This is a genomic window from Prochlorococcus marinus CUG1416, assembly GCF_017695965.1.
GTDB lineage: Bacteria > Cyanobacteriota > Cyanobacteriia > PCC-6307 > Cyanobiaceae > Prochlorococcus_A.
Map to the genome: position 1 here is coordinate 1 of NZ_JAAORM010000001.1, position 57,671 is coordinate 57,671.

55 protein-coding genes (1 of these 55 running past the window's edge) are annotated in these 57,671 nt (G+C 31.3%); 31 read left to right on the forward strand and 24 right to left on the reverse strand.

Annotation, left to right across the window (positions count from 1 at the left end):
• Window positions 1–168: 168 nt before the first annotated feature.
• The 4 genes from dnaN to purF are packed head-to-tail and all read left to right on the forward strand — an operon-like array spanning window position 169 to window position 5,886.
• Window positions 169–1,326, forward strand: coding sequence for a DNA polymerase III subunit beta (dnaN, locus tag HA146_RS00005; RefSeq protein WP_209107779.1), 1,158 nt, complete (start codon window positions 169–171; stop codon window positions 1,324–1,326).
• A 1-nt stretch (window position 1,327) separates the two neighbouring features.
• Window positions 1,328–2,035 (forward strand): PRC-barrel domain-containing protein, encoded by a 708-nt coding sequence (locus HA146_RS00010; RefSeq protein WP_209107518.1) that lies wholly within the window; start codon window positions 1,328–1,330, stop codon window positions 2,033–2,035.
• Window positions 2,036–2,038: 3 nt separating this feature from the next.
• Window positions 2,039–4,378, forward strand: coding sequence for a phosphoribosylformylglycinamidine synthase subunit PurL (gene purL / locus HA146_RS00015; RefSeq protein WP_209107520.1), 2,340 nt, complete (start codon window positions 2,039–2,041; stop codon window positions 4,376–4,378).
• A 47-nt stretch (window positions 4,379–4,425) separates the two neighbouring features.
• On the forward strand, window positions 4,426–5,886 hold the full coding sequence (gene purF, locus HA146_RS00020) for an amidophosphoribosyltransferase (RefSeq protein ID WP_209107522.1): 1,461 nt from the start codon (window positions 4,426–4,428) through the stop codon (window positions 5,884–5,886).
• On the opposite strand, the gene HA146_RS00025 is transcribed toward purF, so the two are convergent.
• The 3 genes from HA146_RS00025 to queG form a co-directional block, all read right to left on the reverse strand.
• Complete coding sequence (locus tag HA146_RS00025) at window positions 5,883–8,324, reverse strand: DNA gyrase/topoisomerase IV subunit A (RefSeq protein ID WP_209107524.1); 2,442 nt, start codon at window positions 8,322–8,324, stop codon at window positions 5,883–5,885. The two genes, purF and HA146_RS00025, sit on opposite strands and share 4 nt — an antisense overlap.
• Before the next feature lie 77 nt (window positions 8,325–8,401).
• The gene (locus HA146_RS00030) at window positions 8,402–9,265 is read right to left on the reverse strand and encodes a tetratricopeptide repeat protein (RefSeq protein ID WP_209107526.1); all 864 of its coding nucleotides are present in this window, start codon (window positions 9,263–9,265) and stop codon (window positions 8,402–8,404) included.
• Between the two features lie 4 nt (window positions 9,266–9,269).
• Window positions 9,270–10,217, reverse strand: coding sequence for a tRNA epoxyqueuosine(34) reductase QueG (gene queG / locus HA146_RS00035; protein WP_209107528.1), 948 nt, complete (start codon window positions 10,215–10,217; stop codon window positions 9,270–9,272).
• Between the two features lie 147 nt (window positions 10,218–10,364).
• Between queG and HA146_RS00040 the strand changes: the two genes are divergently transcribed.
• The 6 genes from HA146_RS00040 (at window position 10,365) to HA146_RS00065 (ending at window position 16,625) form a co-directional block, all read left to right on the forward strand.
• A complete protein-coding gene (locus tag HA146_RS00040; RefSeq protein WP_209107530.1) occupies window positions 10,365–11,099 on the forward strand; it encodes a DUF502 domain-containing protein in 735 nt (244 codons plus the stop codon).
• Window positions 11,100–11,102: 3 nt separating this feature from the next.
• Window positions 11,103–11,732, forward strand: coding sequence for a transcription antitermination factor NusB (nusB, locus tag HA146_RS00045; protein WP_209107532.1), 630 nt, complete (start codon window positions 11,103–11,105; stop codon window positions 11,730–11,732).
• Window positions 11,733–11,791: 59 nt separating this feature from the next.
• Window positions 11,792–13,021 (forward strand): signal recognition particle-docking protein FtsY, encoded by a 1,230-nt coding sequence (gene ftsY / locus HA146_RS00050; RefSeq protein WP_209107534.1) that lies wholly within the window; start codon window positions 11,792–11,794, stop codon window positions 13,019–13,021.
• A gap of 67 nt (window positions 13,022–13,088) precedes the next feature.
• Complete coding sequence (locus HA146_RS00055; protein WP_209107536.1) at window positions 13,089–14,432, forward strand: PP2C family protein-serine/threonine phosphatase; 1,344 nt, start codon at window positions 13,089–13,091, stop codon at window positions 14,430–14,432.
• A 62-nt stretch (window positions 14,433–14,494) separates the two neighbouring features.
• On the forward strand, window positions 14,495–15,874 hold the full coding sequence (gene argH / locus HA146_RS00060) for an argininosuccinate lyase (protein ID WP_209107538.1): 1,380 nt from the start codon (window positions 14,495–14,497) through the stop codon (window positions 15,872–15,874).
• Window positions 15,875–15,998: 124 nt separating this feature from the next.
• On the forward strand, window positions 15,999–16,625 hold the full coding sequence (locus tag HA146_RS00065) for an RNA recognition motif domain-containing protein (protein WP_209107540.1): 627 nt from the start codon (window positions 15,999–16,001) through the stop codon (window positions 16,623–16,625).
• Here the strand turns inward: HA146_RS00065 and dusA are convergent.
• A complete protein-coding gene (dusA, locus tag HA146_RS00070; protein WP_209107542.1) occupies window positions 16,622–17,626 on the reverse strand; it encodes a tRNA dihydrouridine(20/20a) synthase DusA in 1,005 nt (334 codons plus the stop codon). The genes HA146_RS00065 and dusA overlap by 4 nt on opposite strands.
• A gap of 23 nt (window positions 17,627–17,649) precedes the next feature.
• On the opposite strand from dusA, the gene msrB reads away from it, so the two are divergent.
• The 5 genes from msrB (at window position 17,650) to rsgA (ending at window position 21,230) form a co-directional block, all read left to right on the forward strand.
• Window positions 17,650–18,144 (forward strand): peptide-methionine (R)-S-oxide reductase MsrB, encoded by a 495-nt coding sequence (gene msrB / locus HA146_RS00075; RefSeq protein ID WP_209107545.1) that lies wholly within the window; start codon window positions 17,650–17,652, stop codon window positions 18,142–18,144.
• Window positions 18,145–18,219: 75 nt separating this feature from the next.
• Entirely contained in the window at window positions 18,220–18,939 is a 720-nt protein-coding gene (gene grpE, locus HA146_RS00080; protein WP_209107547.1) for a nucleotide exchange factor GrpE, read from the forward strand.
• A gap of 29 nt (window positions 18,940–18,968) precedes the next feature.
• Entirely contained in the window at window positions 18,969–20,093 is a 1,125-nt protein-coding gene (gene dnaJ / locus HA146_RS00085) for a molecular chaperone DnaJ (protein ID WP_209107549.1), read from the forward strand.
• Window positions 20,093–20,323 (forward strand): sulfurtransferase TusA family protein, encoded by a 231-nt coding sequence (locus HA146_RS00090; RefSeq protein ID WP_209107552.1) that lies wholly within the window; start codon window positions 20,093–20,095, stop codon window positions 20,321–20,323. Before dnaJ ends, HA146_RS00090 begins: the two co-directional genes overlap by 1 nt.
• Entirely contained in the window at window positions 20,313–21,230 is a 918-nt protein-coding gene (gene rsgA, locus HA146_RS00095) for a ribosome small subunit-dependent GTPase A (protein WP_209107555.1), read from the forward strand. The genes HA146_RS00090 and rsgA overlap by 11 nt, the downstream gene beginning before the upstream one ends.
• Here rsgA and HA146_RS00100 read toward each other — a convergent pair.
• The 3 genes from HA146_RS00100 to murC are packed head-to-tail and all read right to left on the reverse strand — an operon-like array spanning window position 21,196 to window position 23,882.
• On the reverse strand, window positions 21,196–21,546 hold the full coding sequence (locus tag HA146_RS00100) for a YbaB/EbfC family nucleoid-associated protein (protein WP_209107557.1): 351 nt from the start codon (window positions 21,544–21,546) through the stop codon (window positions 21,196–21,198). The two genes, rsgA and HA146_RS00100, sit on opposite strands and share 35 nt — an antisense overlap.
• Before the next feature lie 17 nt (window positions 21,547–21,563).
• A complete protein-coding gene (gene murB / locus HA146_RS00105) occupies window positions 21,564–22,457 on the reverse strand; it encodes a UDP-N-acetylmuramate dehydrogenase (protein WP_209107560.1) in 894 nt (297 codons plus the stop codon).
• Window positions 22,458–22,472: 15 nt separating this feature from the next.
• Window positions 22,473–23,882 carry a UDP-N-acetylmuramate--L-alanine ligase gene (gene murC, locus HA146_RS00110; RefSeq protein WP_209107562.1) on the reverse strand — a complete coding sequence of 470 codons (1,410 nt, stop codon included), beginning with the start codon at window positions 23,880–23,882 and terminating at the stop codon, window positions 22,473–22,475.
• Window positions 23,883–24,074: 192 nt separating this feature from the next.
• Between murC and gap the strand changes: the two genes are divergently transcribed.
• The gene (gap, locus tag HA146_RS00115) at window positions 24,075–25,097 is read left to right on the forward strand and encodes a type I glyceraldehyde-3-phosphate dehydrogenase (protein ID WP_209107564.1); all 1,023 of its coding nucleotides are present in this window, start codon (window positions 24,075–24,077) and stop codon (window positions 25,095–25,097) included.
• Here gap and thiL read toward each other — a convergent pair whose 3' ends face one another.
• Entirely contained in the window at window positions 25,098–26,084 is a 987-nt protein-coding gene (gene thiL, locus HA146_RS00120; protein ID WP_209107566.1) for a thiamine-phosphate kinase, read from the reverse strand.
• Window positions 26,077–27,168, reverse strand: coding sequence for a peptidylprolyl isomerase (locus tag HA146_RS00125; protein ID WP_209107568.1), 1,092 nt, complete (start codon window positions 27,166–27,168; stop codon window positions 26,077–26,079). The genes thiL and HA146_RS00125 overlap by 8 nt, the downstream gene beginning before the upstream one ends.
• A 43-nt stretch (window positions 27,169–27,211) precedes the next feature.
• Here HA146_RS00125 and efp point away from each other — a divergent pair, with 43 nt between their 5' ends.
• Entirely contained in the window at window positions 27,212–27,772 is a 561-nt protein-coding gene (efp, locus tag HA146_RS00130) for an elongation factor P (RefSeq protein ID WP_209107571.1), read from the forward strand.
• Window positions 27,772–28,278, forward strand: a complete 507-nt coding sequence (gene accB, locus HA146_RS00135; protein ID WP_209107573.1) for an acetyl-CoA carboxylase biotin carboxyl carrier protein — start codon at window positions 27,772–27,774, stop codon at window positions 28,276–28,278. The genes efp and accB overlap by 1 nt, the downstream gene beginning before the upstream one ends.
• On the opposite strand, the gene pdxA is transcribed toward accB, so the two are convergent.
• Window positions 28,255–29,289, reverse strand: coding sequence for a 4-hydroxythreonine-4-phosphate dehydrogenase PdxA (pdxA, locus tag HA146_RS00140; RefSeq protein ID WP_209107575.1), 1,035 nt, complete (start codon window positions 29,287–29,289; stop codon window positions 28,255–28,257). The two genes, accB and pdxA, sit on opposite strands and share 24 nt — an antisense overlap.
• Window positions 29,290–29,310: 21 nt before the next feature.
• The gene (locus HA146_RS00145; protein ID WP_209107577.1) at window positions 29,311–30,189 is read right to left on the reverse strand and encodes an NAD-dependent epimerase/dehydratase family protein; all 879 of its coding nucleotides are present in this window, start codon (window positions 30,187–30,189) and stop codon (window positions 29,311–29,313) included.
• Window positions 30,190–30,221: 32 nt separating this feature from the next.
• On the opposite strand from HA146_RS00145, the gene HA146_RS00150 reads away from it, so the two are divergent.
• A complete protein-coding gene (locus HA146_RS00150; RefSeq protein ID WP_209107579.1) occupies window positions 30,222–30,452 on the forward strand; it encodes a transcription factor TFIID in 231 nt (76 codons plus the stop codon).
• Here HA146_RS00150 and HA146_RS00155 read toward each other — a convergent pair whose 3' ends face one another.
• The 3 genes from HA146_RS00155 to HA146_RS00165 form a co-directional block, all read right to left on the reverse strand.
• Window positions 30,453–30,854: an HNH endonuclease gene (locus HA146_RS00155; protein ID WP_209107581.1), complete on the reverse strand. Its 402-nt coding sequence runs from the start codon at window positions 30,852–30,854 to the stop codon at window positions 30,453–30,455.
• Between the two features lie 168 nt (window positions 30,855–31,022).
• Window positions 31,023–31,472, reverse strand: coding sequence for a DUF6554 family protein (locus tag HA146_RS00160; RefSeq protein WP_209107583.1), 450 nt, complete (start codon window positions 31,470–31,472; stop codon window positions 31,023–31,025).
• Between the two features lie 55 nt (window positions 31,473–31,527).
• Window positions 31,528–32,040, reverse strand: coding sequence for an AbrB family transcriptional regulator (locus tag HA146_RS00165; RefSeq protein WP_209107585.1), 513 nt, complete (start codon window positions 32,038–32,040; stop codon window positions 31,528–31,530).
• Window positions 32,041–32,172: 132 nt separating this feature from the next.
• On the opposite strand from HA146_RS00165, the gene HA146_RS00170 reads away from it, so the two are divergent.
• The gene (locus HA146_RS00170) at window positions 32,173–32,370 is read left to right on the forward strand and encodes a hypothetical protein (RefSeq protein ID WP_209107587.1); all 198 of its coding nucleotides are present in this window, start codon (window positions 32,173–32,175) and stop codon (window positions 32,368–32,370) included.
• Between the two features lies 1 nt (window position 32,371).
• On the opposite strand, the gene HA146_RS00175 is transcribed toward HA146_RS00170, so the two are convergent.
• Entirely contained in the window at window positions 32,372–33,508 is a 1,137-nt protein-coding gene (locus HA146_RS00175) for a pyridoxal-phosphate-dependent aminotransferase family protein (protein WP_209107780.1), read from the reverse strand.
• An 87-nt stretch (window positions 33,509–33,595) separates the two neighbouring features.
• Between HA146_RS00175 and cbiD the strand changes: the two genes are divergently transcribed.
• The 3 genes from cbiD (at window position 33,596) to HA146_RS00190 (ending at window position 37,393) form a co-directional block, all read left to right on the forward strand.
• Window positions 33,596–34,708 (forward strand): cobalt-precorrin-5B (C(1))-methyltransferase CbiD, encoded by a 1,113-nt coding sequence (cbiD, locus tag HA146_RS00180; protein ID WP_209107589.1) that lies wholly within the window; start codon window positions 33,596–33,598, stop codon window positions 34,706–34,708.
• 54 nt (window positions 34,709–34,762) lie between these two features.
• The gene (gene guaA / locus HA146_RS00185; RefSeq protein ID WP_209107591.1) at window positions 34,763–36,349 is read left to right on the forward strand and encodes a glutamine-hydrolyzing GMP synthase; all 1,587 of its coding nucleotides are present in this window, start codon (window positions 34,763–34,765) and stop codon (window positions 36,347–36,349) included.
• 108 nt (window positions 36,350–36,457) lie between these two features.
• Window positions 36,458–37,393 carry an MrcB family domain-containing protein gene (locus tag HA146_RS00190; RefSeq protein ID WP_209107593.1) on the forward strand — a complete coding sequence of 312 codons (936 nt, stop codon included), beginning with the start codon at window positions 36,458–36,460 and terminating at the stop codon, window positions 37,391–37,393.
• 169 nt (window positions 37,394–37,562) lie between these two features.
• Here the strand turns inward: HA146_RS00190 and HA146_RS00195 are convergent, their stop codons facing one another.
• The gene (locus HA146_RS00195) at window positions 37,563–37,763 is read right to left on the reverse strand and encodes a hypothetical protein (protein ID WP_209107595.1); all 201 of its coding nucleotides are present in this window, start codon (window positions 37,761–37,763) and stop codon (window positions 37,563–37,565) included.
• Window positions 37,764–38,002: 239 nt separating this feature from the next.
• Here HA146_RS00195 and HA146_RS00200 point away from each other — a divergent pair, with 239 nt between their 5' ends.
• From HA146_RS00200 to mrdA, 4 genes are all read left to right on the forward strand, one after another.
• Window positions 38,003–38,716, forward strand: a complete 714-nt coding sequence (locus HA146_RS00200; RefSeq protein WP_209107597.1) for a PD-(D/E)XK nuclease family protein — start codon at window positions 38,003–38,005, stop codon at window positions 38,714–38,716.
• 81 nt (window positions 38,717–38,797) lie between these two features.
• On the forward strand, window positions 38,798–39,406 hold the full coding sequence (locus HA146_RS00205) for a hypothetical protein (RefSeq protein WP_209107599.1): 609 nt from the start codon (window positions 38,798–38,800) through the stop codon (window positions 39,404–39,406).
• 85 nt (window positions 39,407–39,491) lie between these two features.
• Entirely contained in the window at window positions 39,492–39,659 is a 168-nt protein-coding gene (locus HA146_RS00210) for a hypothetical protein (RefSeq protein WP_209107792.1), read from the forward strand.
• Window positions 39,660–39,670: 11 nt separating this feature from the next.
• Window positions 39,671–41,461 (forward strand): penicillin-binding protein 2, encoded by a 1,791-nt coding sequence (gene mrdA / locus HA146_RS00215; protein WP_209107601.1) that lies wholly within the window; start codon window positions 39,671–39,673, stop codon window positions 41,459–41,461.
• A gap of 22 nt (window positions 41,462–41,483) precedes the next feature.
• Here the strand turns inward: mrdA and HA146_RS00220 are convergent, their stop codons facing one another.
• The 3 genes from HA146_RS00220 to HA146_RS00230 are packed head-to-tail and all read right to left on the reverse strand — an operon-like array spanning window position 41,484 to window position 45,620.
• The gene (locus HA146_RS00220; RefSeq protein WP_209107603.1) at window positions 41,484–42,008 is read right to left on the reverse strand and encodes an NAD(P)H-dependent oxidoreductase; all 525 of its coding nucleotides are present in this window, start codon (window positions 42,006–42,008) and stop codon (window positions 41,484–41,486) included.
• Window positions 42,009–42,025: 17 nt separating this feature from the next.
• On the reverse strand, window positions 42,026–43,828 hold the full coding sequence (locus HA146_RS00225) for a diflavin flavoprotein (RefSeq protein WP_209107605.1): 1,803 nt from the start codon (window positions 43,826–43,828) through the stop codon (window positions 42,026–42,028).
• Between the two features lie 16 nt (window positions 43,829–43,844).
• Window positions 43,845–45,620: a diflavin flavoprotein gene (locus tag HA146_RS00230; RefSeq protein WP_209107607.1), complete on the reverse strand. Its 1,776-nt coding sequence runs from the start codon at window positions 45,618–45,620 to the stop codon at window positions 43,845–43,847.
• A 119-nt stretch (window positions 45,621–45,739) separates the two neighbouring features.
• Here HA146_RS00230 and alaS point away from each other — a divergent pair, with 119 nt between their 5' ends.
• Entirely contained in the window at window positions 45,740–48,400 is a 2,661-nt protein-coding gene (gene alaS, locus HA146_RS00235; protein ID WP_209107609.1) for an alanine--tRNA ligase, read from the forward strand.
• Here alaS and speA read toward each other — a convergent pair.
• Window positions 48,385–50,331: a biosynthetic arginine decarboxylase gene (gene speA / locus HA146_RS00240; protein WP_209107610.1), complete on the reverse strand. Its 1,947-nt coding sequence runs from the start codon at window positions 50,329–50,331 to the stop codon at window positions 48,385–48,387. The genes alaS and speA overlap by 16 nt on opposite strands.
• A gap of 120 nt (window positions 50,332–50,451) precedes the next feature.
• On the opposite strand from speA, the gene ndk reads away from it, so the two are divergent.
• Entirely contained in the window at window positions 50,452–50,910 is a 459-nt protein-coding gene (ndk, locus tag HA146_RS00245) for a nucleoside-diphosphate kinase (protein ID WP_209107611.1), read from the forward strand.
• Window positions 50,911–50,913: 3 nt separating this feature from the next.
• On the opposite strand, the gene thiO is transcribed toward ndk, so the two are convergent.
• Window positions 50,914–52,023: a glycine oxidase ThiO gene (gene thiO, locus HA146_RS00250; RefSeq protein WP_209107612.1), complete on the reverse strand. Its 1,110-nt coding sequence runs from the start codon at window positions 52,021–52,023 to the stop codon at window positions 50,914–50,916.
• Window positions 52,024–52,102: 79 nt separating this feature from the next.
• On the opposite strand from thiO, the gene gatB reads away from it, so the two are divergent.
• The gene (gene gatB, locus HA146_RS00255) at window positions 52,103–53,575 is read left to right on the forward strand and encodes an Asp-tRNA(Asn)/Glu-tRNA(Gln) amidotransferase subunit GatB (RefSeq protein ID WP_209107613.1); all 1,473 of its coding nucleotides are present in this window, start codon (window positions 52,103–52,105) and stop codon (window positions 53,573–53,575) included.
• A gap of 4 nt (window positions 53,576–53,579) precedes the next feature.
• On the opposite strand, the gene coaE is transcribed toward gatB, so the two are convergent.
• Window positions 53,580–54,197: a dephospho-CoA kinase gene (coaE, locus tag HA146_RS00260; protein ID WP_209107614.1), complete on the reverse strand. Its 618-nt coding sequence runs from the start codon at window positions 54,195–54,197 to the stop codon at window positions 53,580–53,582.
• Between the two features lie 77 nt (window positions 54,198–54,274).
• On the opposite strand from coaE, the gene argJ reads away from it, so the two are divergent.
• Window positions 54,275–55,513 carry a bifunctional glutamate N-acetyltransferase/amino-acid acetyltransferase ArgJ gene (gene argJ / locus HA146_RS00265; RefSeq protein WP_209107615.1) on the forward strand — a complete coding sequence of 413 codons (1,239 nt, stop codon included), beginning with the start codon at window positions 54,275–54,277 and terminating at the stop codon, window positions 55,511–55,513.
• Between the two features lie 113 nt (window positions 55,514–55,626).
• Here the strand turns inward: argJ and HA146_RS00270 are convergent, their stop codons facing one another.
• Together HA146_RS00270 and HA146_RS00275 are read right to left on the reverse strand one after the other, a co-directional pair.
• Window positions 55,627–56,604: a YadA C-terminal domain-containing protein gene (locus HA146_RS00270; RefSeq protein ID WP_209107616.1), complete on the reverse strand. Its 978-nt coding sequence runs from the start codon at window positions 56,602–56,604 to the stop codon at window positions 55,627–55,629.
• 415 nt (window positions 56,605–57,019) lie between these two features.
• Window positions 57,020–57,671 carry the 3' portion of a YadA C-terminal domain-containing protein gene (locus tag HA146_RS00275; RefSeq protein WP_209107617.1) on the reverse strand. 848 nt of this gene lie beyond the right edge of the window, so the window shows 652 of its 1,500 coding nt (coding positions 849–1,500); its start codon lies beyond the right edge, outside the window; it ends in the stop codon at window positions 57,020–57,022.

Sequence of the window (57,671 nt, forward strand, 5' to 3'; positions counted from 1 at the left end):
TAAGTCAGGTTTGTTTATTAAAATTTCCACAATTTCCACAGTAACTACTACTACTAAATTTTTTAATTTATTATTTATTTTTATATTAGAAAACAAGAAAAAAATTAATTTATTGAATTTAATTTACGAAAAAAGTATATTGTGAGTGTAAAAAAGTTCCAAATTCCTATGGAGATTATTTGTAATCAAAATGAGTTAAATAATGCTATACAACTTGTAAGCAAAGCAGTTGCTTCACGACCAACTCATCCAATTCTTGCAAATATTCTTCTAACAGCTGACCAGGGAACAAATAAAATTAGCTTGACAGGTTTTGACCTTAACTTAGGAATTCAAACTTCTTTTGATGGAACTGTTAAAAATAGTGGTGCTATTACTGTACCTTCAAAACTGTTATCTGAAATAGTCAATAAATTACCTAATGAAAGTCCTGTGTCTTTAGAAGTAGATGAAAATTCTGATAATATTTTAATAAAAAGTGATAGAGGTTCTTTTAATCTTAAAGGCATACCCTCTGATGATTATCCTAATTTGCCATTTGTTGAAAGTGGGACTTCTTTAAATATTGAACCTGTTTCTTTTTTAAAAGCTTTAAAATCTACCATTTTTGCTAGTAGTAATGATGACTCAAAGCAATTACTTACAGGTGTCAATTTTACTTTTAAACAAAACTATTTAGAGTCTGCTTCTACAGATGGTCACAGATTGGCTGTTGCTTTAATGGGTAACGAAGAACATAGCGAGAATAAAGATAACTTACCTTTAAATCAAGGTGATTTATCAGTAACTATTCCAAGTAGATCATTAAGAGAAATTGAAAAACTAGTATCTTTGAGAAGTTCAGAAAAGTCAATAAAGCTTTTCTATGACAAAGGTCAAGTAGTTTTTATTTCTTCTAATCAAATAATTACAACAAGAACCCTTGAAGGTACCTATCCTAATTATTCACAACTAATCCCGGATACTTTTTCAAAGATTTTTAATTTTAATACTAAAAAATTAATTGATGCATTAGAAAGAATTGCTGTTTTGGCTGATCAGCAGAGTAGTGTTGTTAAGATCAAACTGGATAATAAAGATTTGGCTTCTATAAGCGCAGATGCACAAGATATTGGAAACGCAAATGAATCCATCCCTGTTTCTTACTCTGGAGAAGATTTTGATATTGCATTTAACGTTAGATATCTTTTGGAAGGTTTAAAAGTTATTGCTTCTGAAAATGTACTTTTAAAGTGTAATCTTTCAACTACTCCAGCTGTTTTTGTACCAGAAGATAATCTTAATTCTTTTACTTATTTAGTTATGCCAGTTCAGGTTCGTTCTTAACTTGAAATTACCTAAAGAAATATTATTAAGTGAATTACTAAATTACACTGTTAAGGGAAATATGGCCCTTAATTATGGAAATGGTGAAAATGTTTGGATGCATCCTCCAGTTCATAGAATTTTAGGATGGTACTCTCGTCCTTCTAATTTTGATTTAAAACGAAATGTCTGGCGATTAAATCAAATTAGTCAAATAATAGATAATGATATTTATGTAAAAGGTGATCCAGCGATTTCTGATTTAGCAACTCTAAATAGGTTCCCAAATTTAATAGAAGCTAATCTGATCAATATCAATGGTTCAAAAATAGGAATTATTGCGGATTTTTTATTTGAAATTAAAACGGGTCAAATTAAATATTATTTAGTTTCTCGATCGAATCCTAAGATTCCAGGTTCTAGTAGATGGAAATTAAATATTGAAAATATTAATGATCAACAACCTGGTTTAGTTTTTTGTGAAAGCAATTCTTTAGATGACTTATCTTTAATAAAATCAAGTATTAAAAATGAATTTTTCCAAAAAGGAAAAAAAATTATTGATAGATTTGATGATATGAAAAATATAGCTTCTAATAGGTTAGAGGATTGGCTTGAAGAAGATGAAGATATAAACCAAAACTTAGATTTTAAACAACAAAGTTTTTATAATAATGATAGAAAATTTCGATCTTTTAGCGATAAAAAAGAAGATGACCCTTGGATCTAAAGAATGTTAAATCCAGAAAATAATGATCTATATGATCTTCATGAAGCACTTAAAGTTGAAAATTTAACAATTAATGATTACGAAGAAATTTGCAAAAGATTAAAGAGAAAACCAAATAGGACTGAACTAGGAATGTTTGGTGTTATGTGGTCTGAACATTGTTGTTATAGAAATTCAAAACCTTTACTATCTAAGTTTCCCACTAAAGGAGCTAATGTTTTGGTTGGTCCTGGAGAAAATGCTGGAGTTATAGATGTTGGAAATAACCAAAAACTTGTTTTTAAAATAGAAAGTCATAATCATCCTTCTGCTATTGAACCTTTTCAAGGAGCGGCAACAGGTGTAGGAGGAATATTAAGAGATATTTTTACAATGGGAGCAAGGCCAATCGCAGTATTGAATTCATTGAGATTCGGAAATCTTGATAAACTATCAAATGTCGATTTGCTTCGAGGAGTTGTATCCGGTATTGCACATTATGGAAATTGTGTAGGTGTCCCTACTGTTGGAGGTGAAATTGATTTCGATGATAGTTATTCTGGAAATCCTCTAGTCAATGTTATGGCTTTAGGACTTTTAGAGACTAATGAAATTGTTTGTTCTGGAGCTAAAAATGTAGGATCACCAGTACTATATGTAGGCAATACTACTGGCAGAGATGGTGTTGGTGGTGCAAGTTTCGCAAGTTCAGAATTAACTTCTACTTCGTTAGATAACAGACCGGCAGTGCAAGTAGGTGATCCATTTATTGAGAAAAGTCTTATAGAAGCTTGTTTAGATGCTTTTAAGACAGGAGATGTGATTTCAGCTCAAGATATGGGCGCGGCAGGTTTAACTTGTAGTAGTGCAGAAATGGCTGCTAATGGAAATTTAGGCATATCTATTGATTTAGATATGGTTCCTTCTAGAGAAGATAATATGTCTTCTTACCAATATTTACTATCTGAATCGCAAGAGAGAATGTTGTTTGTCGTTAAGGAAGAAAAAATTAATAACCTTATTGAAAAATTTAAAAAATGGGGATTATATGCCTGTGTAATTGGTGAAGTAATAGAGACTAATGAGGTAATTATTTCTCATAAAAGTAAAATTGTTGCTCAAATTCCTACTTCTGCTTTATCAGATGATACTCCTGTGAATATTCATAATGTGATTAATAAACCACCTGCTTATTTGTTAAGTAAATGGGAATGGAACGAAGATAATTTACCACAAATTAATGAGCAAACAATCTTTTCATTAAAGGAAAATAAGAGTTTTTCTTATTCACAAATCATCTTAAAACTTCTCTCTAATCCATCAATAGCTTCTAAACGATGGATTTATGAACAATATGACTCTCAAGTGCAGGCAAATACAGTTTTTAAACCTGGAGAATCAGATGCAGCTGTAATAAGATTAAGAGAACAAAATGAAAAAAATAAAAATAAAGTATTTTCTGGTGTTGCCGCTTCAGTTGACTGTAATAGCAGATGGGTTTCTCTTGATCCTTATAGAGGAGCTATTGCTGCAGTTGCAGAATCTGCAAGAAACGTAAGTTGTGTTGGGGCTGAGCCAGTAGCAATTACAAATAACTTGAATTTTTCTTCTCCTGATACTGAAATAGGATATTGGCAACTTTCATCTTCATGTGATGGGATTTCAGAAGCCTGTAAAGCTTTAGAAACTCCTGTTACGGGAGGAAATGTTTCCTTATATAATGAATCAAAAAATAAAGATAATAAAATTACTCCTATTAATCCTACTCCAGTCATTGGAATGGTTGGCAAGATAGATAATGTTGAAAAAGCTATAAGTAGTGAATGGAAAAATATTCAAGATCAAATTTGGTTAATTGGTTCTTATAAATCAGAAACAACAATTGCAGCTAGTGCTTATTTGGAATATTTTCATGGGGAAATTACAGGTCGGCCTCCAAAAATAGATTTGCTGGATGAAAAGTTTTGCCAAAGTTTTTTAAGAAATGGGATTTTAAAAAGTTTTGTAGTTTCTTCTCATGATATTAGCGATGGGGGTTTAGCTATAGCTTTAGCAGAATGTTGTATTTTGTCCTCAAAAGGTGCAACAATTGAATTAAAGAAAGATGTTAATAGAGACGATAATTTATTGTTTGCAGAAGGAGGTTCTAGAATTATTTTTTCAATAGACAAAATGAAAGAAAAAGAATGGCTTAATTATTTAAAAAAAATTCAAAAAAATTTTAAATCAAGTGTATACGTAAAAAAAATAGGATATGTTTCTAGTGAAACTCTTAAGATAAAACTTCAAGATAAAAATATGTGCAATATTAGGGTTGAGGAATTAACCGAAAAATTTAATAATAGTATTTCAGGTAATTTATAAATATGAAAAATATTTCTCAACTATTAAATTTTCTAAGAAATTAAGTTATGTGCGGAATAGTTGGAATCGTTTCTTCAGATGATGTAAATCAACAAATATACGATAGTCTTTTGCTTTTACAGCATAGAGGTCAAGACTCAACAGGTATAGCTACCATGGAAAATACTGTTTTCCATATACATAAGGCGAAAGGTCATGTTAATACTGCTTATAGAACTAGAGATATGAGAAATTTAATTGGCAAAATTGGATTAGGTCATGTTAGGTATGCAACAAAGGGATCAGCAGAAAGTGTAGAAGAAGCTCAGCCTTTTTACGTTAATGCTCCTTATGGAATTGTTTTGATACATAATGGCAATTTGACGAATACCAGAGATTTAGAAAAACAATTATTTAATATTGATAAGCGTCACACAAATTCTTCAAGTGATACTGAAATGCTATTAAATGTATTTGCGACAGAATTGCAAGAACAAATTCATAATCAAGAATTAGAACCTGATATTATTTTTGATGCTGTCAAATCTTTACATAAAAGAATTCAGGGTTCATATGCTTCAATTGCATTAATTTCAGGACATGGTCTATTAGCATTCAGAGATCCTTTTGGTATTAGACCTTTAGTCATAGGAAGAAGACTTTCAATAACTACAAAAAAAGAAGAGTGGATGGTTGCTAGTGAATCTCTAGTGCTTGAGAATAACGATTATCAGGTAGTTAGAGATGTAGATCCTGGAGAAGCTATTTTTATAAATCTTAATGGTGAGTTATTTTCTAAGCAATGTTCTGCAAATCCAATGTTATGTCCATGTGCTTTTGAATATGTTTATTTAGCTAGGCCAGATTCAATTATGAATGGAATTTCAGTATATAAAGCTCGTTTAAAAATGGGAGATTATTTATCTGAAACAATAAAAGAAACAATTAATTCTGGAGATATAGATGTTGTAATGCCTATTCCTGATTCTTCTCGACCTGCGGCCATGCAAGTTGCAAGACAATTGGGTATTGAATACAGAGAAGGTTTTTTTAAAAATAGATATGTTGGTAGAACATTCATAATGCCTGGTCAGCAAAAACGTAAGAAATCTGTTAGACAAAAATTAAATGCTATGAGTGCAGAGTTTAAAAATAAAAATGTATTAATTGTTGATGACTCGATAGTAAGAGGTACTACTTCAAAAGAAATTGTCCAGATGGCTAAAGATGCAGGAGCAAATAAAGTTTTTTTTACATCAGCAGCACCCCCTGTTCGTTTTCCTCATGTTTATGGAATTAATATGCCAAATAGAGATGAATTAATCGCTCATGATAGAACAATAAGTGAAATTGCTTATCAACTTGAAATTGATAGTCTCATTTATCAGAGTGTTGAAAATTTACGCAAATCTATAATAAGTGAATCTTCTATTGAAGATTTAGAGATGAGTTGTTTTACTGGCTCTTATGTAACAGGAACTGTAAATCAAGAGTACTTAAATTGGGTTGAAAATGAATATAAATCTTAGTCATGCAAGTTTTTAAGTCTAAAGCAATTTTCAAGATACTCGCTTTTTTCTAATTGCAAAAAGTCGCTTATAAAATTTGTTTTATTAGATTTGAAATTTAATTTATCAATTTTTAATCTAGCAGATTTATTTTTATTAGTTTCAATATCAAGGTAATAATTACTTGGCAGGATTTTGAGGAAGTAATCGTTTTTAAGTTGAGTTTTTTCATTTAAATACCCCAAACCGTATTCATTTGCGTAATAAATTTCATTAGTATTTATACAGAAGATTTTGCCTTGTTTAGAAACTAAATAAATATTTTCTCCATTTTGAGATGGACAACAAGAAACAATCTTTTCAGTTGGTAAAAGTTTTGCAAGCATTAATCCTTGAGATTGCTTAGTTGTCGGAGTTAAAAATTTATTTGATAGATTAAATTTAAAAATACGTCCTATTGAGGTTAGGATTAATAAGTTTTGATCTCCATCAGAAATAAATGAATCTATTGTTTTAATATTATTTTTTAATTTTGTTATTGCGAATGATCTATTACTTTTAATCATGTCCTCATCAAATAAAACTTTTTTAAATCTTCCATCCGAATTCAAGATACATAAATAATTTTTATTTCCTTTTTTAATTGAATGAAAATTAATTATTTCATTTGGATCAATATTTCCAAGAATTTTATTATCTAATTTGTAGTCAATATTAATATTTGACTCCCAATCAATGTGAAAAACTTTTCCGGTGTAAGTGGTCCCAATTATTTTTATTTTTTTTTCAATATTACATATAAATTTTTGAATATTTTTATTATCTATAATTTTATTTGAATCTTCAAAAGATTTCTTATAGTTATTGAAAATTATTTTTCTTAAATATAGTCTATTGTCTATGTATATTTTAGTTTTTTTGTTGATATAGTTTTCTAATATTTGATTGTTAATTGTTTCTAATTCTTCATTCTGATCTATATTTTTAAGTAGTTTTGTTTTTCTTTTAACATTATATTTTTTCTTTAATATTAATAATTCTTCTATAAGTAATTTAAGTAATAATTTTCTTTCATTTAATAATTTTTGAAAGTAATCCTTTTTTTCTTGTAATTTTTTTATATCATCATCTATTTGATTTTTTTCTAGATTTGTTAATTTTTTTAGAGGCATATCCAAAACTGAATTTGCCTGTTTTTCACTTAAATCAAAATTATAAATTAACTTAGATTTAGCTTCTGCAGAATTTTCCGAGCTTTCGATAGTTGCGATAATTTTTTTTATGTTTTTTGTAGCTTTAGATAAACCTTCTAAAATTTCTAATTTTTCAAGAGTGCTTTTTAGAAAATAATTTGTTCTTTTTCTAATTGTTTCTTCTCGAAATTCTAGAAAATAATTTAGATATTCCTTTAAGTTTAATTGAATAGGCTTGCCTTTAATTAAAGCTAAAAAAATAGCACCAAAGTTGGTTTGGAGAGTTGTTTTTTTGTATAAATTGGAAATTACAAGTTCTGAATTAGAATCTTTTTTTAACTCTATTACAATTCTCATTCCATCTCTATCGCTTTCATCCCTAATATCAGAGATACCATTGATTTTGTCTGAATTAACAAGTTCTGCCAGTTTTTCAATCCAACCTGCTTTACTGATTTGATAAGGAAGTTCTGTAATTATTAAGGCATTTTTTTTATGTTTACCTTTGCCTAAATTTAACTCTTCTGTATTTATGACTCCTCTTATTGTTATTGATCCTTTCCCAGTTTCGTACATTTCTTCTATTGCGCGATTATAGATTAATTCTCCCCCCGTAGGAAAATCAGGTCCTTTGATAATATTAGATAGTTTTTTATTACTTACATCTTTATTTTCTACTACTGCAATTAAACCATCTACTATTTCTCCAAGGTTGTGAGGTGGAATGTTTGTTGCCATTCCAACAGCAATACCTGATGATCCGTTTAGCAATAAAAATGGGAGTTGAGCTGGAAGAACATCAGGTTCTTTTTGTGAACCATCAAAGTTATTTGAGAAATTTACTGTGTTAGATCCAATTTCTTCAAGAAAAGCTTTATGTGCTATTGGTGCTAACCGTGTCTCTGTGTATCTCATTGCTGCTGGTGGATCATTATCTACAGATCCAAAATTCCCATGCCCATCCAGAGTTGGATATTTAGTCGAAAAATTTTGTACAAGCCTTACTAGAGCATCATATACTGCTTGATCACCATGAGGATGGTATTTACCTAGGACATCTCCAACAACTCTCGCACACTTTCTAAATGGTCTATCAGGCGTTAAACCTAATTCGTACATAGCAAAAAGTATTCTTCTCTGGACAGGCTTAAGGCCATCTCTTGCATCGGGAAGAGCACGTCCAACTATTACACTCATTGCATACTCAAGATAAGAACGTTTCATTTCTTCTTGGAGAGAGATAGAAGTGAGTTTTTTCTTATCCATCAATGTGCAAAATTAAATATTTATTGATTAACTTAATTAAGATTAATAGGTAAACAAAGATTTACCAGTATTGAAAATTAAGAAGATGCATTTATTTTTGTTTTTGCCAATATTACATCTGTTTGAAGTTGATTATTTTGTAAAAGTATTTCTGTAGAGACTTGCAATTTCTCCCCCCATAACTGTTCTTTTCTATAATCATAATTAACGTAGTTAGGATCTTTATTCAAAGCCTTTTTTGCGAATTTAAGAGCTAATTTCATATCTTTCATTCTTAAACACGAAGCAAGTCCGAGTAATGGTTCAGCATTTTCCTCTATTGAGATTGCTTTTTCAAAATGTTTAATAGATAGATTGATTTTGTTTTCCTCGAAATAAGCTAAACCTTTATTATTGATTGCTTGCCAGAAATTAGGTTTAATTTTTACAGTTCTTTCAAACAACTTGATAGCCTCTAAGTAATTTTTTTCCATTAAAAAAATATTCCCTAATTGAAAAATAGCTTTATGGTTATTTGGATCAATATTTAATCCTGTTTCTAAAGCAATCTTTGCATCTTTTTTTTGTTCGATCTTTAAGTAAATATTACTTTTCGCAAAGTATATTTCGCTAATATTTGAATTTAGCTTTTGTGCTTTATTTAAAGAATATAATGCATTTTTGTATAGTTTGTTAGCTATCTGTGCCTCAGACAAAATCAACCATAGTTTTTCATTTTTTGCATTTAACTTTACGGCTAATTTTGCTAAGTTAAGACTGTCTTTATATTGTCCAAAATAGAGAAGTTGATATGCACTTTTGCCAATAGATAAACTTTCCTTTTCTAAATTTTTTATTGTTGGAAAATAATAATATGGAACAATTGACTTAACACTTTCTATGTTAAGAAAGTAAAAACTGATCAAAGACACGCATATTATCTTTGCTAAAAAATTTTTCATGGTTTTATTTTTTATTCCTTAAATTTGCTTTTATGTTTCTTTTCCACATCCATGGTTTAATTCGTTTTAATGTAGTTCCTTTAAGATTTTCTTCCCAAGTTTTATCATCCCAATTTAACGACTCTATATTAAGATTTTTAATCCAATCTTTTGGAGTAGTCTCATAAGTATTGTTGTATGGTACGGACTGATTCCAAGGGCATACATCTTGACAAATATCACATCCTGCAACCCATCCATTTAAATTTTTTTCTATTTTATTTGGAATAGTTTTTTCTCTGCTTTCTATTGTGTGATATGCAATGCATAGGTCTGATTGTATTACAAAGGGTTCTACTATTGCCTTTGTGGGACATTGTTCAATACATTTATCACATTTTCCACATAGTGATTGATGAGGTATATCCGGTATTAAATCTTTTGTAAGGATCATAAAACCTAAAGTAAACCAAGAACCATTTTTTTTGCTTATTAAATTACTATTTTTACCTATCCAACCTAGACCCGATTCTTCAGCCCATGCTTTTTCAAGAAGAGGCGAGGTATCAACACATATTTTCCATTGGCAATCCGGAATTTCTAGATTGATCCATTTACCAATATTCTTTAATTTCTTGTAAATCACCTTATGATAATCATCTCCTTGACCAAATTTCCCAATTTTGAAGAGGTTGTTGTTGTTTTGGTCTGAACTAATGTAATTAAATCCAACGCTTAGAACACTTTTTGCATCTTCAAGAAGTAAGCCTATGTTTTTTCTTCTTTCTGCTTCCATCCATTTCATTTCAGCATGGTAGTTATTTGATAACCATCTTTCTAATGCCTTATTTCTTAATTTTATGCGAGAACTGCCTGGAATTGAAGCAATTCCGGCTATTGTAAAACCTTCAAAAATTGCTCTTTCTTTTAATTTTTTACTTATTTCTTTTTTGTTTTGAATGGTATCGATCATTTCTTTATTATGTATAGTATTTCTCTCAAAAGTTATTTTTTGGAGTAGAAACTAATAAATAATTTAAATTTTTAAAAAAAAAATATATCCTAACTCAGTAAAAACAGTTAAATTATTAGTAAAGTTAATGTAGGTAGAAACGTTATTTTGGTTGAATCTAATCCAAATCAAGATTCGAACCTAGGATCTAGGCTCCAACAGGATCTAAAAAATGATCTTATCGCAGGGTTGTTGGTTGTAATACCCTTAGCAACAACAATCTGGCTGTCATCATTAGTTAGTAAATTTGTTTTAACATTAGTTACTTCTGTTCCTAAACAATTAAATCCTTTTATTACTTTAAATCCTTTATTACAAGATTTAATTAATCTTACTTTGGGTTTAACTGTTCCTTTATTAGCTATTTTGCTTATTGGCTTGATGGCTAGAAATTTCGTAGGAAGATGGCTATTAGAATTTGGAGAGGGTACTTTATCAAAAATTCCTGTAGCTGGGGCGGTTTATAAAACTCTTAAGCAATTGCTAGAAACTTTCTTAAGTAATAAATCTAATCGATTTAGAAGAGTTGTTTTAGTTGAATATCCACGTGAGGGCCTATATAGCGTGGGCTTTGTAACTGGTAATGTTGGTCCCTCTCTTCAGCCAGATTTGGAAGAAAAGTTGCTAAGTGTTTTTATACCCACAGCACCAAACCCAACTACTGGGTGGTATACCTTGGTACCTGAGTCTTCTGTTAAGGATTTGGATATTTCTGTTGAAGATGCTTTTAGAACAATAATTTCGGCTGGGATTGTTAATCCAGATGAGAAAAATAACACTACAAATCCAACATTTTCCAAATTATTTTCTCAATTACGTGCTTCCACTAATACTTCTTCTTAATTGATGCATAATAATAGATCTCTTTCTAGAGAATTATCTTTAATTTCTCTAGGCCTGATAAAAGATAAAGGTGATTGTAAATTAAATAAATTTCAGATAGAAGAAATTTTTGAATCTGCTTTGGATTCTCTAGTAGATCATTGCAGAGATGAATTAGATAATTGCGAATCAGAGTTAGAAAATGCATCGCAAAAAATATTAGATAGCGAATTGCAAGAAGGGGTTGATTCCTCTTTTTCAAATGTTAGAGATGCTTTGAAAAAATCTCTAACAAAAATCGAAACTGTAATGAATACTCTTTCAGTAACTTTAGACTTTCCAAAATTAATAGTCTCTAGTTGTCAAATTGATATTAGAGAAGATGTCAATCAGAGGATTCATAATATTATTAATAATCTTAAAATTATTGATTCTGATATAGATCAAGCAATGGATGGCTGGAGACTAAAAAGGTTACCAAGAATTGATAGAGATATTTTGCGTTTGGCTTATGTGGATATTAATTTTTTGAATACACCTGTTGCTGTTGCTTGTGATGAGGCTGTTAATTTAGCTAATAAATATAGTGATGATCAAGGAAGAAAATTTATTAATGGAGTTTTAAGGAGATTACAAACAGTTAAATTGCAATAATTATTTGATATAAATAAATAGTATTTTAAAATTGTTTTACATAAGTATTATAAATATCAATGACTAATACTAATTCTGATAATTCTCGAGAGTGGGCTGCACAAGCGTATACACTTTTAAAAAAAAGACAAGAGGAGCAAAAACAAGAATTAAAGAAGCAGGAGGAGCAAAAACAAGAATTAAAGAAGCAGGAGGAGCAAAAACAAGAATTGATTGATATTGATAGTACAGAAAATCTTGCTATATCTCCTAAAACTATTGCTGAATCTGAATTAGGAGAATTTGATGATAATTTTACTTGGTCGGCAATGGTATTAGCTGCTCAAGGAAAAAAAATAAATCAAATTTCAATAGATGAAATTGATTGGTTAACTAAATTAAGAAGAGGATTAGAAGAGACACGAAAAGGATTTGTTACTGAATTTTTGGATCAATTGGGAGATGATCCTCTTACTCCTGAAGTCTTGGATGATTTAGAGACCTTATTAATAAGAGCTGATGTTGGCATTGTTTCAACTGATAAAGTGATAAGTTCTCTAAGAACAAAATTAAATGAAGAAGTCTTGGGTGGAGAAGCAGGAATAAAATTCTTAAAGAACGAATTAAAATTAATTATCGATAAACCAATCAAAGATTCGGGTAGTGATCTTTTGGTACCTCAAAAGGGTAAGTTAAATGTATGGTTATTAGTAGGTGTTAATGGTGTTGGTAAAACTACTACATTAGGAAAACTAGCATATTTATCATCACGGAGTAATTATAAAACCTTGATAGCTGCTGCTGATACTTTTAGAGCTGCCGCAGTAGAACAACTTAAAGTATGGGGTGAGAGAAGTAATGTTGATGTTATTTCTAATCAATCAAAAAATGCTGATCCAGCTGCAGTAGTTTTTGATGCAATTAATTCTGCAAAAAAAAGAAATGTTGACTTGTTACTAGTTGATACTGCAGGTAGATTGCAAACAAAAAATAATTTGATGGATGAATTAGCGAAAATAAAAAAAATTATTGACAAAAAAGTTCCAGATGCAATTGTTGAATCATTATTAGTTTTAGACGCAAGTCAGGGTCAAAATGGCTTAAAGCAAGCAAAAAGTTTTTCTAAATCAGCAAATTTAAGTGGAGCAATTATTACTAAATTAGATGGGACTTCTAGAGGAGGCGTCTCTTTAGCTGTCTCTGAAGAAGTTAATTTACCTATAAGATTTATTGGTGCAGGAGAAGGCATAAAAGATTTGAGACCTTTTAATAGTTATGAATTTGTTGAGGCTATGCTTGCAGATAAATAAATATTTAATTAAATTTTTTTAAAAATTTAAATTTAATGTTAAAACATATTTATCTATAAGATTTGTTGTGACAAATAATCAAAAAGAAAAGTTATTTTCAAACAAATTTATTCAGAATTTTTTAGAAAATGAATCTACAGTATCTTTAAATAATAAATACAAATTTGCTGAAATTGCATCTTCATTAGCATATTATTTAAAATCTTTTTCTAATATAAATAAATTCCTAGATTATGTTTGCTTAATTTTTAAACATGTTTTTCATGAAAAAATAATATTAGTTATTCCCTTAAATTATGAGGGAGAAATATGGAATGCAAACATAAAAATTTCTGCAAATAATGAATGTTTAAAAATTCAAGAAGAAATTAATAGTTTTCTTTCTCAATTTAATTTTTCAAAAAATTTTAAGATTAAAGAAATTTTAACTTTTGAAAATTCTTTAAAAAATAATTTTAAAGAATATAAAATCGAAACAGAAAAAATATTATCTAGAGGTAAATGTAGAGGATTTATTTATGTATTTAGTAAAGATAAATCTTGTCAATCGATTACTGATGATAATAATTTTAATTTTATTCAAAATTGTCTCGCTGTAGGATTAGAAAATTATTGCTTAATAAAAACAAAGAAAAAGCATGAGAAAGTAGATAGAGAGATTTCTACTGGAGCTGAAATACAATCTCAGTTACTCCCAGATTACTGTCCAATTATTTATGGTATAGACCTTGCAGCGCATTGTAGGCCTGCTCTCCAGTTAGGGGGAGATTATTATGATTTTATGTGTCTAAAGACTAATATCTCAGAAAAAAGAAAGGAAAAAGCTCGATGGGCATTCGTTATAGGAGATGTCATGGGTAAAGGTATTCCAGCGGGTCTTCTAATGACCATGCTAAGAGGAATGTTGCGTGCAGAGGTTTTGACGGGTTTACCTCCAGATAGAATTATGCATGATTTGAATCAGCTCGCAATAAATGATTTAGACCAATCACATAGATTCGTAACATTATTTTATTCAGATTATGACCCTAGAACTAGAAAATTGAGATTTGCTAATGCAGCGCATAATCCTCCTTTGCTTTGGAAAAGCTCAGATCAGAAAATCATTAAATTAGATGCGGAAGGATTTGTACTTGGATTACAAAAAGACGCCGAATATCATTGCGGTGAAATCAAGCTTAATGAAAATGATTTACTACTTTATTACACTGATGGAGTAATCGATACTTCCAATTCTCTAGGCGAAAGATTTGATGAAGAAAGGTTAATTAAAACTCTTACAAAATTATGCAAGCAATCCTACACATCACAAGAAATTTTAAATAAAATCTTTAAAAAATTAGATGACTTTACAGGACAAAATAGACATCTTGAAGATGATGCATCTATGGTTGTTTTTCAGTTGAAATAGATATTTTTTGTCACCTATATAAAAAAATGCTTTATTAGAGATATATACAGTTAATAATTGATATGGCAAAAGTTTGGAGTAAAAGATTTGATAATTCACTTAATCCTTTCATTGAAGAGTTTAATGCTTCAATTGGTTTTGATCGAAAACTTATTTTAGAAGATTTAGATTGCTCCATAGCTCATGCAAAAATGCTTGGCAAAACTAAAGTTTTAACATCTTCTGAAACTTTGCAGATTATTAATGGGCTAGAGAAAATAAAAGTTGATTTTTTGGAAGGTAAATTTTTTCCTGGTCCACCTTCTGAAGATATTCACTATTGTATTGAAGAAAAGCTAATTAGTTTAATTGGTGAAACTGGAAAAAAATTACATACGGGTAGAAGTAGAAATGATCAAGTGGGGACAGATATAAGATTGTGGCTAAGAAAAGAGATTGATAATCTGGATATTTTAATAACTGATTTGCAAAAGTCCTTCTTTAAGCTTGCAGAAACAAATATTTACACCTTAATTCCTGGATATACTCATATGCAAAGAGCACAGCCATTATCTTTAGCTCACCATTTATTGGCTTATTTAGAAATGTTTCAAAGAGACCGGGAAAGGTTTCAAGAAGTCAGATCAAGAGTCAATACCTCCCCATTAGGGGCTGCAGCCCTAGCCGGCACAAAAATAAAAATAGATAGAGACTTTACAGCTGCAGAATTGGGTTTTGAAAAGATTTATAAGAATAGTATTGATGCAGTTAGTGATCGAGATTTTTGTATAGAGTTTGTTTCTGCATCTGCTTTAGCAATGTCCCATTTGAGTAAAATTTCCGAAGAAATAATTTTATGGGTAACTGATGAATTTTCTTTTGCAAAATTAACAGACAATTGTTCAACGGGCAGCAGTTTAATGCCTCAGAAAAAAAATCCGGATGTTCCAGAATTGATAAGAGGTAAAACTGGAAGAGTATATGGACATCTTCAAGCATTATTAACAATGGTCAAAGGTGTACCTCTTGCATATAATAAAGATTTTCAAGAAGATAAAGAGCCAATATTTGATACTGCAGAAACTATATCTTCTTGCATTAAAGCTATGACTATTTTAATGAACGAGGGCATAGAATTTAATATACAAAATTTATCTGATACGGTGGAAAAGGACTTTTCTAATGCTACTGATTTAGCAGATTACTTAGTTGGTAAAAAGGTTCCATTTAGAGACGCTTATCAAGTTGTGGGTGAAATTGTTAAGTATTGCTCAGAGAGAGAAATGTTATTGAAAAATCTTAAAATTGATGAATTTAAAAAATTTCATCCTAAATTCGATGAGGATGTTTTTGTGGATCTTCAACCTCTTAATGTCGTTAAGTCAAGAACTAGCCAAGGTGGAACAGGTTTTACCCAAGTTGAAAAGGAGATAAATAATTGGAGGAAAAAGTTGTTATTCTGAATCTCAATCTTTTTCTACAACAAGGGTATGCTTTGAAGTAGAATAATGAGGCAATATTATTAATGTTATTAGGCTACTTATTGTAGTTTTTTAAATTAGGTAAATTTTCTTTGTTGAGTTTAAAGTGAGTATTTTTGTTGGCAATTTGCCTTTCCGCGCAGAGCGTGAAGATGTTTTACAGTTGTTCGCCCCTTTTGGTGAAGTTGTAAATTGTTCTCTTCCTCTTGAAAGAGATACTGGAAGAAAAAGAGGATTCGCATTTGTTGAGATGGCAGATGAAGCAATTGAGTTAACAGCTATTGATGGTTTGCAAGGCACTGAGCTTATGGGTAGGCCATTAAGAATTAATAAGGCAGAGCCAAGAAATTCTGGAGGATCTCGAAGAGGAGGAAGAGGAGGCTACGGTGGTGGTAATAATGGCGGTGGCTACGGCGGTGGTAATAATGGCCGTGGTAATAATGGCGGTGGCTATGGCGGTGGCTACGGTGGTGGTAATAATGGCGGTGGCTATGGCGGTGGCTACGGCGGTGGTAATAATGGCGGTGGCTATGGCGGTGGCTACGGTGGTGGTAATAATGGCGGTGGTAATTCTGAACCTAATAATTCTTACACCAATAAATCCTCAGGTGCTGAAGGTTGGGAAGACAGAAGTTTTGGAAACTCTTCTGAAGACTCTGAATATGAAAGTGGCAGAAGCAGAAGAAAAAGGGGAGTTTCTCATGAGGATAATGCCTCAAATGAGGATAATTAATAACCCATTTCTTCAAGCCACGAAGTTAATTTAAAGAGATATTCACTATCTAATTCCTTTTTTATAGATTTAATTGAAATTTGATTTCTCCAAATTTTTGCTTTTGGAATTCCTTCAACTAAATTTATAATATGTTTACAAATATCCCAAGATTTTCCTCCATTACTCATATGCTTTTCTATGTATGGAATTAAAGAGAAGATAATATCCGAAGCAAACTTAGGTTCTGTATTGATACCATAAACTTTTTGATCAATTTCTGACCATCTTAAGGGATGTTTATATACTGATCGTCCAATCATGACACCATCAAAATCACCTAGGGCTTTAATCGATTTATCGATACTATTGAAACCTCCATTGATTTCAATTAATAATTCTGGATTTAATTTTTTTAATTTTTTTACTACTTCATATTTCAGAGGAGGTATAGTTCTGTTTTGTTTTGGATTAAGACCTTTTAGTATGGCTTTCCTGGCATGAACTGTAAATCTGTCAGCACCAGCATTTGCAACATGTCTTACGAAATTATTCAAGTTTCTGAAACTATCATCTTCGTCTACACCGATTCTGTGTTTGATCGTAACCGGTAAGCTACAGCTATTTTTTAAGGATTCTATGCATTTTGCTACTTTTGCAGGATCTTTCATTAGTGAAGCGCCAAAGTTTCCTGAGCAGACTCTTGGACTTGGACAACCAACATTAAAGTTTATTTCGTCATAACCCCAATCCTGTGCCATTCGAGCAGCCTCTTTAAGAATTAAAGGGTCGTCTCCACCAAATTGAATCGATATTGGGTGTTCTTCGTTATTAAAATCTAGAAAATTTTCTTTTTTTTTCGTATAAACTAAACTTTGGGCCACAATCATTTCCGTATACAAGAGGGCTTTAGAACTTATTTTTCTCATTATCATCCTGAAATGTCTATCAGTACAATCCATCATTGGAGCAATACTTAATTTATGAATATTTTTCATAGAATTAGGTTGATTAAAACTCATTACTTTTTATGTGATTTAAATATATGAATCAATTTCTAACAAGAAGATCTTTTATTCTAATTCCTATTATGTCAATCTTAAAAATAATCTTTAAGCCCATGCAAGTATTAGCTTCTTCAATTGCTTCCAAAGAAGCGTGGAATTTATCAAAAGACGAATGGAAATCCAGGCTTAGTCCAGAATCTTATTATATTTTGCGGGAGGAAGGAACTGAAAGAGCTTTTAGTAGCGAATTAAATAATGAGAAAAGAAAAGGGGTTTTTCACTGCGCAGGATGTGATTTACCACTTTTTCTCTCAGATAAAAAGTTTGATAGTGGTACTGGATGGCCAAGTTTTTGGGATTCAATTCAAGGATCAGTTGCAACTAAAGTTGATTTTAAGTTGATTGTTCCAAGAACCGAATATCACTGCTCTAGATGCGGAGGTCACCAAGGACATGTTTTTAATGATGGGCCACTTCCTACAGGCAAAAGATACTGTAATAACGGATTAGCATTAAGATTTGTTTCTGAGTAAAAATTTGTGCGGCCTTCCGCAACTTGTTTTGTTCATCACTTTATTGGAAAATAGTTTTATTAAATTTTTAGAAAAATGATTGAAAATCAATCAGACAATATTGATATTAAAGAAAATGATGTTTCTAATCAGGATAATGCCCCTGAGGATAATTCATCTGCTGAAGATAAAATAATCGAAAATGATGAATCATCTTCAGAAAAAACAGAAGAAATAAATACCGAAGAATTAAAAAATACTATCTCCAATAATGATGCAAGGTTAGAACAGTTAGAAAAAGAGCACGAAACATTAAAAAATCAATATGTAAGAATTTCAGCAGATTTTGATAATTTTAGAAAAAGGCAGTCTAGAGATCAGGATGATTTAAAAGTCCAACTTGTTTCTAAAACTTTAACTGCAATACTCCCAATCGTTGATAATTTTGAAAGAGCAAGACAACAACTAAAACCAGAAAGTGAAGAAGCTCAAGCCCTTCATAGAAGTTATCAAGGATTGTATAAACAATTGGTAGAAGTTTTAAAACAACAAGGAGTTGCCCCTATGAGAGTTGTTGGCCAGCAATTTGATCCAAATTTGCATGAAGCTGTATTAAGAGAGCCGAGTGAAGAGTTTAAAGAAGATTTTATTGTAGAAGAATTACAGCGAGGCTATCATTTAGAGGGAAAGGTTTTGAGACATGCTTTGGTTAAAGTTTCCATGGGGCCAGGTAAACAAAATTCACAAGAGGAAGTAGAAAAGGATACAGTTGAAGAGAGTATTGATTCAGAGGAAAATACTTCTGAAGATGTATAAATTCCAAATTTTTACTTGAGCGTTGTTTAATGGCTGATTTTTATCAAATACTTGGAGTTTCACGAGATGCTGATGCTGATACCTTAAAAAGGGCTTATAGAAAATTAGCAAGACAATATCATCCTGACGTTAATAAAGAACCTGGTGCTGAAGATAAATTTAAAGAAATTGGCAAGGCTTATGAAGCATTAGCTGATCCTGAAACTAGAGCTAGATATGATCAGTTTGGAGAGGCTGGTCTTGGAGGTGCAGCTGGAATGCCTGATATGGGCGATATGGGTGGGTTTGCAGATTTATTTGAAACCTTTTTTAATGGCTTTGGAGGGCAAACTCCACAGGGAGGAAGAACTCAAAGACGAGGTCCTCAACAAGGAGATGATTTAAGATATGACCTTAATGTTGATTTTAAAGATGCAATATTTGGCCAACAAACAGAAATTACAATTCCTCATCTTGAGACATGTGAAGTCTGTAGGGGAACAGGTGCCAAACCAGGAACCGGACCGAAAACTTGCACAACTTGTGGAGGAAGTGGACAAGTTAGAAGAGCCACGAGAACACCTTTTGGGAATTTCACACAAGTAGCTGAATGTCCTTCATGTAATGCAACTGGTCAAATAATCTCAGATCCATGTACAAGTTGCGGTGGTAATGGAGTAAAGCAAGTCAGAAAAAAATTACGAATTAATATTCCTGCAGGAGTTGATACTGGTACTAAATTAAGAGTTTCCGGAGAGGGAAATGTTGGTTTGAAAGGAGGTCCACCTGGGGATCTTTATGTTTTTATCAAGGTGAAGAATGATTCGAAATTAAAAAGAGATGGTGTGACTATTTACTCAGAAATAGTTGTGAGTTATTTACAGGCAATTTTAGGAGATACTGTTGAAATTACTACAGTTGATGGCAAAGTTAATTTAAAAATTCCTAGTGGTACGCAACCAAATACAACTCTTTCACTTGAGAATAAAGGGGTACCTAGACTTGGTAATCCAGTTGCCAGAGGAAATCATGAAGTTCTAGTAAAGGTAAAATTGCCAACTCGTATAACTGAAGAAGAGCGAAATCTTTTAGAGGATTTAGCTTCTCAGTATTCAGATAAAAATATCAATTCCAGTAGTGGACTATTTAGTAAATTATTTGGTAAAGAATCTTAATGATTTCTTTAAAGTATTTGGATCTGAAATCTGTTCCATGTCCTTTAAATGTCGTCAAGATTAAATTGGCTTTAGAGAAGTTATCCAAAAATGAACAACTTATTGTTGAATTAGATAAAGGTGAACCAGAAGAAATGGTATTAAAAAATTTAGAAGAGATGGGATGTTTCTATGAACAAATCAATGAATATGAAAAAATTTTAAAAATAAAAATTCTGAATGAAAACTAATAGTAAACATTTAGGTTTAGTTACGAAAAAATTTAATGAATTTTTCTTTGTTGACCTAAAAAATAAAGAAAACTTTGGAAATAGCGAAAGATTTTTATGTAAGGTAAGAAAGTCTATACATTTCAAAGATCAATTTATTTATGTTGGAGATGAAGTAGAAATTGATAATATTGATTTAACAAGTAAGCGGGCAGTAATAGCAAGTCTAAAAAAAAGACAAAATTTATTAAATAGACCATCAGTTGCAAATATTTCTAACATTTATATTACTTTTTCAGTTGAAGAGCCAAAGTTAAATTTATCTCAAGTTAATAGGTTTTTGATATCAGCAGAATCTATGGGGGTAGAAGTGTCATTAGTTTTGACAAAGTGTGATTTAATATCAGACAAAAAACAGATTTTTTTACTTGATAAATTTAAGAAATGGGGTTATCAAGCAATTATTTTAAATTTACATAAATCTGATCACTTTGAAGATTTATTAGCTCAGTTAAAGAAAAAAAAGTGTTCGATTTTTATGGGCCCATCCGGTGTTGGTAAAACTACTTTGCTTAACAAGATAATTCCAGGTCTTCAAAATAGTACTGCTCCAGTTTCCAATAAAATTAAGAGAGGGAAAAACACTACTCGAAATGTTGAGTTATTTTCCATATCTAATCAAAGTTATATTGTTGATACACCAGGTTTTAATATGCAACCTCTTGAGGTTGATAGTAGGTTGATACCAAATCTTTATTCGGAAATATATAAACAAGTAATCGATGAAGGAATTAGGTGTAAATTTCGGGACTGCTTACATTTGAATGATGAGGGCTGTAATTTAAATAAATCTTTTGAAAGATATTCTTTTTATAAAGAAATGATCGAGTCTTCTAAGAGTCACTATTATCAAAACCCGGAAGATTAAGATTTAATCCACCAGTTAAATCATTCATTCTTTCTTTCATAGTGGTAGTAGATAATTCATGAGCTTTTTGAATGGCTTGTAAAATATTTTGCTCTATTTTTTCTATATCTGAATTTACAATATTTTCTTGCACTTCTACTTTTAAAGGAAGTTGGTTGCCACTTATCCAGACTTTTACCATTTCATCATCACTTTTTCCTTCAATCTCCATACTTTCAAGTTCATCTTGTAATTTTTGAGCATCTTGTTGAATTTGTTTAGCTTTTTTAAAAGCTTCTGTAAGTTGTCCAAAGTTAGGAAGTCCAAAACCCGCCATTGTATAAAAAAGTTTCTTTAATTAGGATAGTCAAAACCAATCATTCTTACTTCCGGTTGCAAAAAAATCCCCTTTTTTTGTAGTACTTTTTGTTGAATTACAGTTATTAATTCATGAATATCTTTTGAACTTGCTGAAGAATTGTTAATTATAAAATTTGAATGTATTGTAGAAATTTCTGCTCCGCCAATTTTAAATCCCTTTAAACCCATATCATCAATTAATTTTGCTGCAAAACTATTTTCAGGATTTTTAAAAACACTACCAAAACTTGGTTGATGATATGGCTGTGTTTCTGTTCTTAATTTAAGGTTATTTTTGGTTGTTTGAATTAATTTTTCGTGATTTCCATTAGGCTCAAAATGTAGTTTTGCACTAATAATTCCTAAATCATTATTTTGAAAAGAGCTAAATCTATACTCAAAAATTATATCTTTTGTGTCGATTTCAAGTGTTTCATTAGTGTTATTATTAATTACTTTCACAGAAATAAGATTTTTTGCTAGCGATAAATTACCTGTACCAGCATTCATATAAATTGCTCCTCCCAATGTTCCTGGAATTCCGACAGCCCATTCTCCTCCTTGTAATCCATTTTTAGCGAGAGAATTGGATAATGTTGGGAGCATTACACCTGCTTCCGCTTCAACAATTCCTGAATATGGCTCTATCTTTAATGACTTCATTTTTTTTGTACATATAACCAAACCTTTTATGAAAATATTATTTATTAAAAGATTTGAGCCTGCACCTATTATTTGGCATCTTTGATTGTTTAAATTAGCCCATTTTATTAGATATGAAAATTCGTCAATGCTCCTTGGTTCAGCAAAGTATTCAGCTACTCCTCCAACTTTTATAGTTGTATAACTACTTAAATTGCAGTTCTCAGAAAAAATCTTCTTATTCATAAATTAGTGAAGTATTTAATTGTTTTTCCCATTTAAAATTGACCAGAAATGATGACAATCACCAGCTCCCATATTCAGAATTAAATCCCCTTTTTTAGTTAATTCGTAAAAGTTCTTTGTAATTTCATGATAATTATTTATGAAAATAACATTTTTATTTTGTTTATAAATTAGATCAGTGATAATTTTTGAATTAATTTTATCTTTGTTTACTTCCCCGGCTCCATAAATACTAGTTACGTAAATAACATCTGCTTTTGATAACTCTTCAGCAAATTCTTTCGCAAATTGCTTGACTCTAGAGTATCTATGAGGTTGAAATACAGCTATTAATCTACTTTTAAGAGATTTATTATTACATTTGTTCTTGATAAATAACCTACCTAATTTAATGGTCTCTTTTATTTCGTTTGGGTGATGTGCATAATCATCATATAAAGTTCTTTTATCTATTTGGCCTCTGAATTCAAATCTTTTTTTTGGCAGTTTAAGGTATTTAATATTTTGCTTAATTTCTATAAAATCTACACCGATCATTCTTGAAGCTGCCAATGCAGCAGTGATATTCGATAAGTTATGTAATCCTGGAATTGGAATATTTAAACTACTAATAAAATTTCCATTTTCATAATATTCCCCAATCGTATGATCTTCATTAATTTCAGTCGGGATTAAAGCATATGCTACGTTGTTTGCTGTAGTGTTTGACCACTGATTATCAGAATAAAAATTATTTCTTGTGGTTTCACAATCAAAATTAAGTAATAATTTCTTAGAATTTGTAGCGAAATCTTTAAAAGAAGATATGACTTCACCTATATTAGAAAAATGATCGCAATGATCAAAATCAATGTTATTGATTATTCCAATATCAGATTTGTATTTATCTAGTGTCCCATCTGATTCATCGACTTCTGCCACTAAGAATTTTGTATTTTCTAAATGGCAATTAGAGTTGTAGATAGGGATTATTCCTCCTGTTATTGAAGAAGAGTTATGCGTACATAATTCCAGTAGTGTAGAAAGAAATGTACTGGTTGATGTTTTGCCATGGCTGCCAGCTACTGCTAATGCCGTATAAGATTGCATTAACATTGAAAGGATATCTGAACGATGTTTTATTGTAAAATTTTTTTTTCTACAGTACGATAATTCTTCATTTTCTGGTTTGATGGCAGAGCTTACAACAAAATTAATCAATTTGTTGTTAAATTTTGAAGTTATAAATTCAACATTTTGTTGACTTTGAGAATTAAAGATAACTGCTCCTAAATGTTCTAGTTTATTAGTCTCATTGTTTTTAACTAAATCCGATCCTGAAACTGAACAACCTTTCTTCCGTAAACCCATTGCTAATCCAGACATTCCAATGCCTCCTACTCCAATAAAATGAAAATGAAGTTTCTGAAGTAATTCGTTATTCAATGTTTATCTTTTACTTAAATCAAAATAACTTCTTACCAAAATTTTGGTATTTTTTCTTAAAAAAAAATGTTTTTTTTCTCGAATTAATACAAAACTAGACTTATTTGCTTAATAAATCAAAAAAACCTTACGTTATTGCACAAAATTCAGTATGATCAGCAACTTAGGTTAATCTTTTAGAAATTTTTAGTTATGACTTTGCGTGTTGCAATTAACGGCTTTGGCAGAATTGGTAGAAACTTTATGCGCTGTTGGCTTAGTAGAGGTGCTTACACCAATATTGAAGTAGTTGGTATTAATGTTACTTCAGATCCTAAGACAAACGCTCATCTTTTAAAATACGATTCAGTACTGGGTAAACTTGATGGCGTTGATATTCAATATACTGATGACACTTTTGTAATCAATAACAAAACAATTAAATGTTTTTCCGACAGAAATCCAATGAATCTCCCTTGGAAAGAATGGGGTGTAGATTTGGTTATTGAATCAACTGGAGTTTTCAATACTGATGTTGGGGCAAGTAAGCACTTGGAAGTAGGAGCAAAAAAAGTTATCTTAACTGCGCCTGGTAAAGGTCCTGGAGTTGGGACCTATGTAGTTGGAGTTAATGCTGATACATACAACCACAAAGATTATGATATTTTGAGTAATGCTAGTTGTACTACAAACTGTTTAGCTCCAGTAGTTAAAGTTTTAGATCAAACTTTTGGAATTAATAAAGGTTTGATGACTACGATACATAGTTACACAGGTGATCAAAGAATTCTTGATAATAGTCATAGAGATTTAAGAAGGGCTAGAGCCGCTGCTACCAATATTGTTCCCACTTCTACTGGTGCTGCTAAAGCAGTAGCACTGGTTTACCCAGAAATGAAAGGCAAATTGACAGGGATTGCAATGAGAGTTCCAACACCTAACGTCTCAGCGGTAGACTTCGTCTTCGAATCTTCTAAATCTGTCACAAGCGAGGAGGTCAATCATGCTCTTAAAGATGCTTCTTTAGGTTCAATGAAGGGAATTATTAAGTACGGTGATGAACCATTAGTGTCAAGCGATTATGCAGGCACTAATGAATCATCAATCGTAGATAGTGATCTTACTATGTGTATTGGTGATAACCTTGTTAAGGTCCTTGCATGGTATGACAATGAGTGGGGTTATAGTCAGAGGGTTGTAGATTTAGCTGAGATTGTTGCTAAAAAGTGGGAATAATTAAAAGTGTTTGAAAGGAGTATTGTTTAATAATTTAACTTTTTCATTATCTTTAAATTTTATTGATGGTTCACCATCGGTAAAGAAGCCAATTTCGTTAATATTTTTATCTAGTTTAGATAAATTCCTCGCCCATTTTTTGGGCAGAGAGAATACTAATTCGTAATCTTCACCTCCAAAAAAATAAAATTCATCCCATTTCACCCCTTTTGGCCAGTCCTTGTCTTTTGGTATTTTTTCGTAATTAATAATTGCTTGACAGTTGCTAGCGATTGCTAAATCTTGTACGGCTTGAAATAGACCATCACTACTATCAGTACATCCAATTTTATTTATTTTTTTATTGGAGCGAGTTTTAAGAAGATTTTTTAGAAAATTTGGGTTAACTTGAGGCCGACAAAAATGTTTAATTGATTTACTGATTAATCTTTCATTAAGAGACACATCATTATGAAAATTAATTTTACTTTGCATCATAAATCCTAGTTTGCTAAGACCATGAATTCCTGTAGTTAAGATAATTTCACCTGGTTTACATGCGTCTCTTCGCAATGCAAGTTCTCCTTGAATGCCTAGTGCTGTAATTGAGATAACTTTTTCATTCCCCATAGAGCAATCGCCTCCAAGAATTATCCCACCATATTCTTTTAAAGCTTTATTCATGCCTTTATATAACTCTTCTACCCAAACCCACTCAGTTTTAGAAGGTAGAATTAGACTTATTGTAATTCCTATCGTTTTCTTGCTACCACTGGATAATAAGTCAGAGATGTTACTGACAACTGCTTTCCATCCAAGGTCTTGAGCGCAAATAGTAATGTCATTGAAATGAACATTTTCTACTAATGAATCATTATTAACAAGTAATTTATTATTCTTAGTTTTGATTAAAGCGCAATCATCTGCAATTTGATCTTTAGGCATGAATTTTCCAAGCCTATTTATTAATTCTTTTTCTCCTATATCTTCTAGTAATTCTTTATGCATTTAATTTTAGGTTTTCAATCCCTTCTAAAACATCAATGGAGATAATTATGTCATCTTTAGTTAGCTCTTCTAATACATCAAAACCATCTATGACGTAGCCAAAGGCAGCATTCCTTCCGTCAATTAAATTTCGACCTGCTGGATTTAACTCTGCTTCATATAAAAAGAAGAAAAATTGCGATGAGCCATCATCAACTGCGGTACTAGAGTGAGACCAACCTAGAGTTCCCATTGTTGCAAAAGGTAATGTTGGTGTCTCTGTGTAAAGGCCTAAATCTTCAAAAGTTTGATTATAAAAAGTATCCTCTTCATCAGGAATTCTTATTTCTAGAGGAACGTGACGTTCTTTATTTGTATCAGGATCTATGTATCCAATTGCTTCGCCAATTGGATCACCTGTTTGCAGAACAAAAAATTCTTCTGCTCTATTAATAGGTAAATCCTTATAGAAGTTTTTTGAAGATAAATCTATAAATGCGCCTGCAGTAAGCGGGGCGTTAAATCCATCTACAATAGCTTGCATATCTCCTTTGGAGGTTTTGATATTTACTTTTGCTCTTCCTAATAATCTTGGTAGATTAGCAAATTCTTCAGGGATAGAGTGTGGAAATTGATTCGGTAGAAAATATTCTTCTAATCCACCTAGTTTATCTAAAGCCTCTTTTCGGGTTGTCACAAATGAGTACTTATCCTTTGATTTAGCATAATTTTGAAGGTTATCAAAATTGTCTTTAAGCTTTAAAAATGTTTTTTCAGCAATTTTCTGTTTTTCATTTGGTAATTCTTGAATAATTTTAATTTGGTATTTTTTTAGTAAAGATTGACATTTTGTAACAGTTTTAGTAATAGCGGGCCATCTTCCTCCTCTTACAAGGTTGCTAGTTTCTTCTAATTTGTGTTGAATTTCTTGCAACTCAACTTGCTTGATAGGGAGAGCGTTTCTTAGGATTGCGTTAGGGTCTTTTACCGCATTTCCAGTCGGTAAATCGGCTAGAACTTGAATCGGTTTGAAAAGAAAAACCTGTAAAATTATGATTGAAATAAATAAGAAAAGTTTGTTCTGATTTGATAAGAATTTTTGCATAGCACTCTTGCAGGTTTATGATCCTTGGGGATGTAATACAGGAATGATTTCCAGTAACGATTTTCGCACAGGTACCACCATCGAATTGGATGGACAAGTTTGGCGTGTTGTAGAGTTCCTACATGTCAAGCCTGGTAAGGGTTCTGCGTTCGTGCGAACAAAATTAAAATCAGTTCAAAGCGGCAACGTGGTTGAAAAAACTTTTCGAGCCGGAGAATCAGTACAGCAGGCTATCCTTGAGAAGTCTAACCTCCAACACACTTATGTGGAGTCTGGAGATTATGTTTTTATGGATATGACAAGTTTTGAAGAGACAAGACTATCCGTTGAACAAATAGGTAAAGGCGCAAAGTATTTGAAAGAAGGAATGGAGGTTAATGTTATTTTCTATAATGGTAAAGTTTTAGAAGTGGAACTTCCAATATCTATTACTTTAAAAGTTACAGAGACTGATCCTGGAGTTAAAGGCGATACTGCCAGTGGGGGCACGAAACCAGCTATTCTAGAAACAGGTGCTCAAGTTATGGTTCCTTTATTTATTTCTGTTGGAGAAATGATTAAAGTTGATACTCGTAACGATAGTTATCTTGGACGTGAAAATTAATGGCTATGAAATTAGATCATGAAGACTTAAATCGCTTAATAGAGAAAATCTCAACAAGCGATATTCAAGAATTCTCACTGGAGGGAGAAGATTTTAAACTTGAAATAAAACGGAATTTATTTAATCAGAACCAATTTACTAATAATTCAGTTCCTAATAATTCATATGATAGGCAAACAATTGCTAATCAAAAAGCCATCAATGATAATGCCTCATTAGTTAATGAGCCTGAGACGACTCAAGTAGCCCCTCCTGGACGCTCAGACCTTACTGAAGTAACTTCTCCTATGGTTGGAACCTTTTATAGGGCTGCAGCCCCAGGGGAGGACCCATTCGTTGAAGTAGGAAATAAAGTTAAGGTCGGTCAAACTATTTGTATTTTGGAAGCTATGAAATTAATGAATGAAATAGAATCTGAATTTAACGCTGAAATAGTAGAGATTCTTGTTGAAAATGGAACGCCAGTTGAATTTGGTCAAGTTTTAATGCGTGTTAAGCAGTCTTGAATTTTTAGTCATTTCTATGGCAGCCTTTATAGCCTCAATCATGCTTTGAGATTGAGCTATTCCTTTGCCAGCAATGTCAAATCCCGTTCCATGATCTGGAGATGTTCTTATAAAAGGTAAACCTATTGTTGTGTTGACTGAGTAATTAAGAGCTATAACCTTCATTGGTATTAATCCTTGATCATGATACATAGCAAGAATGCCATCATGTTTTTCAGTATCTTTTTGTCTCCAAGCTTTGGCGGCAGAATTCCAGCAACTATCTGGTGATAATGGGCCTATTAATTTAATATCTCTATTATTTTCATTCCAAGCAATCAATGCATCATTAAGCCAATCTATTTCTTCATTACCCAAAATACCTTCTTCGCCAGCATGAGGGTTTAATCCAGCAACTTTTAAAGTAGGTTTCTCAGTATATGTCATACAAAACTCCTTGAAAAGATCTAATTTAGCGTGAATTAATTGTGTATTTAGGCTTTTTGGTACCTCATAAAGTGCTATGTGGGTTGTAGCTAGTAAGGTATTGAATCTCCAACCTGTAATTGGTGATTTAGCTGTGAATAACATACCAACATTTTTTACTCCACATGATTTTGCTAATACTTCAGTCTGCCCGGAGAAGTGATGACCAGCTAGAGACCATGATTTCTTGCAAATTGGGCCAGTCACAAGTGCTGAATTAGGATATTGTTTTACAATTTCAATTGCTTTTGTTAAGTAATAGAAACTTGAATCACCATAACCTGATTTAGATTCATTATCAGATGAAGAAATTTTGAGATCATGGATTTGTAAATCATTAGGATTTGCGAGGTTTTCCAATCCTAGACCTCTAAGATGTGTATATGTATTTTGTAGATTTTTTTTTGAACCAACTAATATAAACTCAATATTTTCTTGTATCTCATGAGAATAAAGAGCTTTTAAAATTATTTCAGGTCCTATACCGGATTCATCTCCGACGCTTAATACAATTTTAAGTGTATTCTTAGAATTTTTAATATTCATAAAGAGTGTTAATTTATTTGTTTAACTATTTAAAAAGCAGTTTTTCAAGCCTAATTTATAGTTTTTATAAATTAGTTTATATCCAAGTGTTTCGCATAATAGTTTATTAGAAACTCTTCTATTTTCCATCCAAAACGATTGAGCTATAGGTGACAATTTCTGTTTTGCATCTTCAAATAATATTGGCTTTGGCATTTCTAAACCAAGAAGATCGTAACAAAATTGAATCACTTCTATTTGAGAACAGGGTTCATCATCTGCAATATTAATAATTTGGTGAAACTTTAAAGAATCTTTATTTTGTAAAATATAAATAATTGCATTTGTAATATCAGCAACATGAATTCTTGAAAATACTTGATTTTTTTTAGAGATAACGCGAATTTTTTGATTTCTGATTGCTTCAAAAGTGGATCTTCCAGGTCCATAAATACCGGGCAACCTAAAAATTTGTACTGGCAAACCAGATTCAATCCATTCTTTTTCGCAATTTAATCTATTATGACTTCTTTTTTGTAAAGGATTAGTTTGATATGTCTCAGAAACCCAATCCCCTTCAGTATTTCCATAAACTCCTGTTGTAGATAAATATCCAACCCACTCAAGGGATAAACTTTGTAGTGTACTTTGCAGACTTCCTAATACTGGATCATTGCCATTTTTGTCGGGAGGTATGCAACTAAGAATATGCGTGACTCCATCAAAAATTTTTTTATCAGGAACTATATTATTTTCACTGTTAAACACAAAACTATTTGGATCTCTGTTTTCAGATCTTGAACTTGTCAAAGCAGTACAGCCTAATTTTCTTATGGTTTTTGCAAAAAAACTACCGCTAAAACCACATCCTAAGATTAAAAATTTATTTTTATTTTCTAGTAAACTTGCTAAATTCTTCATATGGCATTAAAGTAGTACATATGTATTATTAAATGATGAAGATAGCTGTTAAACCTGATTTAAAATCAAAAACTTTTGCTGCTGCAAAAAGTTATACTCTTTTTAAAGAAAAAGAAATAGGTTTAGTTAATATTAAATTCTACCAAAAATTATTTGTTGTCCTTATTTTATTGTCTACATTTTTAATATTCCCAGAATCTCCAAGAGAATTGGAAAACATATGTGAAAGCTATAATTCTAGGAAATTGTGTAATGTTTGGTAGTCAAGCTGCTTTATAATTTGTTTCGTCTATTTCGTAATTCTTATTACTAACCTGAAAATTAGGATTAGCCCATTGCAATAATCTTATAGCTAATCTTAAATCTCCTTCTAACCAAGCTCTAATAGCCATTGCTCTTCTAGGATCATAAAATTTTTGTCTTCTATACCAATACAAAGCATTTTCATCTGATTTGTCCCCGTTACAAGAAAGACATGCAGGTACACAGTTTTCTGTCGTACTTAAGCCACCTTGGCTACGTGGTAAAACATGGTCAATTGATTCAGATGGTTTCCCGCAATATATACAACTTTTTCCTGTAAATCTATGAATTGACTTTCGCCATTGTCTAAATCTGAACTTAGGACATAAATCCTCTAAAAATACCGCATCATTAATATGCATTCAGACTATTTAATTAAATAAATAATGGCTTGAATATATCAAAAGTCAATATTTATTTATTATTTTTTAGCTGAAATTCGACCATAAAAATATAATTTAGTGTTGGTAGATACAAAATAAAATTTACTACATATCTAATTAAAAAATTAAAAAAAAGCAGAGCTTTAATTAATAGCTGTATCTTTCAATTGTCTCTTCTGAATATTCTTCATTAGCTTCTTCTAATTCTTTTTCTAACCTTTTCTTATTTTTTTCTCTCTGTTGAGCTTCTTTTTCTTTTCTTTCTTCTTCGTTTTGTATATCTCTTATTAGTTTTCTATTTGGATGAAGTTGATCTAGATATTCAACACAATAGCTGAAGGTTTCTCTATCTCTAATTACTGATTCAGTAATTTGTGCTGCTGCTTGTTTAGGTGAGACTTTGAAAATTCCTCCTTTTTGCTTTTTTATATATGTATATGCTGCATCCCAACTACTTTCATGATCATTACCACCATCTCTCATAGTACAGAAAATTTCTGCTCCAAATGATCCTGCATTAACTTTTAATGTTTGGATTGATATGGGAGATATTATCCCTAGGGTTAAAAAAATTAATTTTTTTTTAAATCCTTTCATTTAAGTTTTCCTCCTATTTAAAAATATCTTTTATTAAAAATATGTCTATAGATAATTAAGATTTTATTACTCCAAATAAGTTCAAGCATTTCACAACTAAAGGAAGAATTAGTAGCACAGTAATCAATCTAACTGCGTGTAATGTAGCGACTGCAGCTCCAACTCCATATTCAGAACCTACAAGACTCATCCCGCTAATACCTCCTGGTGCAGCTCCAAGAATTGTTGTTATCACATCTATATTAAGTAATCTGCTTGTCCATAAGCCAATTACCAATCCTGTAATAACTAAAGTAAAAGTTATTAAAATGGCAGGCTTCCATAAGCTTTGAAGATCAACTAATGAGTCTTGAGTTAAGGATGTACCAATAACTGTTCCAATTCCAATTTCTAATATTGTTCTTGTACCAATTGGCCAATCTGCTACATCGACCTTTCCACTGATACTCAGTATGCTTGCGCCTATTAAAGCGCCTGCAAGAGGAGCCGCAGGGATACCCGTTTTTAGAGCTAATGCTCCAAAAATCCCCCCTGCTATTAGGTAATAGATTAGATTTATGTTTGACATGAATTTTAAAGATGTTTGGACATAATATTAGAAAAATTTATTTTTGATTGGGTTTATACTCAAATTATATTTTTGCTTTCCTCTCATAATGTCCCCTTTTGTTGGCATAATATAATTTAAAGCATGAATTTTATGTCTTCTCAAATTTCATACAAAGCAAATAGAAGCCTCATAAAGAAAAAATTATCTTTTTTTGAGGGTGGCCACCAGCTTGAAAAATTAGAGTTTGCTCTTGCAATAGCTCAAACTAACGGAGATAAAAAAAAATCATTAGTTCTTCGAAAAAAGATAGTTGAATTAGGCGGAAATGTTGAAGAACCAGGGACTTAACTCATTTTGTCTCAAGAAATTTAGATGCCACTACTAATGCTTCACCAGCTTCTTGAACAGTGATTTTTCCCAGATCAAGAAGTGAATTACTGATAGCAGAAATTACTGTAATGATATCCCTGTCATTTACATACCCTAAATGTCCGACCCTAAATATTCTTCCCTTCAAGTGATCTTGGCCACCAGCAAGTAGGATATCAAACTTATTTCTTATTGTCTTTCTAAATTCTTCAGCATCCATTCCTTCAGTCTTTATTGCAGTAATCGAAGGGCTTAAACATTTTTCATCAGCAAATAATTTTAGATTTAAAGCTTTTACTGCATTGCTCATTGCTAATTTATGTTTATTATGCCTAGAGAAAATGTTTTTTAAACCTTCTTCTCGCATCATATTTAAAGCTTCATCTAAAGCAAAAACCAAATTAACTGCTGGAGTATATGGATTACTGTTACTTACAAGACTCTTTTTGTAGGATTTTAAATTTAAATAAAATTTTGGTAAATCAGATTTTTCTGTAGCTTCCCATGCTTTTTGGCTCATTGCTATAAAACTTAGGCCTGGGGGAATCATATATCCTTTTTGTGATCCTGAAGCAACGACATCTAATTGCCATTCATCTACGGGTACATTGCACGCCCCAAGACTTGTGACGCAGTCAACAATAGATAATGCTGTATTGTGTTCCCGAATATATGAGCTTATGGTTTCTAGATCATTAATGACACCTGTTGAAGTTTCAGAATGAGTTAAGATAACTGCTTTTATTGCTTTTTGTTTATCTTCTTCTAATATTTTTTTGAATTCTTCTGGATTAAGGGGAGTACCCCATTCGGAATCAATTTTTATTACGTCTAACCCAAATGTCTTAGCAACTTTTACCCATCTTTCGCCGAATTTTCCATTTTCTCCACAAATTACTTTATCACCTTTACTTAAAGTATTTATTATTCCAGCTTCCATTGCGGCAGTTCCACTACCAGTAATTGTTAGAACATCATTTTGAGTTTGATGAAGCCACTGTAAATTTTTAGTGGTACTTTCTACGAGCTCTTGGAATTCTTTACTGCGATGGCCGATTGGATGCTTACTTAATGCTTGTAAAACTTTTTCTGGAACTGGTGTGGGTCCAGGAATCATCAATGATAATTTTTGTTGTATGGCCACTTTTTGTTAAATAGGTCATTCTTAGATTAGTTCTCATTATATATTTTTCAATTACTTGATTTGAAAAAAGGATTTTCTTTACCTTTGTGGGTTGCTGGTGCTTCTAGGTCAGCATTAAAAAAACTAGTAGGGTTTCCATTTGATAATTATGAACTAATAAAAATCCCTAATGAAAAAAAAGAAATAAAAATCGAGATTCATTCTGTTGGTTTAATTAAAGGTGACTCACATGCTTTAGGAATTTCCTTTGCAAAGTCTGGATTAGATCTTGACATTACACAAAACTTAGAAATATGGACAATAGCCTCTTTAGAAAAAATTTCTTTGAATAATCTTGTTCAAAGAAATCCAATAAATATTATTGCAGGATCTGGTGTAGGTATCAAAGAGAATACATCAGAGATATGCATTTCTAATTTTGCTAAAGAACTTTTATATGATAATTTATTGGATATTATTCCAGAAGGTTTTAATTTAAATTTAGAAATTATTTTCCCAAATGGGGAGTTTTTAGCGGAAAGAACTAGTAATAAGTCATTTGGAATTGTAGATGGATTATCTATTATTGGAACTTCTGCTGAGACTTATTCGAGTGCTTCACCTGATCAATTAGAAGAGGCTAAAACGGAGCTAGCAAAGTTAATTAAAAATGATTTTAAAGGGAAAGTTGTTTTTGTTATTGGTGAAAATGGCCTAAATTTGGCAAAAACTTGTAATGTTAAGTTGCCAATTATAAAAGTTGGTAACTGGTTAGGGCCGCTAATAGTTGATGCTGCAATAAAAAAAGTTAAAACTGTGATTCTTTTTGGTTATCACGGAAAATTAATTAAATTAGCAGGCGGTATTTTTCATACACATAATCATATAGCTGATGGAAGAATCGAGATTCTTGTTTATTTAGCCGTTCAAGAAAATTTACCACCTGAATTAATAGTTAACTTGTCTACCTTAAATACTCTTGAAGATGCCTTATTAGTGCTTGAAAGATTTAATCAATATATAGCTGAAAAATTATTCCACAATTTATCTAATACGATTGAAAAGCGTTCTTTTGCATATGTTAATAGGTATGTAAAAACAGATATGAAAATTGCAGCAATCCTTTTTGATAGAAAAAGGCAAATAAGGTGGTCGGGTACTAACGGTAATGATTATATTTCTTATTTTAAATAAGATGAATTTTTAGTTGATTATGCTTTTGTAAATAAATTGAGCTAACTTTTATACATGAGTCAAACATCTTTAAAAAAAGAACGAGATCCTTCAATATTAATTTTAGATTTCGGATCTCAATATTCTGAATTGATTGCAAGAAGAATCAGAGAAACTAATGTTTATTCTCTTGTAGTAAGTAACTGTATTTCAATTGAGGAAATTAATGATATTAATCCTAAAGGGATAATTTTGAGTGGAGGGCCAAATTCTGTATATGACCAAAATGCGCCTAAATGCAATGAAAAAATTTTTGATTTAGGAATCCCTATTCTTGGCATATGCTATGGAATGCAATTAATGGTTAAAGAACTTGGAGGATCCGTTACTTCAGCCACAAAAAAAGCTGAGTATGGGAGAGCACCAATAAATATAGATTTAGAATCTGAACTCCTTTCTGATGTAAAAGATAACTCTATAATGTGGATGAGTCATGGCGATTCAATTAACTTTTTGCCTGATGGATTCAATAAAATTGCTCATACCGAGAATACACTCCATGCAGCAATTTCAAATGATAGAAAGAAATTATTTGGCGTACAATTTCATCCTGAAGTTATTCATTCAGAGTTCGGGATGACGGTAATTAAGAATTTTGTCTATAAAATTTCTAGTTGTCCGGTTGATTGGACAACCGAAACTTTTTTAGAGGAGACAATTCCCAGGATAAGAGAGCAAGTTGGTAATAAGAAAGTTTTGCTTGCCTTGTCAGGAGGAGTTGATTCGTCAACTCTTGCTTTTCTACTTAATAAAGCAATTGGAGATCAGCTTACATGCATGTTTATAGATCAAGGGTTTATGAGAAAAGGTGAACCGGAATTTTTAATGAATTTTTTTGATAAGAAATTTCATATAAAGGTTGAATATATTAATGCTAGGGAAAGGTTCATTGCCAAATTAAAAGGGATTACTGATCCAGAACAAAAAAGGAAAATTATTGGCGAAGAATTTATTAGAGTATTTGAAGAAGAAAGTAATAGATTGGGACCTTTTCAGTACTTAGCTCAAGGTACTCTCTATCCTGATGTTATTGAAAGTGCTGGTACTAATATTGATCCCAAGACAGGTGAGAGAATAGCGGTCAAAATCAAGAGTCACCACAATGTGGGCGGATTACCAAAAGATTTACAGTTTAAATTAGTTGAACCATTAAGAAAACTTTTTAAAGATGAAGTTCGAAAATTGGGAGCTGCTTTAGGTTTGCCTGATGAAATCATCAAAAGACATCCATTTCCAGGACCAGGATTAGCAATAAGAATTTTGGGTGAAGTGACCAATGAAAAACTAGATTGTTTAAGAGATGCAGACTGGATAGTGAGAGATGAAATTAAAAAAGCAGGACTTTATAATGATATTTGGCAAGCTTTTGCAGTATTGTTACCTGTTAAAACTGTAGGAGTTATGGGTGATAAAAGAACTTATGCATGGCCAATAGTTTTACGCTGTGTATCTAGTGAAGATGGTATGACAGCAGACTGGTCAAAAATACCTTTTCAAATTTTGGAGAGAATCTCAAATAGAATCGTAAATGAAGTAGTTTCAGTTAATAGAGTTGTTTATGATATTACAAGTAAACCTCCTGGAACTATTGAGTGGGAATGAAAAGTAGGTCATAAACCTAGTTATAGACTAAAAAAAAATGGTTTCACGTGGGTTTCACGAGTAATTTTGGTATTCTGTGAGCATCAGATTAGTATCCTTTAGATTTAAATGCTAAGAGAATTCCTAAAAAATACATCTCAAGGATTAAAAGATGGTATCCCTAGTTTTTATAAAGGTCATCCTTTAGCGATTTCTATTAGGGAAGACGGTAGGAAAATAATAGAATCACTTTTGCCAAATCATTTTGAAGATTATAAAGTTGAAGGTTCTGCTGGTAGAGGAAGATGGGCAGATATTCCATGGGTAGCAATTTATAATTGTTCTATTACGGATAAAGCAAGTCAAGGTTATTATCCTGTTTATTTAATTCCAAATTCAAGTAATAAAATCATATTAGGTTTAGGGCAAAGTTTTCAGGAAGCAGAGAAAGAGTATGGGAAGGATTCAAATCAAAATTTAGATAAACAGGCAGAGATAATGCGTATGAAAATTTCTGAATTTAAAAGTTTCTTTTCTTCATCTAAACCAAAAATTGAAATTAATGGGCGTTTAAATTACAAGAGTGGTCATGTTTACCATATTGAATATGATGCTGCAGACCTACCAAGCGAAGAAGAGTTAGTGGGTAATCTTCATAATATGCTTGATGCTTATGAAACATTATTTTTTCGAGGGGGTAGAGATAGTGATAATTTTTTAATTGGTGAAGAACAAAATGAGAATATCACTATTGAAGAAACATATAAGAAAAAAGTTCATTATTTAATTGAAAGACCAAGCAGTGCTCAAATAAAAAAAATTAAAAAAGAACTTGGATTTGTTTGTCAAAGTTGCAATTTTGATTTTCAAAAAATTTATGGAGATATCGGTAAAGAATATATTGAAGCACATCATTTAGTTCCAATGTCGGAATTAAAAAAGGGTGAGACTAGAAAATTAACTAAGAAAGATTTTGCTGTTTTATGTTCAAATTGTCATCGAATGATTCATAAACTAAAAGACTCTAGTGATTTAGAACAATTAAAGAATTTGATAAAAAAATGATGATTCAACGTAGGTTTTACGTGGAAAAATTTGTGTTATAATTAACTTAAACCCATTGATATAACTGTCTTTTTTATTGACCTTTTTTGAGGAACTATTGAGTGGGAATAATTGGAGTTTATTTATTAATGTTTTCCTATGCAACTAGTTTATCCGTTTTAAGGAGAATCTAACCCTCTCTTAAAAGATTATGATACTTTTTAGAAGCTTTTAATTTACTAAGTCTTTTTTTAAATCTTAACTGCTTACACTCAATATCTTTAATTTCCCAAAAGCAAACAAAGCCTTCATATTCAGGATTTTTCAAGTCTTTTTCGAAAACTATGAGATTATCATTCTTTTCGTTAATAAAAGTTCCTTCTGGAAACATGATTATTAAAGTACTTAGATTCAGATAACTATCTCTTTTCTGCGTGTCAAGGATCTAAATAAGATAAAAAATAAGCTAAATTTAAATAAAATTTGTCATTTTAAAATTAATATAATCTTTTATCAAAGTTTCAAACGATTTAGATTTTAACCACTATTATTTTGAATGAGCAAAAGAAATTTTCTATTTTCATAGTTATTCAAAATAGCTTTTTTTTATAAGATGATATGTAAAAAGTGATGAGCGGTATTATTAAATTAAGTAGAACTACTGTTGAAAAATATCTTAGTTGCCCAAGATGTTGCGTACTTGATAAAAAATATAAAATAAAACCACCATCATTACCATTCACCTTAAATATAGCTGTAGATAATTTATGTAAAAATGAATTTGATTATTACAGAAGAATTCAGGAGCCTCATCCTTTAATTATTGAACATGGTCTTGATGCTATTCCTTTCAAACACAAAGATTTAGAACGTTGGAGAAGTAATTTCCAAGGTATAAGATATAAGTCAATAGAACATAATTATGATTTTGGTGGAGCTGTGGATGATATTTGGCAGAAAAAAAATGGTGAGCTTATCATAGTTGATGTAAAAGCAACATCTAGAAATAATTTTGATTGGTCCGAGACTTTTAATAAATACGAATATGCAAAGGCTTATAAGAGACAATTGGAAATGTATCAGTGGCTATTTAAAAAAAACGGTTTTCAAGTTGCTAATGAAGCTTATCTTTTATATTTTAATGGAAAGAAAAATGAAGAGGCCTTTAATAATCAATTAAATTTTGATGCACATTTAATTAGATTGAATTGTTCTTCATCATGGGTAGAAAATAAGATAATCGATACAGTCAATTTATTACGATCCGACATTTTCCCCAAACCTTCATTAAATTGTGAATACTGTAATTATTTAAAAAAGCGTTGGCAGTTATCAATAACTTAAAACTCATAGGAAATATTTTTGATATTTCTGGAAAATTAGTGAATAAAAGATAATCTTTAATTAGATTATTAATTTAGACTATTGATAAAAGCGAAAAACTCTGAAAGAAAGATAACTAATCATCTTCAACAAGATGTAGTCAAAGTATCTGGTAAAACAATTTTCATTAATCCTTTTTTGTATTGGCGTAGATTTGATGAAAATACCAATAGATGGCTTAGAGAACCCGGTCAAATGTCAGAGGATCAAATTCAACCTAATAGAAATCGCTTTTATCCAGAAATAGAGTGGACTGAGTTAAGTAATGAGCAAAAGCTTATAAAAGATGCAACTGTTGAGATGTTTTTAAAAACTCTTGAATTGATAAGTACATTTCACCCTTATCTTAGTTCAGGTCAGCTACTAGAAGTTGAGAGAAAAATGGCGATTATAAAAAAGATTCCTTTTGAAAAGTGGGTTACAAAATCTTTCGCAAAAAAAGCAAGATTATTAGAAAATGAAAAAAGAAAATTTCAAAGAGAAAGGTTTTTTAGTAGTTGGAGGGAATGGCTTATGCTTGAAAATACTCAACAAGTGATTTTCCCATTAATCGTCACGATAATTATTTCAGCATTCATTGGCTGGTCTTTAGGAATATCTAAAAATAGTTGTAATCCTTATTTTGAACAAAATTTAGAGCAGTTAAATTAATTTGTTAATCTTATTTCTTCAGTATCTAACTTAATATTATTTTGATAAAAATTTTTTTTAATTTAAGATTGGAATATATAGAACAATGAATTTTAAAAATATAACTTTTATGAATCAAAAATACACTTCAAATGATATTCAAAATGATGAGTTTACTCATGATAATCAAGATATTGATTATCAAAATTTAATAACTAGACTTAAAGAGATAAGCACAACAATTACTCTATTGGAGAAAACAATATATAGATAAATTTAATATCTTTGAAAAAAAGTAGTTCTAACAAAAAACTTATTTCATTAAAAAGACAACCATTAGTCTTACTGATTTTTTCTTCTATTTCTTTTTTATTGATTTTATTAAGGTTGATTTTTTTACAACTCTTAAATTATGAATCTTTTAAAAAAATGTCTGATGAAAACAGAATTAGACTTATTGCTTCTCAACCAATACGGGGCAGAATACTTGATAAAAATGGTTATGTTTTAGCAGATAGTAGAGTTAAATATTCTTTAATAATAAAGCCTCAATCTGTTAAAGAAAGTAGTTGGGAAAACCATAAATCAAGTATTTCTGATTTGTTAAATCTTGATAGTAATTTAATTCAAAAAAAATATTTTGATGGTAAAAAAAATCAAAAACTTTCAGTAACTATTCTTGATGACTTGAATGTTGATCAATTAATCAAATTCAAGGAAAATGATGATAATTTATTTAGTTTTGAAATCGCGACGAAATTAATTAGAAATTATCCCTATCAATCTGTTGCTGCTCATGTAATTGGTTATAGTCAGCCAATCACTGAATCAGAATATAACTTTTTATCTAAGAAGGGTTATAAATTAAATGACTTAATTGGGAGAACTGGAATTGAATATGTTTATGAAGATTTTATAAGAGGTGAATGGGGTGGAGAAATGGTTGAAGTAAATTCTTTAGGCAAATTTCAAAGATCATTGGGTATTAAACCTTCAAGGCAAGGTAATGATATTGAATTAACTATTGATATGAACTTGCAATTAGTTGCGGAGGAAGCACTGCGAGACAAAAAAGCTGGAGCGATAATAGTGATGGATCCAAGAGATGGTGCAATAAGAGCAATGGCAAGTAAACCTACCTTTGACTTAAATTTTTTCTCAAAGGATTTTAAGCCTGAGACAGAATATAATAAGCTATTTAATTCTTCTGAAAAACCTCTTTTTAATAGAGCATTAAATGCTTATGATCCAGGAAGTGTTTGGAAAATTGTAACGGCTTTGGCGGGCTTAGAAAGTGGAAAATTTCCTATTGATACAATGCTAGAAACAAAACCATGTATTACTTATGGTAGTCAATGTTTTAGAGAACATAATGATTTAGGCTTTGGTGTAATAGGTTATGAAGATGCTTTAAGAGTTTCAAGCAATACTTTTTTTTATCAAGTCGGATATGGTGTAGGCGTTGATGAAATTTATGAGGTTTCAAAAAAGCTAGGTTTCAATTCTTTATCCGGAATTGAAATTTCTGAACAAGAAAACATGGGCTTAGTAGCTAATAGTCAATGGGCTAAGGATGGTAGAGGATGGGGAGAACCAGGTAGAACTCCCTGGGTTCCCGAAGATATTGCGAGTATGTCTATTGGACAATTTGTCGTTCAAGTAACTCCAATTCAAATAGCTAGAGCATATGCAGCGATTGCTAATGGAGGTTATCTAATTACTCCCCATTTAACTAAAAAAGATGGAGAAAGTCTTTTAGATAAAAAACGTATTAAAATTGACATTGCTCCAAAAAATATTCAATTGATAAAAAGTGGCCTTAGAAAAGTGGTTGAGTCTGGAACGGGGGTATCAATTAATTATGGAGTTACAAATTTACCTCCAGTTTCAGGTAAAACAGGAACTGCTGAAGATGGTGAAGGTGGCTTAGATCACGCTTGGTTCGTTTGCTTTACTCCTTCGGAAAAGAGTGAGTTGGTTGTAGTTGCTTTTGCACAAAATACTCCAGGTGGAGGGTCTGTACATGCACTCCCTATGGCAAGAGAAATTTTAAAAGTTTGGAATGAAAAAAAATGATATTAATTTTTGGTTTTAAAGTTTATGTTTTTAATTTTTTCATTTGTAAAAGTCTTTGAATTATATCTTCAATAGTTTTGGTATCTATCGGTTTACTATATGAGGACAAAAGTTGTCTGCCTAATACTTGACTTCCTAAATGCACTAATTGAATGCGTAATGAAGTAAGCAGTTCTAACCCTATGCCACCAGAAAATGTTGCAATTGCAATTGGTTGACCATTAAATAAGTTTCTAAAGTCATCTCCCGAAATAGAGAGCCATGCTATGAAGTTCGAGAGAATGGGAGGTATAGATCCATTATATTCAGGAGCGCAAATCACCCACCTTTCTATTGCGAAAAGCTTTTTTTTTAATTCTTTTATTTCACTTGGAATATTTTCTTTGCTGTGAATTCTTGGATTAAATAATGGAATATCAAGAGTGGTAAGATCTAAAATTTCAGACCTTATTTTAAGTTCATTACTTTTTTCAAGAAATTTTTCAGAAAGTTCTAGATTTTTACCACAACTAGCCGTAATGATTATTAGGTCTTTTGTTTCAGTCATAAATTAGATACATAAATTTAATAGTTAGCACCTGTTTTGCGGTGATGAACTGCCGTTAGACTATTGGATTTTAGTATATTACCGTGTAGTACTTCGGCGTATATTACCCAATGATCTCCACATTCCATTCTCTCTTTGACAGAAGCATCTAACCATGCGAGCGATTCAGGAATGATTATCTGTTCATTAGGAGTTAATTCAATATTTATGCCTTCAAATCTATCTTCTCCAGGTGCAAAGGGCTTTGTGAATCTTTTCAAAGGTTCTTTAAAATCTTTTTCACTAAGAATATTTAATGCGAATGAATCTCCTATTTGCAGAAGAGACTCTACCGATCTATCTTTTGCTACTGCAATACTTAACCCGGGCGGAGAAAAACTTGCTTGACTAACCCAAGATGCAAGCATAGCTCCTTTAATATTATTCTCATCTTTGCCTTTAGAGGCTGTAAGTACACAAAGTGAACCAATTACTCTTCCAAGAGCTTGTAGCTTTGGATCCGTTTTGCTTGTAATCATTCCAGTATCTGATTTTCTGGGTTTTTTCTTTGCTTTTTTTATAATTTTTCTTCCAAAGTGAGTTCCTATTTCTTCTAACTCTTTAATCTTTGGTTTATTTGGACTGAATTTAATCCTTATAGGGTCAAAACTAAACTTAAAACCACCGTCTTTTAATTTTGTTTCAAGTAAATCTATAGCTTCGCCGCTCCAGCCAAAACTGCCAAAAATTCCAACTGGCTTATCTCTATTACCCTCTGCTAATAATGTTCCTAATGCACTAACTATTGGAGTTGGGGCGTGACCACCCAATGTGGGTGAGCCTATTAAATATCCATCAGCATTTTGGATAGATTTTACAAGTACATCATTAGGTGTAAATTCACAATTAATACTTTCAACTTCTACTGAGGTTCTATTTATCCCTTTAGCCAATGCATCACCTATTGAGGCTGTATTTCCATAGGCACTTGCATATATCAGAGCGATTTTAGGATTATTTGTTGAGAGGTTCTCTCCCCATCTAATATAGTCATTTAAAAAGCTTTTTAAGCTATATTCGATCGCCGGACCATGTAATGGTGCAATAGTTTTAATGTCATAATCTGCAATTTTTTCAGTTATTGATACCACTTGATTAGACATTGGTGCCATCAAGCAATCATAAAAATGTTTCCTATCAATTTCTGTACTAACTCGATTTGTTTCAGACCAATATTTAGACGCAATGTGTGCAGAGAAAATTTTTTCACTAAGAAGTATTTCTTGATTACGTTCATAAATTATTAGGCCACCAGGCCAACGTGCTGTTGGAATAGGAATTAACTCTAGTGAAATGTTATCTAATTCTAAATTAAGTTCTTTTTTGATTATGTTTATTTCAGGTAATTGAATTTCAATAAAGTTTTCTAAGGTAGGATTTCTTTGATTCCAAAGTTCGCTAATAAGTTTATAACCTGGATTAGAGCAAGTAATAGTTGTGTTTTGAAATTGGGTACTTATATTTTTTATAGTTTCAATAATTTGGGGATTAATATGACCAGAAATGAAGTTGATTTTATCTAATTTAAATTGATCGCAAAACCTAGAAATTACTTTATTAAATGAATTTAAATATTGTTTCTCAGGTGGATGAATAACAAAAAGTTCCTCATGACTTCTAATGAAAAAAGTATTAAAAGAAGTTCCTTTTTCAAGGTTAAATTCAAGTTCAAATCTTTCTTTATTTTGGTCTAAGAATCTTACACAAGAAAAATTTTCGGTAATTTCAAATGCTGATAAGTTTTGATTTTCTGCAAGTTGGCCTATATTTATATCTGACATTTTAAAGACTTATTTTCTAATAGTGATTAGCAACTTTTCTATGATGCACTGCTGTCTTGCATGATAAGTCAGAAACATTACCGTTTTCAACAATTCCGTAAATTATCCAATGGTCTGGAGTCTCCATTCTGGAACTAACTTTACAATCTAAAAAGGCGAGTGAATCTGAGAGAACTGGTCCTCCTTCAGCGATGTTGCTAATTACATCTACATCTGCAAATCTATCAGCTCCAGGGGCAAATCTTTTTAAAAAATGTCTGAACATTTTTTGATAGTTATCTTCTCTCAAGATATTCACAACAAAACCATTCCCAACTTGCATATATGATTCAATAGCTCTATCTTTTGCTACTGCAACTGTAATACCAGGTGGAGAAAAGCTTGCTTGACTAACCCAACTTGCGACCATTGCACTTTGTCTAAATGTGGAACCTTCCCCTTGGCTCGCTGTAACTACATATAATCCTCCACTTAATCTACCTAACGCTTTATCTAAATTTGAATCAAGGCTCTTCATAGAGGCAATATTCTTCTTTTTATTGATCAATTGACCCAAGTCAGTTCCAGCTTCTTCGAATTGTTGATAAACAATGGGATCTGGAATATTTTTAACTCTTAAAGGGGAGAAAGCTTCTTTTTGACCAAGTTCTCTTAATTTATTTGCTAAGGAATCTATTGGTTCATCATTTCCACCAAATGCATCATAGACAGCAGTAAATTGTTTCGGTTTTAGTGCTGCAAATAAAGTACCGAGGGATTCTTTTAATTCATTATCTGAGTCAACTGGCCATGTGGGAATGACTAATGCTTTTGATTCGGAAATTAAACTTGTTAATTCTTGCGGGTCAGAAGATCTTAAATCAATTAATTGAACCTGTGCATCTGCTTTACTTATTCCATGAGATATCGCTTGACTTAGTCGATCACAATAACCATAGTCACTTATATAGCAGACTGACACAAAATCATTACCTTTGCTTTTATTGCTACTCCATTCTAGATATTTTCCTTTCCAAAAATTGACCTGATTATGGAGCAAAGGCCCATGACCAACAGCTATTGTTTTTAATTCAGGTAGCTTATCTATTCTTTTAATTGCCTGCAGAACGCTTCTAGCGTTTGGACCCATAAGGCAATCGTAATAAAAACGGAAATCATCGTATATTTCTTTTTGATCAGTGTCAAAAAATTCTTCAGAACAATAATGGAGTCCAAATGCATCGCATGTATAGAGAACATGTGTGCTGTGATCATATGAAAATATGGTATCTGGCCAATGTAAATTTGGTGCACTTATAAATTCAATATTATGTTCTAAACCACTCTTAGGATTAGTTCCGAGATTTAAAAACTCTCCACTCTTAACCTCTAGACGCTTAAAGGGAATATGTATTTGGTCTTCAATAAATTTAAGGGCTAATTTTGATCCAACTATTGTGATATTTTGGTTTAATTCTATAAGATTACCTATTAAACCAGAATGATCAGGTTCTGTATGGCTTGTAATTAGATAATCAACTTCTTGCGGATTTACCTTTTTCAGTAATTCTTCAAACCATAATTCTTCGAACTTTGCATGACTTGTATCAATAATTGCTATTTTTTCGCCTCTAATAATAAAACTATTGTAAGTAGTTCCATTTCTTAAACCAAATTCAATATCAAATCTACTGCGATCCCAATCCAAAGATCTTATGGCACAAGAATCATCAGTGAAGTTTTGAGATTGAACTGTCAACTTGTTATTTATTTGTGCCAATTTAGAATTACTTGTCTGGGCAGAGGCTATCATAGAATAATTCGCTTTATAAAATAACTTTAGTTATATAGAATATAGATCCGCGTGATCATTTTTGCGAAATAACCGAAATTACGCTTTTCTTGAATTTTTATTCTTCTTATTCTGGATAAATGACATCTCAACTGATTAAAAAAATAGTTACTGGAGATGAGATAAGAAATGCTTTTTTAAAATTTTACAGTGAAAAATTACATAAAATCATTCCAAGTGCATCTTTGATTCCAGATGACCCTACGGTTATGCTCACAATTGCTGGAATGCTACCTTTTAAACCAGTTTTTTTAGGTTTAAAAGAAAGACCATCAAAAAGGGCTACATCTAGCCAAAAGTGCATCAGAACAAACGATATAGAAAACGTTGGAGTTACAGCTAGACACCACACTTTTTTTGAAATGCTTGGTAATTTCTCTTTTGGAGATTATTTTAAACGAGAGGCTATTCAGTGGGCTTGGGAATTAGTTACTAATGTTTATCAACTTTCTGTTGAAAATATAATTGTGAGTGTTTTTAACGAAGACGGAGAGTCTGCAAAAATTTGGAGAGATCAAATTGGTATTCATCCAGATAGGATAGTGAAACTAGGTGAGAAAGATAATTTTTGGTCATCTGGTAAAACAGGTCCATGTGGACCTTGTTCAGAACTTTATTATGATTTTCATCCTGAAAAAGGTCTGCAGAATATTGATTTAGAAGATGGAGATCGTTTTATTGAATTTTATAATCTTGTTTTTATGCAATATAATCGTGATCCTAATGGAAAATTGACAGATTTAAAATTTAAAAATATTGATACAGGAATGGGCCTTGAAAGGATGGCTCAAATATTGCAAAAAAAGCAAAATAATTATGAGACAGATTTAATTTTTCCTATCATTCAAAAAATTTGTGAGATTGCAAATATTGATTATTTTTCTTCAGATGATAAAAACAAAATTTCTTTAAAAATTATTGGAGATCATACAAGAGCTGTTATTCATTTAATTTCTGATGGAGTAGCAGCAAGTAATCTCGGCAGGGGATATATACTGAGACGGCTTATTAGAAGAATGGTCAGACATGGGAGGTTATTAGGCATAACAAATGAATTTTTACCTCATATTGCTACTGTCGGGATCAATCTAATGCAAAATAATTATCCCGATTTAAAAAATAATAGTGATTTAATTTTGAATGAGATAAAAATTGAAGAAGTAAGATTTAGGGAAACTCTTGAAAGAGGAGAGAAATTGCTAGATGAGTTAATTTCTTCAGGGCAGAAATTGATTTCTGGTTTTAAAGCTTTTGAACTTTATGATACTTATGGATTTCCTCTAGAACTTACTGTAGAAATTGCTGAAGAAAATAGTATCAGTGTAGATGTAAAGGGTTTTGAAGAAGAAATGAATGCACAAAAAGAGAGAGCTAAAGCTGCTTCAACTAATATTGATTTGACATTAGAGGGATCATTAGAGCGAGAAATAGATCTTTTTAACAAAACTGTTTTTAATGGTTATGATTCACTTCTTTCGGAAGCTGAAATAAAGGGTATATTCTTGGATTCAACATTAGTTAAGCAAGCAAGTAAAGGTCAGAAAGTTTTAATTGTTCTTGATCAGACAACTTTTTATGGAGAATCTGGCGGTCAAGTTGGTGATATTGGAACGATATTTTCAAAAGATGTAGAGGTCTTGGTTGATAATGTTATTCGAAAGAAAAATGTTTTTTTACATTATGGAACTATCAAAAAAGGAATATTAACTATTGGACAAAAAGTTAAGACTAATGTTAAACCCTCTAATAGAGCTAAGGCTGCTGCAAATCATACAGCTACCCATTTATTGCAATCTGCTCTTAAATCAATCGTTAATGAAAGTGTTGGACAAAAAGGTTCATTAGTAGCCTTTAATAAATTAAGATTTGACTTTAATTCTTCAAATCCTATTTCTAAAGATCAAATTTCTAAGATTGAGACTTTAGTTAACTCTTGGATTATGGAAAATCATATCCTAGAAATAAAAAATATGTCTAAGAGTGAGGCTCTTGAAAAGGGTGCAGTGGCCATGTTTGGAGAAAAATATGATGATGAAGTGCGCGTTGTTAATGTGCCAGGAGTTTCAATGGAACTTTGTGGTGGCACACATGTTAAAACTACATCTGAATTAGGTTCTTTCAAAATAATTAGTGAGGAAGGAATCTCAGCCGGAGTAAGAAGAATCGAAGCATTATCAGGCCAATCAGCATTAGACTATTTCAGTGATAGAAATGCTTTAGTAAATCAACTAAGTGATTTGTTAAAAGCAAATCCTAATCAACTTTTTGAAAGGGTTAATAATTTGCAAGCAGAGCTTATTAATAAGAATAAAGAGATACAAAAAATGAAAGATGAAATTGCATATTTTAAATACTCTTCTATGAAATCATCTGCAGAAATAGTAAATTCTTTTTCAATTTTAGTAAATCAGATTGATGGCTTAGATGGGAATTCTTTGCAATCTGCAGCACTTAATTTAACATCTCATTTGGGAAATAAAGCAATAGTTATTCTTGGAGGAATACCAAATCCAGACAATAGAAAGTTGTTATTTGTAGTTTCTTTAGGGGATGATGCAGTAAAAATAGGATTGCATGCAGGTAAATTAATTAATGATATCGCAAGAATTTGTTCGGGAGGTGGAGGAGGAAAGCCTAACTTTGCTCAAGCAGGTGCCAAAGATATTGATAAGTTAAGTGATGCTATAGATTATGCTAAAAATCTTTTGCAAAAAACATTAGATAGTCATTCTGATAAATAACTACTTTTTCTGAGACTAATTTCGATTTGATCCATTAATTTCCTTGCTTCTTCAATAGTTAATTTTTGTTGATCAATTGCTGATTCAGTATTAATTCTTATAGATTCAACCAAAGAAGCTGAACTGTAATCTAATAATTGTAAAATTTCAGATTTACTGTCCTCTTTAATAATATTTTTGACCTTATATGAATTATCTTGATTTATATCTATATGAACAACGTTTGTACTGCCAAACAAATTGTGCAAGTTTCCTAATGCTTCTTGATAGGCTCCAGTCATAAAAATTCCAATTAGATAATCTTTATCTTGCTCTGGCTTATGTAAATTTAGTAATGATTTAATTTTTCCATCATCAATAAAATTATTTAGTTTCCCATCTGAATCACAAGTTAAATCTGCAAAGTTGCCTTTGCAGAAAGGCTCTTCTAAGTGCCTATGTATTGGTAAAATTGGAAATATCTGATTGATTGCCCAGCTATCTGGAATAGATTTAAAGATTGATATATTTGCATAATAAGTTGACGCAAGAGTTTCTGTAATTTCAGCTAAATCAGGGTGATTGATTTCATCATTATTCAGGTTATTAGAAATTTCTTGTGCGCAAGCCCAGGTAAGTTCTTCGGCATAAGCTCTTTCTGCTAAACTTAAAAATCCTAATCTAAAGGCAACTAAGCAATCTTCTTTAAACTTTTTTGCATCATTCCATAGTTCAATTATTTGAGATAAATTTATTTTTTTATTTTTAAGTTTTTTTAATTCATAGAAAGTTTCAAGTAAATTTGAAATGATTAATTGTTGATCTTTTTGATCAATAATTTGTAGTTTGGAACTGACATGGCTAGTTCCCAAGACATTAAAAATTAAAACTGAACAATGACTAATTATTGCTCTTCCACTTTCTGAGATTATGGTTGGATGCTTGATATTATTTAATTCACATGAATCTTTAATGGTTGCAATTACATCGTTAGCATAATTTTGAAGAGAATAATTAGTAGAGGTGTTGGAGGAGGTTTTAGTTCCATCAAAATCTATCCCTAATCCCCCCCCTACGTCGATATATTGCATTGGGGCTCCTAGTTTACATAGTTCAACATATATTTGACTCGCTTCTTGTAATGCGTCTTTGATCACAGCAATATCACTTATTTGACTTCCTATATGAAAATGGAGCAATTTCATTTCGTTTATAAGATTTGCTTCTTTAAGTTCTTTTATTGTCAACATAATTTCTGGGATTGATAATCCAAATTTGGAATTATCTCCAATAGATTTTCCCCATCTACCACTACTTTTACTTGATAACTTTGCTCTAATTCCTATCAATGGAGTCGCGTTAAGTTCTTGAACTGCTTGAATAATTCTTTTTACCTCATCTCGTTGTTCAATAACTATTATTGGATTTTTACCGAGTTTTCTGGCCAAAGTAGCAATCTCAATATATTTTTTATCTTTATATCCGTTGCATATCAATAATGAATTTTGGTTTTCAAGAAGTGCAAGGCCAATTAATAGTTCTGATTTACTTCCTACTTCTAAACCAAAATTCCACTGACTACCAAACTCTATTATCTTTTCCAATACATTTTTTTGTTGATTACATTTGACAGGAAAAACGCCTTGATAGATATTCTTATATTTGTAGTTTTTTATTGCTTTTGAAAAAGCATCATGTAGTGCATTTATTCGATCTTTTAAGATATCGTTAAATCTTATGATTAATGGAGGATTGATTTCTCTACTTTTAAGTTCTTTGACAAGCTTGAAAAGATCAATCTTTTTTTCAGATTTTATATCTTTAGTTACTGATATATTTCCTTTGGAATTTATAGAAAAATATTTATCCCCCCATTTGTCTATGTTGTAAGTCGAAATACTATCTTCAATAGTCCAAATATTTTTTAATTTTTTTGGTTCAAAATTGGTCAATTTATTTCTTAATAATTAAAATGTTTTTGAAAATAAATCAAAACAATATCTTTTATTTTAATGATTACTTGCCAAGTTACCACCCAAAAGTTGAATATACATAGAGTGATTATTAACTAAATGACCAAAGAGAGAACCTTTATTGCAATTAAACCAGATGGAGTTCAAAGAGGATATGTTGCTGAGATTATTGGCAGATTTGAAAAAAAAGGATTTAAATTGGTTGGATTAAAGCAATTAATCCCTTCAAAAGATCTTGCTCAAAATCATTATGGTGTACATAGAGAAAGACCCTTTTTTGGTAATTTAGTAGACTTTATCTCAAGTGGTCCTGTTGTAGCAATGGTGTGGGAAGGCGAAGGAGTTATTTTGAGTGCTAGAAAACTAATAGGTGCAACAAAACCTCTTGAAGCAGAGCCTGGAACAATTAGAGGTGATTTAGCTATTGATATAGGGAGGAATATTATTCATGGTTCTGATGGAGAAGATACTGCAAAATTTGAAATTGATCTATGGTTTAACGATGAGGAATTATGTGAGTGGGAAACTTCTGATTCGAAATGGCGATCTGAAAATTAAAATTTAAATCTCAAATCTATCTAAACTAAATTTTTCTAAAAAGCTTTTTTCTATTTCTTTAAGAATTTTATTTTGAACTATTTTCAAAAGAAGATCACTTGTTATTGCAGAAAATAAAACTCCATTTCTATAATGTCCTGTAGCTATAAAAAGGTTTTCAATTTTTGATTTTCCAATTATTGGTTTAAGGTCTGGTGTGCAAGGTCTAAATCCCCACCAATGTTCCATTTGTGGCCAATTAATAGCTTCTGGTAATAAAGAGCAAATGCCTTCTTGCAGTTCTTTTATTCCATAAGGAGTATTACCCTGATTAAATTTTGAATCTTTTTCAACTGTCGCTCCAACGATAATAAGTCCATCATCACGAGGAACTAGATAAGTTTTTGGACCAAAAATAACTCTTTTCAAGAAATTTGTTGGACCTTGTATTGATAGCATTTGTCCCTTTACAGGAAAGACTGGAATCTTATTAAAAATTTTTTTACTCCAAGCACCACTGCATATAATTGCTTTTTCGCAGGTAATTTTTTTTAGTTCCCCAGTGGCACATAAAACTGTCGCTCCAGTAATTTTGTTTTTTTCTAATGTCAAATCCTCTACTTCTGATCCTTCTTGAAATTCGACTCCATGCACGGAGCATGCCCTCTCAAGAGCTCGCATCAGTCTTCTTCGGTTATCTATCTGACCATCTTGTTCAAAAAGTAAACCATGTTTCCAAATCGAATTTATTCCCTTAATTTCTGTTTGAAGATCTTTCTGATTTAAATACTTTCCATATTCATAAGTAGGAAACTCTTCAAGATCTTCTTTATTTATAAAAGGAACTACTATTCCACATTGTTTTAAACCGCATTTCATATTACTATCTTTTTCAATACTTTTTATCCATTTTGGAATTAGACTTTGACTTTTTTGGCCAAATTTTAGTAATTCATCTTCGAGCCCTTCGGCATGCGTAGCTAACATTCCTGCAGCAACAAATCCAGCTGATTCATTTCTGTTTTTGCTTAAAACTAAAACTTTGAAATTATTTCTAGAAAATTCATAAGCAATAGATAAACCTATTAGTCCACCGCCAATAATTAAAATTGAATTTTTTGTTTCTTGCGTCATTTAATATTTAATATTTTTATTTGTGTTTTGGTCCTCTTTTCCTTTATATCCAATAATATTAATAAAGAGACTTTTAATAATGAACAATTTTGAATCTTGGGAAGCTGTTATTGGTTTGGAAACTCATGTACAGCTTAATACGAAAAGTAAAATATTTACATCTGCGTCAACAGCTTTTGGTGATGCACCTAATACGCATATAGATCCTGTAGTTTGTGGGTTACCAGGAACTCTTCCAGTTTTGAATGAGACTGTTCTGGAGTACGCTGTAAAAACTTCTCTAGCATTAAATTTAAATGTTGCAGAACATTGTAAATTTGATAGAAAACAATATTTTTATCCTGATCTGCCAAAAAATTATCAAATTTCACAATTTGATGAGCCACTAGCTGAAAATGGCTGGCTAGAAGTTGAAATAATAGAAAAAGACAAAGAACCTTATTTTAAAAAAATTGGTATAGAAAGGCTACATATGGAAGAAGACGCCGGTAAATTAGTTCATTCAGGCAGTGATAGATTAGCTGGTTCTAAGTATTCCTTAGTTGATTACAATCGTGCTGGAATAGCACTTTGTGAAATTGTAAGTAAACCAGATATTAGGACAGGTAAAGAGGCATCTGAATATGCTTCTGAGATTAGAAGAACAGTTAGATATCTCGGGGTATCAGATGGAAATATGCAGGAGGGTTCATTAAGATGTGATGTCAATATTTCAGTTAGAAAAGGCCCTAATGCTCCTTTTGGTACCAAAGTGGAAATTAAGAATATGAATTCATTTTCTGCAATCCAAAAGGCTTGTGATTATGAAATAGCCAGACAAATAGAAGTTTATGAAAATGGAGGAGAAATTTTCCAAGAAACAAGGCTATGGGATGAAGCTAAGCAATTGACAAAAAGTATGAGACTAAAAGAAGGTAGTAGCGACTATAGATATTTTCCTGATCCTGACTTAGGACCAATTGAAATAACAAAATCCCAAAAAGAAATATGGTTTAAAGAATTACCAGAATTGCCTTCAAAGAAAAGAAATAAATATGTAAGTGAATTTGGGTTGTCTGCATATGATGCAAGGGTAATTTCTGATGAAATTAATATGGCAAACTTTTTTGAAGCAACAGTAGCCAATGGTGCTGAGGCCAAACTAGCTTCAAATTGGGTAACAAGTGATATTGTGGGCTATTTAAAAGCAAACAAACTTAGTTTTAGTGAATTAAAGCTTAGTCCCGAAAATCTTGCTGAAATGATTAATATGATTTCAAAAAATGCTATTAGTGGAAAAATTGCAAAAGAAATTTTACCTGAACTAATTCAAAAAAATATTTCGCCGGAAAAATTAGTTGAAAAAAAAGGGTTGGCTATGATATCTGATTCTTCAAGTATTTTACCAATAATCAATGAACTTATTACTGAACATCCAAATGAAGTGCAAGCATTTAGAAATGGTAAAACTAAATTACTTGGTTTTTTTGTTGGTCAACTTATGAAAAGAACTAAAGGTAAGGCTGACCCTAAACTTGCAAATAAACTTCTTGCAGAAAAGTTGAATAGCTAAAGCTTCAAAGAAGCTCTCTTATAGTATTGATCCATTTATTTTGATCATCTGAATTATCTAAAATAATATCTGAGAGTTTACTTTTTTCTTCAAAACTTAATTGAAGATTTATGGTTTCATATGCTTCTTTTTCGCTAATTTTATCTCGTGTGATAAGTCTTTTTTGTTGTAGTTCTCTAGGGCATTTAACTAACCATATTTCAGTGCAAATATCTTCAAATTTTGCTTCAAATAATAATGGAATAACCATTACTATAGTTTGATTATTTTTGTATTGACTGCATTCTTGAATCATTTTTTCTTTAATTAAGGGGTGAAGTAGTTTCTCAATCCATTTTTTACTTTCTGAATGTTTAAAAATTATGTTTCTTAAAAGTTTTCTGTTTATTGCTTTCTTTGAATTGTTCGTATTATCAATTATTTGATTTCCAAAATAGTCTAGAATTTTTTTATATCCATATGTGTTTGGTTTGATTAATTCTCTTGATAAATTATCTGCATCTAATATCGGTATTTTGTTATGTTTTCTAATGTAATTTGTGATGGTTGTCTTCCCACTCGCGATACCTCCTGTTAAACCAATTCTTCTTTGGTTAGTTTTTAATTGTTGAAGAATATCCATATATTTAATAATAATCTAATTTTCTATTTCTTTAGTATTAAAGGGAAGTTAGTATGAATTAAAAATATAAAAAAAGATTGAGCCAGTCTGATTCCACTTGGTCGTTTGTTGATGAAGGTAATGAAACACCTAAGGGTTTTCTTTTCGCTGGGATTTCGGCTGGATTAAAAGCTTCTAATAAAAAAGATTTAGCACTTATACTCGCTCCAGAAGGAAGTATTGTTAGTGGAATGTTTACCCAATCAATAGTTCGCGCTTCTTGTGTCGATATTTGTGAGGAAAGGATTAAAAAATCTTCAGGTTTTGTTCGAGCAATACTAATTAATTCTGGTCAAGCAAATGCATGTACAGGAAATCTTGGAATTCAGCATTTTCAAATTGCTACGGCAAAGATTGCAGAACTTTTAGGAATAAAAGAAGAAGAAGTTTTAATGTGCTCAACTGGTGTAATTGGTGTTCCTATACAAATAAAAGATTTAGTAAAAAATTTACCGAATTTAGTTAGTGATTTAAAAGTTAATAACTTTCAAAATGCAGCAGAAGCAATTTTAACGACGGATTTGACTTTGAAAAAAGTTTTAATAGAGACGATTATTCAAGGTAGAAAGATAAAAATAGCAGGATTAGCAAAAGGATCAGGAATGATTTATCCCAATATGGCTACAATGCTCGCTTTCCTGACCTGTGATGCAGGTATTGAGAAAAAAGAATGGGACAAAATGATTTCTATTGCTGTAAAAAAATCTTTTAACGCAATATCAGTTGATGGAGAGACAAGCACAAACGATTCTTTTGTTGGAATAAATGCAGGAAATAAAATTGATAAAAGATTTTTGCCAATTATTCAACAAGGAATCGACATTGTATGTCAAAACTTGGCAAAAAATATTGCTAGGGATGGAGAAGGGGCAAATTGTTTATTAGAAGTTTTAGTTCAAGGAACAAAAAATACTGATGATGCAATTATCGTTGCTAAATCTATATGTAATTCTGCATTGGTAAAAACTGCAATACATGGCTGTGATCCTAATTGGGGAAGAATTATTTCTGCTGCAGGTAATTCTGGCGTTAAATTCAATCTAAATGATGTTGACTTACATATAGGTAACCATAAGATTTTGGAAAAGGGAAAGTTAAATAAATATGATTCGCAAAAAGTCACAGACTATATTAGGTCCAAAATGAAAGGTAGATATTTAGTAGATGATATTGTACAAATTATGATTAATCTAAACTCTGGCGAATTCAAAGGCACAGCTTGGGGATGTGATCTTTCTAAAAAGTATGTTGAAATAAATAGCGAATATACTACATAGTCTGAGATCGACTGTGCTGGAATCGAAGTCAAGGAATAATTAAATGATATGACACTAATATGACAGTAGATTTTAACGAATTTATTAACTTCAAAAAGTTTATTTTAAAAATTTTATTTAAGTTTATAGATTGCTAAATCTTTTGACTTAATTTCCTTAAGTGCAATTTTTTCAAGTCTTTCTAATCTTGATAATAGTTGCTTGTTTTTCTCCTCAAGAGATTCAATTTTGTTCTTGAAATTTTCTTTCTCTTTCATACTAATTTGAGTTGGTTTTATGGCCTTACCTAATTTCCATACAAATCCTGCGCGTGCAGAAAAAGTATCTTCAAAATCCCCAGCATAATCTTGACCAGGCATAGTCATAGACGCCGCATAATTTACTGAAAGTTTTTCATTTATTTTAGAAGCACAACCTCCCGAAAAAGCAAAATCCCCTCCGTGGGTTCCACTCCCCAAACCGCAAGCAAGAGTAGTTTCAGTTGGCACAGTTGGTAAACCTGTAAGGGCAGCACTTAATGCTCCAATATTATTAATAGATTGCTCAACATCTCTTCCATTAATTAATAATTTGCTTCCATTTGTGATATTTATTGGTACTACTTTTCCATCTGCATTTGTTCCCCATAATTGTTGCTCATTTGCTGTCTCTTTCATTTTCAAGGAATTTTTTCCAATACTTGTAATCCCTGTTGATGCATCTGTTCTAATTAATTCATTTATGCCTTTTGGATAAAGAATCATATCCTGAGTAGGCGCATTACTTAATTTCGTAATCGAATTATTTTTTAAATCGTATTCGAGAAGGTATTCAGAAGAGTTTGCGTTGCTGGCGTTCTTTTCATAAGTAGAAAAATAAACTTTCCCATTGTATTCATCATAAATTCCATCTTCAATATCAGCATGTATACCTACATCACTTCCACTATATGAATTCAATGTTGTAGATGTTCCATTTGATGTAACTCCATAAAATGTAACTGTGTTTCCTGAGGTTGTTGAAGTAAGAAATTGATATTCATTTGCTTTAGCAACTTCAAAGAAAGGAATTAATAAACTTAACAGAGATAAAATAGAAAATAACTTTTTCATTTTCAAAATATATTTATCTAGTTTTATCAAAGAAGTATTTTAAAAACTTAATTATTGCGAATTTGACTCAAAGTATCGTTAAATTAATTTGCTTTGTTACCACTTTATTTAGTGTGATTAATTTTGTTAATTGTTACTTACTCAGTGGTTGGATATGACACTAATATGACACTGCTTCAGTGGTATCAAGAGGTTTGATTAGGTAGCATTTACAATATGACACCAATATGACACTAATTAAATCCTTAAAATTAATTGGTATGACTGATTTTTACCCTTTATGTTTTTATCAATAGCGAATATACGACGTAGAAAATGTGATGTTTGGGATTAGTTGATATGACTATATAAAATCTCTAAAAGAATACACACCTTTTGCAACTGTGACAATACTGTGATTATTATTTCAGTTCAATTATGGAAGTTTTATGGTTGCTAAATCTTGAGATTTAGACTTGCCAAGTGCTACTTTTTCTAGTCGTTCTAGTCTTGCTAAAAGTGCTTTATTTTGAACAATAATGTTTATATTGTTTGCTTTTAGATCACTTATTTCTTGCTTCAATTCTTCTTTTTCTTTCATACTGATTTGAGTTGATTTTTTTAATTCACCTAGTTTAAAAACAAATCCCGCTTTAATAACCCCATTATCTAAGGTGCCTTCTCCATAGGATTTTGAACCACCAAAAACATATGATCCTCCAGCATTTATATCAACTCTTGCATTTACTTTAGAAGCACAACCAAAACCTAAAGCATACCTACTGCTATAAGCACCAGTTCCAACGCCACAACTTAGTTTGGATTCTTTTGATGTTTGAGGAAGTGCGGTTAGTGCTGCTGTAAGTGCTGTTGAACCCGCTACACCTTCTCCGAGATTTTTGATGTTCGAAGTATTAGAAGAAATATTGGAAGTATTAGTAGAGATATTATTTTTATTTGTTGTTACTTGTGCGCTATCCCCTGCTATTACTTCTACACCATCAATTAATAACTTACTACCATAAATGTTTATTGGAATTTTGTTATTACTATCATCTTCTGCCCATAAATGATGAACTTTTGTCCCA

Bases quoted from the DNA above. Each gene is read 5' to 3' on its own strand.
- dnaN (WP_209107779.1), top strand. From the start codon at position 169: ATGGAGATTATTTGTAATCAAAATGAGTTAAATAATGCTATACAACTT.
- purL (WP_209107520.1), top strand. From the start codon at position 2,039: ATGTTAAATCCAGAAAATAATGATCTATATGATCTTCATGAAGCACTT.
- purF (WP_209107522.1), top strand. From the start codon at position 4,426: ATGTGCGGAATAGTTGGAATCGTTTCTTCAGATGATGTAAATCAACAA.
- HA146_RS00025 (WP_209107524.1), bottom strand. From the start codon at position 8,324: ATGGATAAGAAAAAACTCACTTCTATCTCTCTCCAAGAAGAAATGAAA.
- HA146_RS00030 (WP_209107526.1), bottom strand. From the start codon at position 9,265: ATGAAAAATTTTTTAGCAAAGATAATATGCGTGTCTTTGATCAGTTTT.
- queG (WP_209107528.1), bottom strand. From the start codon at position 10,217: ATGATCGATACCATTCAAAACAAAAAAGAAATAAGTAAAAAATTAAAA.
- nusB (WP_209107532.1), top strand. From the start codon at position 11,103: ATGCATAATAATAGATCTCTTTCTAGAGAATTATCTTTAATTTCTCTA.
- ftsY (WP_209107534.1), top strand. From the start codon at position 11,792: ATGACTAATACTAATTCTGATAATTCTCGAGAGTGGGCTGCACAAGCG.
- argH (WP_209107538.1), top strand. From the start codon at position 14,495: ATGGCAAAAGTTTGGAGTAAAAGATTTGATAATTCACTTAATCCTTTC.
- dusA (WP_209107542.1), bottom strand. From the start codon at position 17,626: ATGAGTTTTAATCAACCTAATTCTATGAAAAATATTCATAAATTAAGT.
- msrB (WP_209107545.1), top strand. From the start codon at position 17,650: ATGAATCAATTTCTAACAAGAAGATCTTTTATTCTAATTCCTATTATG.
- grpE (WP_209107547.1), top strand. From the start codon at position 18,220: ATGATTGAAAATCAATCAGACAATATTGATATTAAAGAAAATGATGTT.
- dnaJ (WP_209107549.1), top strand. From the start codon at position 18,969: ATGGCTGATTTTTATCAAATACTTGGAGTTTCACGAGATGCTGATGCT.
- HA146_RS00090 (WP_209107552.1), top strand. From the start codon at position 20,093: ATGATTTCTTTAAAGTATTTGGATCTGAAATCTGTTCCATGTCCTTTA.
- rsgA (WP_209107555.1), top strand. From the start codon at position 20,313: ATGAAAACTAATAGTAAACATTTAGGTTTAGTTACGAAAAAATTTAAT.
- HA146_RS00100 (WP_209107557.1), bottom strand. From the start codon at position 21,546: ATGGCGGGTTTTGGACTTCCTAACTTTGGACAACTTACAGAAGCTTTT.
- murB (WP_209107560.1), bottom strand. From the start codon at position 22,457: ATGAATAAGAAGATTTTTTCTGAGAACTGCAATTTAAGTAGTTATACA.
- gap (WP_209107564.1), top strand. From the start codon at position 24,075: ATGACTTTGCGTGTTGCAATTAACGGCTTTGGCAGAATTGGTAGAAAC.
- thiL (WP_209107566.1), bottom strand. From the start codon at position 26,084: ATGCATAAAGAATTACTAGAAGATATAGGAGAAAAAGAATTAATAAAT.
- HA146_RS00125 (WP_209107568.1), bottom strand. From the start codon at position 27,168: ATGCAAAAATTCTTATCAAATCAGAACAAACTTTTCTTATTTATTTCA.
- efp (WP_209107571.1), top strand. From the start codon at position 27,212: ATGATTTCCAGTAACGATTTTCGCACAGGTACCACCATCGAATTGGAT.
- accB (WP_209107573.1), top strand. From the start codon at position 27,772: ATGGCTATGAAATTAGATCATGAAGACTTAAATCGCTTAATAGAGAAA.
- pdxA (WP_209107575.1), bottom strand. From the start codon at position 29,289: ATGAATATTAAAAATTCTAAGAATACACTTAAAATTGTATTAAGCGTC.
- HA146_RS00145 (WP_209107577.1), bottom strand. From the start codon at position 30,189: ATGAAGAATTTAGCAAGTTTACTAGAAAATAAAAATAAATTTTTAATC.
- HA146_RS00150 (WP_209107579.1), top strand. From the start codon at position 30,222: ATGATGAAGATAGCTGTTAAACCTGATTTAAAATCAAAAACTTTTGCT.
- HA146_RS00155 (WP_209107581.1), bottom strand. From the start codon at position 30,854: ATGCATATTAATGATGCGGTATTTTTAGAGGATTTATGTCCTAAGTTC.
- HA146_RS00160 (WP_209107583.1), bottom strand. From the start codon at position 31,472: ATGAAAGGATTTAAAAAAAAATTAATTTTTTTAACCCTAGGGATAATA.
- HA146_RS00165 (WP_209107585.1), bottom strand. From the start codon at position 32,040: ATGTCAAACATAAATCTAATCTATTACCTAATAGCAGGGGGGATTTTT.
- HA146_RS00170 (WP_209107587.1), top strand. From the start codon at position 32,173: ATGTCTTCTCAAATTTCATACAAAGCAAATAGAAGCCTCATAAAGAAA.
- HA146_RS00175 (WP_209107780.1), bottom strand. From the start codon at position 33,508: ATGATTCCTGGACCCACACCAGTTCCAGAAAAAGTTTTACAAGCATTA.
- guaA (WP_209107591.1), top strand. From the start codon at position 34,763: ATGAGTCAAACATCTTTAAAAAAAGAACGAGATCCTTCAATATTAATT.
- HA146_RS00190 (WP_209107593.1), top strand. From the start codon at position 36,458: ATGCTAAGAGAATTCCTAAAAAATACATCTCAAGGATTAAAAGATGGT.
- HA146_RS00195 (WP_209107595.1), bottom strand. From the start codon at position 37,763: ATGTTTCCAGAAGGAACTTTTATTAACGAAAAGAATGATAATCTCATA.
- HA146_RS00200 (WP_209107597.1), top strand. From the start codon at position 38,003: ATGAGCGGTATTATTAAATTAAGTAGAACTACTGTTGAAAAATATCTT.
- HA146_RS00210 (WP_209107792.1), top strand. From the start codon at position 39,492: ATGAATTTTAAAAATATAACTTTTATGAATCAAAAATACACTTCAAAT.
- HA146_RS00220 (WP_209107603.1), bottom strand. From the start codon at position 42,008: ATGACTGAAACAAAAGACCTAATAATCATTACGGCTAGTTGTGGTAAA.
- HA146_RS00225 (WP_209107605.1), bottom strand. From the start codon at position 43,828: ATGTCAGATATAAATATAGGCCAACTTGCAGAAAATCAAAACTTATCA.
- HA146_RS00230 (WP_209107607.1), bottom strand. From the start codon at position 45,620: ATGATAGCCTCTGCCCAGACAAGTAATTCTAAATTGGCACAAATAAAT.
- alaS (WP_209107609.1), top strand. From the start codon at position 45,740: ATGACATCTCAACTGATTAAAAAAATAGTTACTGGAGATGAGATAAGA.
- ndk (WP_209107611.1), top strand. From the start codon at position 50,452: ATGACCAAAGAGAGAACCTTTATTGCAATTAAACCAGATGGAGTTCAA.
- thiO (WP_209107612.1), bottom strand. From the start codon at position 52,023: ATGACGCAAGAAACAAAAAATTCAATTTTAATTATTGGCGGTGGACTA.
- gatB (WP_209107613.1), top strand. From the start codon at position 52,103: ATGAACAATTTTGAATCTTGGGAAGCTGTTATTGGTTTGGAAACTCAT.
- coaE (WP_209107614.1), bottom strand. From the start codon at position 54,197: ATGGATATTCTTCAACAATTAAAAACTAACCAAAGAAGAATTGGTTTA.
- HA146_RS00270 (WP_209107616.1), bottom strand. From the start codon at position 56,604: ATGAAAAAGTTATTTTCTATTTTATCTCTGTTAAGTTTATTAATTCCT.